Here is a 57,671-nt window from a genome sequence, read left to right on the forward strand (position 1 = left end):
TATCATTGGTTGTATTAGAACTAATTGGTGTGGCGGTTCTTCTTTTTTCTTTTTCCTTTTTAAAGTTCCAAAAAATTCTACGTCTGACAGTTGAGCAATATTGTTCAAAGTTTTCGATAGGTTTGAGGTCATCTTCTTTCAGGAGTTTTGCATACAAAGCCTCACAAAACTTTTGAATACACTCATTGGCATCATCTATAGCATGCTTATTTGTCCAGGTTTTGAAACAAGCACCAAAAAAATTGGTGTTACTCTCCTGAATCTCCTCAAAAATTTGTTTCAAAATGGTACGGTCGTGCGTAGCATACCACGCTTTTACAAGTAACGATATTTTGCTCATGAAACTTATGATTTAAGGAGGTTAAAATAGAAAGGTTTGATATAAATACGGTGGGGAGTCAGGCATAAATTTGTTTCTTTACCTGATGAACAACTTGCGAGTGTAGTTGAGTACGTGTGCATGTCAGACCAAAAACCGGTATATTGTGTACACAGTATTTTGGTCAGATTGCTTGTTAAGACAACTGATGATTCTGGCATATTCTTAAAGATATTTACTAGTGGTGGTTGTAAACTATGCAATACAATAGTTTACACTAAATAAGTTCGTATGATTATTTAGAGTAATCACGAGTATAATTATTCTGAGGTTGTTTTTTGTTGAGTCATTAGCTTATGCATGTGCTGATTTGCCCAAAAAAACAGGTGAGCCCTGTTGGTTTATAAGGTAATGTTAAAATTAGTTGGTTGATACAATAGTTGTATTTTTAGTCAATTGCTGAAAGCTATGTTGCCCTCTGTGATTTTTGAAAAAGTTATCCGTTGTATAAGAGGATAATTGCTGGTATGAACGCAATTTTTGATGAAAAAGCACATAGTCAGTTAAGTCGATGCAAGGTTTTGAAGCAGCAAACTCATAAATAATTGAAAATAAGTATACTATTAGTTACATGTGAACCGAATATGCAGCTTGCTGTGATGAGCTCAATGCAGTTAAACAGGGTGTACCTAGCGAGAGGCTATGCCGACATCCTGCTTTCGGGGCACCGATATTCAGCGGCATATAGGGACTTGCCCCTTGTCAGGACTTCCAAGCAATATAGGTGAAAATAGATTTAATTGGGGCACACAATTTTTAATAATATTTACTGGCTTAAAAATACGAAATAAAGTACTTTAGATGACATACTAGATCCTTTTGTTCTATTTTTTAAAGAGGGGTTCATTGGATCAAAACACAAAAGATAATCATATAAATGCAATTGTATGATGTAATAGTACATGACCACAGGTGAGTATACATAAAAAGTGTGGGGCAATGATAAAGTAAAAATTGAACTTTTTAAAGTGAATTATTCCGTTGCTTTAGTGTCAGGAGTGGCGTTATCGTGTATTCGCTCTGGTTTGTTGTGGTCAAAAATCGTTAAAGCCTTGTGTTTTAGCCTCTAAATAAACATACAATAATTTGGGATGAATTTTGGCAGTTGATGCACTCCCCAAAAAGCGATTAAAAGTCGTGCAAAGAACCGGGTTTACAGCTCTACTGTGCCGAGTTTCTAAATCCTCCGAATCAAGTATTGCCCAAGACAACGTATGTTGTGAGAACATCTTTACATTGATAAAGTGCTTAGATATTCCTGGCTTTATCTGCTTTGTTTTTTGGGGTTATAAAAACCAGCTGAAGCAAAAAAAACGCGGCTAAATGCCGCGTTTGGGTAAAAAAATAAGTGTGACGAATAAAGTAATTTACTTTGGGTAACGCTTGTCCATTTGTTGCAAAAAACTGTCTACATTTTGATGAAGTGCAAGCCTGTCATTTTCTGTGAGTAGTTGCTTACCTATAAATTCAATGGCGCAGTCGTTTAGTTTTTCCCATTCATCATCGGGCATCTTTTCGCAGGCAACTTTTAACAAGTCATTGTCTATTTGCTCGTCTATAGCAATCTGCTTAGAAGGCGCCTTAATAAATGATGGCAATTCAGCTAATTCTGTTGGTTTCATATTTAATTCCCTGTTTATTATGTAGTACTTTTCTAATGAATGTACATAGTGGTTAGCATATTATCTTTGAACCTATCTCAGTCAAGCTCAAGGTTTAAACTTTTCTTTACAATACCTTCTCCATTTGCTGAGAAGCTTCGAATATCGTTTTCTTACTTTTGAGCTGGTCAAAGCCTTGTCCCCCTGCAGTTTAAATTTCTTGTTTAGGTAAATAGCAATTGCTTCGTGGCTGATAGATTGCTCAATTCGAAGCTTAAAAATACCATAAGACAAATCTCCAGTATTACCATCCATAAACTTTTTATAAATGTGCCATACCTCTTTTTCCAGGTCGTCATTGTCATTGTCAGCGAGCCTCTCCAAAATATTCTTGCCACTAGCTGGATCAGTAGGGTCTATGTTAGTTTCTTGTTTTTTCTGTTGTGTTCGTCTAAAATTTAAAAATACCCGTCGGCGTACTGTGCGACAGTAATGCTCAAAGGTAACAATGGGTGTAGGATCATTTTCTTTAGTCAGTTTTTCGTAGAGCGACACATTAAAACGTTGAATGCACTCATTGGCATCATCAATCGCCCCTTTGTTTGTCCAGGTTTTAAAGCAAGCCCCAAAAAAATGGATATTACTTTCCTGTATTTCCTCAAATATTTGCTTAAGCGTTGTTTGGTTACGGGTCTGATACCATTCTTGCACAAGCAATGAGATGTTGTTCATGAAACTTATCGTTTAATGGCATGTGGTATGCCGGGTTTGACATAAGGATTTTGTATAAAGCCTTGTGAGCTCTATAAACGCCTTTCATACGCTGAGCACCCCTTGGGTACAGTGGTCTACACGCGGTTAAATAACTCATAAAAATAGTTCTGAAACGTATCAGTGCTTATTGGGGCAAACACAATTGAAATGGTTTGCGTTGGGTTGCCACACAAAGTATTTGTGAGGTAGTTTTTTGCTTATGTTTTTTTGATTGGGAGGGTGTATAATCATTGTTGCCGATGTTTAATGAAAAGCTTAGTTAAAGCATTCATGTTTGAGAATTTTTGCGAGAAACTATTAGATAAACTTAAACTCTCAAATCTTTGATTAGTAATCATTGTTTATCAACATGGTTGACCTCACCCTTAAAATGTCCCTCAAGATTTGTATGTTTTTTTTATTTGAGAAAAAACATTTTCCAAAGGGGGACACTTTGGCTGTTTGCTGCACTATTATGGTGAAACACTTATTCATTCACATTTCAACACTTTTGTAAAAACAATGAATATTCTTAATCAATCAGCAATGCGTTAATTTTTGGTGCGTAGGATGATCCTGCTGAAGACCAGTTATGCATTTTTTGTTACTTCCAGGAAACTTCAACTTGCTATATGAATTCAACTAGCTATGCCTTTTTTTCAACAAAGTTGAGCTATTTTATAAGTATGCTATAATCAAATACACCAGCTATGCACACATTCAATAACACTAAATAGTGAATCAAACTGAGTCATAATAATTGGTGTCAAACTTTAAGTTTTCTAATTATCTAAATCAAGGTATGAGTAAAAGCTTTCGCTGAGACTATAGTCGTTGGCGGAAGCTTTTCTTTTGTTTAATAAACTTTTTTTAATATAATTGCGTAACCAGTTACATAATTGATTATAAAATTATGTTTATAAACAAACCCAATGAGAAAAAATATATTTAACGACACCCGCGGTTTGTCGTTAGGGAGTCGTTTTCGAAAAGTAGGCGATGCCCTTTATCAAGAGGCTGTCAGCATTATTGCAGAGTTTGAGGTAGACTTTAAGCCCAAGTGGTTTGTGGTTTTTTATACTATTCAGTTAAAAGAAACTGTCTCGGTTACCGAGATCGCCCATTATGTAGGCATTAGTCATCCGGCGGTAAGCCAAATTATCAAAGAGTTGAAAAAGGCGGGGTTGGTGAGCAGCATTACTGACAAAGCAGATGAACGAAAAAAAGCGGTTACCTTATCTGACAAAGGGCGGGAGGTGGCTCATAGGTTAAACCCCATGTGGGATGCAGTAGAAACAGTGACCAACCAAATGATTATGGCTACTGGATACGACATTGTAGACGTAATGGATAAGTTTGAAAAACAGTTGGAACAAAAAAGTTTGTACGACCGTGTCATAGAATACCGAAAGCAACAATTATTGGGTGAAGCTCAAATCATTGAGTATACCCCAGCTCACCAAAAATATTTTGCCCAACTCAACTATGAGTGGCTCAATAAGTATTTTAAAGTAGAACCCTGCGACGCTGTATTATTGAATGATCCTCAGAAAAACATCATTGACAAAGGTGGCTATATTTGCTTTGCCCAACTCAATGGCGAAATTGTAGGTACTTGTGGCTTGTCTAAAGTAAAAGACGGAGTATATGAACTGATAAAGATGGCAGTCACTGATAAGGCACAAGGCAAACAGGTAGGCAAAAAACTGGGCTTACACATGTTGGAAGTGGCAAAACAACAACAGGCAAGCAGGGTAGAGCTACAGTCAAACACCCGTTTGAAGCCCGCCATTCATTTGTACCGGACGCTAGGTTTCAGAGAGGTGCCCATAGATGAAAGTAGTCAGAATTATGAACGTGCCAATATAATGATGGTATATGATATCAATGGTTCACAGCAATGACAGGTTGCTGGTGCCTGGTAGCTAACGAGCATGTAAGTTGCTTATTTTTAGGTGTTTATATGGAAGCGTTGACAGGTGCAAGCCCTTAGATACGGATGTATATTGGTGTTTTAAACGATGAACTTCTATCCAAACGCTGTTTTTGTTTGGCGAAGAGTGCATACTACTGAGCTGAGCAGCATTGTGAAATCAGGTAACTAAAAAAGTTTGAGCAACGATTAAAACAAAGTATAAAAGATGATTATACAACAAATTACCCCTCAAAGTCCACTGTATGAGGCAGAAAGAATGCTAAGGAATGAAGTTTTACTGCGTCCGATTGGCATACCCGACCACGCCTGGGAGATGCACGACCATCGCTCCTGGCACTTTGTGGCCATTGACCAAGCGCAAGTTGTAGGGTGTGTAGTATTGGTGCCACTAGACGAGACACAGCAAAAAACACAACTTATTCAAATGGCAGTAAAAGACTCCCATCAAGGACAAGGAGTAGGCAAAAAACTAGTGGCAGCACTGGAACATTTTGCCCTTGAAAAAGGTATCCAATTGATTGAGTGTCACGCTCGCCAAGAGGCAGTAAATTTTTATTTGAAATTAGGGTACGAAATTTACGGAAAACCGTTTGAAGAAGTAGGTATTTTGCATCGTTATATGAGAAAAAAGATGAATACCACTGTTGAGCAAGGGTAATAAACTTAAAACAACCACCAGTTAAATGGTATTCTAGAGTACACATCCCCACAAAGTAAATTTATAGCCCTTACAGGCAGCAAAACTCAAGAGAGAAAGTATAGGTAACCACAAGCTTCAATTATCTTTTTGTTTGGTAATAAACACACACTCAATGGTTGACTGCGGTCAATTACTATTAAAATGTATTATGATGCCGATGAAACAAATCAATATAAGAGAAGCCCAACCCAATGAATATAAAGCTTTAGGGCAACTTATGTTGCGGGTGTTTTCGAGCCTGGAGGGTTTTCCTTCCAGGGCAGAGCACCCCACTTATTATGCCCTGCTCGATAATGTGGGCAAACTCAACGAAAAAGTATCTACTGAAATATTGGTAGCCCGATCTACAGACAATGAGTTGTTGGGTGGGGTAGTATTTGTGGGCAATATGCAAGACTACAGCTCCAAAGGAGTTACTACTACCATACAAAATGCTTCGGGTATCCGACTGTTGGTAGTGTCGCTTGCTGCCAGAGGTCAGGGAGTGGGCAAAGCATTGACTGAAGCTTGTTTGCAACGTGCCAGGGGCTTGGGGAGCCAACAAATGATATTGCATACTACTCAAGCCATGAAAGTGGCCTGGGGCATGTACGAACGCATGGGTTTTGCGCGCTTGCCTTCGCTCGACTTTCGGCAAGGTGATTTGATGGTGTATGGTTTTTACTTAGACTTATAAACATCCACATGTTCCAACGCATTACTCAAAAAATTGCCGCTGCACTGGCAAAATCACCCCAAGGTACAACCAGTCTTTCCCCAGACAATGCTCAAGATTATGCCTTGTTGTACAAGGGAAAAGCATACTTATCTCAACAAATAAATGCAGTGAAAGCGCCTCAAGTTACGTTGCTGGGCAGCGGTACACCCTCTAAGCATTGGCAGGATTTTGAAGCTACTACCCACGCTATGTGTATTGACAGTACCCATTCGGGGTTTAAATTTTGTTGTCAGCACCTTGTCGATCCTCACAATCACGTACTAGTGGCGCCTGGAGTAACGCCTGAGGCATTGCCCATATTGCAACAAAAGCTACCCACCAAAGTAGAAAAACTGAAGGGAACCGTGGCGTATTTGGCCAATGTTTCTCCTCGACATTATGGACGCTGGATGCGCGAAACGTTGCCGTTGTTGCAAATTTACCAACAACATATTGGGCTTGAACAAATAGATCATTTCTATATAGGTGATTTGTCAAGAATCCCGGATTTTATCAGCGAGTGCTTTGAGACTTTGGGTATTTCTCCTTATAAAATTGTGACCAACCCTTGCAAAGGTACCCGCACCTTGGCAGCGTTTACTGTGCATTCTCCCTTGCCTCACTATTATAGCCAGGCAACATACACCTACGCCCGTCAGGTGGTTACCTCCAGACTTGACCTCAGTGACAATTGTTGTTACCACCCCAAGGTATACATTGCCAGGGGTAATGTACATCGGCGTCAGGTGCGCAACCAAGAGGCAGTGTATGAAGTATTGCGTCCTTATGACTTTGAGTTGAGGGTGTTAGACAACCTCAAGGTACGTGAGCAAGCCCAGATTTTTTACCACGCCGAGGTGCTTATTGCCGCACATGGATCAGCGCTTACTAACTTGATGTATGGCAAACCAGGTAACAAAGTACTTGAGATATTGCCCCACGATTGTGCTACTGTTGGCTATTTTTCATTGGCAGCTTATGCAGCCATGCCTTATTTCTGTATGTATGGCAAAGCGACTGGCACAGCCAAGGGGTGTAATCAAGACATAGAAGTTGACCTGGAGTTGTTAGATGCTTTTTGTCGTCAACACTGTTGATCGTCCGAAAACGACTAGAAGTGTACCTGTTTGACTGCAGTCAAAGCCATTGAGCCACTAAATAAAAATGTACCACAAAGTAAATAGCACAACATCAATAAGAGCTTGTTTAAATTTTCGCGTTTAGTGTGATTTTCGATGAGTTTTGTGCTCAGGTGCGTTAAATTTTGAAGTAATAGCAGCGCTATTGCTGATAAATTTAGCAATATATGAGTGCAAAAATCGCGTAAAACGCCTTTTAGGTGATTTTTAAACAAGCTCTAAGTCTGTAGTGATCATCTTTTGAGAAATGTCAGACTTTATATTATCATGGCTTTTTTATTGTGTTATATTTGCCGACTGATACATTGGCAAATACCTATCGGGAATTTAAACACTTGTGAGAGAGTCTTATGCAGCCAAAACTAACCCTAAAGCAGAAAGTATATTATATTTTTGAGGGCGAACACGAGAACTACCAAAACATTACCAAAAAGTTTGATACCTTTATGATGTTGCTCATTTTTATGAATGTAGTAACATTTACCATCGAAACGGTCGATTCTGTTCATCAACAGTTGGGCGCTGCTTTTAAGATATTCGAGCATATCTCTATAGTTATCTTCACCCTGGAGTATATCATTAGGTTGTGGTGCATTACCGAAGACAAACGCTACAAGCACCCTGTGTGGGGGCGTTTACGCTTTATGTTTACGGCAGTGGCGCTGATTGACCTCATTGCTTTTTTACCAGCCTATTTGCCCTTTATTTTTCCTATGCTGCACAATGATTTCCGTATTGTACGGGCTTTTCGTTTGTTCAGGTTGTTTCGTTTGCTCAAGCTTTGGCGTTATTCTGCCTCCATTCGTTTGCTGGTCAGAATTATCATGACCAAAAAAGAAGACCTTCAAGTCATTTTCTTTACTATTTTCTTACTACTCATTGTGGCGGCAAGCCTTATGTTTATGATAGAAAAAGAGCAGCAACCCGACAAGTTTTCCAGTATTCCACAAACTATGTGGTGGGCAGTGTCTACTCTTACTACAGTAGGGTATGGCGATGTGTATCCGGTTACTTCGTTGGGCAAAGCCCTAGGGTCGTTTATAGCCTTGTTGGGCATTGGCTTATTTGCTTTGCCAGCAGGTATTATTTCGGCGGGTTTTATGCAAGAAATAGACAAAAACTCTAAGGAAGAAATCGTAGAGCAAAACACCCAAAGTATTAAAAGCGCTTTTTATACTTCAGCCCACAAAATAGGTGAGATGTCGGTTACCCGCCGTTTGATAGATGTAGTAAGCCTGAAGAGCCGATTGGAACTGTCAGAAGAAGATATTTTTGATGCCATCAAAAATAATGAATTGCGTATACGCTATAAAAAAAATACCCTTGAAGATCGTTTTGCCAATACTTACGTGGTAGAGCACTTTGAGTGTAACCGGGAATATGGCGCCTATATCGACCGTGATACCAACATTACAATAGTGTCGCCTATGAGCCATGCCGAGCACGCCATTGGACATTTTACGTCTCATCTTGCCAAATACATAAGGGCAGACTATGTGTCGAACGAAATGTATGGCGAAACCCATGATTTAAACAGCGCTTATGCCTTTAGTTTTAGCGTTAACGAAGCATTCAGGCATACCAACGAAGAGGGTATTCCAGCTGCTTTTACCTGTTTCAAAAAAGACCTCACCTCAGTCATTCAGTCCGACGAAACCGTATTTATCATTAAAGCCAGCAGTGAACCCGAACATTTGAATTTGCATTTTGGTGGCAAAATAGATGAAAAAAGTTTTGCCATTTCTCACAACACCTTCAAGGATGTAGCTAAACTAAAGCTTTTTTACCAAGAGCTTAAGCAAACCTTTTCAGTGCCTAAGTTCAATTACTCTTTTGGGGTTCATAAGCATTATGACAATACCCACCCCAATAGTTTGCATCAATACATTGCCCGTACCACCGAAGCCGATGTGGTCACCATTTATATCAATGGTGACTTGATTGAATGGACAGACGACAACACCTACTTTTCTATTATCAAACACCTGGGCGATACTATTCGCCGGGTATTTCATTACCGTAGTCACGAAGAAGCCCAGGCGCTAATCAAAGAAGACATTGATTATACCAAACAATGGGGAGAGGAGTAAGCTGTTGCTAAACCTGACACTTGCCAAAAAACTATATAAAAAACTGGGCTACTGCCTTTGGGCTAATTACCTTTGCTTTCTTCTTATATCACCAAACCAAACTTCATGAGTAAGGTCATACTAATTACTGGAGCCTCTTCAGGCATAGGCAACTCAATGGCTGTTTACCTACAGCAGCAAGGGTATACGGCATATGGCACCAGTCGTCGTGCAATGCCTGACGGTGCCGTTAAAATGCTGAAAATGGACATTACCAACGAAACAGAGATAGTACAGGGTGTAAAGCAGGTGATAGAAAATGAAGGACACATAGATGTGTTGGTAAACAATGCCGGACTGGGTACTGCTGGAGCTTTGGAAGAAACCCCGCTAAGTGACATCGAGCAGGTATTTGCGACCAATGTAATGGGGGTAGTCAGGCTTACTCAAGAGGTATTGCCTTATATGCGCAAACAACAATCAGGTAAAATAATCAACATAGGCTCTATAGGCGGAGTGATGGGTTTACCTTATCGTGCTACTTATTGTGCCAGCAAGTTTGCTATCGACGGGCTTACCGAGGCATTACGTATGGAAGTAGCTCCCTTTGGGATACAAGTTTGTTCGGTATTGCCCGGAGACGTGCGCACTGGCATCAATGAACATCGCCTGACGGCAACCAACGACACCTCGATATATAAAGAGTCGTTTGACCGTACTCACCAAATAATGAACGACGATGTGATGCAGGGCATTGCTCCCGAAATGGTAGCGAAAAAAATACACAAACTGATCAAAAAAAGACACATAAGCGGCAAATACCTGGTGGGTAAACCTTTGCAGAAGTTTACGGTATTTCTTAAGCGCAATATCCCCAACCTGGTGTTTGAGCAAGTGATTAAAATGTATTATAAAGTGTAGTTTTTTTACGTAAAAAATAGAAGCTTTATATGTTCCCCTCTGAACAACCCTATTTTGAAGTTAAAAATGAAGGGTTTATCATTGGGTACTCATGTCGCTAAAAGAACAGTTTCAGGTTTGATAAGATCATCCTAAAAATGCAAGCAAAACAATCGCTACTGCTCACTCCTTTTGTAAGCACTACTGTGGTGCAAAAAGAGTATTACTTTCCCGAAAGAGGGGCTATGTGGCAAACCCAGTCACCCGCCCAGTTTGGCATCGACTCCCGTAAGTTACAAAGTGCCATTCGCTTTGCTTTGGCAAATGAATACAAAGGCGATCGGGATTTAAAAACCAACTTGGCCAAGTGGTTTAGTCGTGAACCTTTTCATCAAATGATAGGCCCCACCAAAAAAAGAGGAAACCCCTCTGGAATGATTCTCAAAAATGGATACATCATTGCCCAGTGGGGCAACAACCAACGCGTAGAAATGGCGTGCAGTGCTACCAAAAGCTATTTGTCTACTGTAGCAGCATTGGCTGTAGACATTGGGCTTATACGGTCGCTTGATGACCAAGTGTGCTTATACATCCAGGATGGAAAGTTTGCTGGTGCCCACAACTCAAAAGTAACCTGGGCACATTTGCTCACCCAATCGTCTGAATGGGCAGGGGAGCTGTGGGGAGGGCACGACTGGGCAGAACGACCACCCAAAACTGGCACTGTAGAAGACTGGAAAAAACGCCCCCGGTCTGAGCCTGGTACTTTGTTTAGGTACAATAATGTGCGGGTAAATCTGTTGGCGTATGCCTTGCTCAAAGTTTGGCAAAAGCCATTGCCACAGATCTTGAAAGACTACGTGATGGACAAAATAGGAGCATCGTTTACCTGGAGCTGGCACGGCTACCCCACCTCTAAAGTAAATATCAACGGAAGAGAGGTAGAGTCAGTAAGTGGAGGAGCGCATTGGGGGGGCGGACTATTTATCAGTGCCGAAGATCAGGCTCGTTATGGTTTACTGTTTTTGAACGATGGCAAGTGGAAAGACACGCAGGTGTTGCCCACAAATTGGGTGCATACTGCTACCCAACCATCAATGGCCAATGGCAACTACGGGTATATGTGGTGGCTTAACTGTAAGGTAGCCAACTATGTAGGAGACAAACCCCGACATTGGCAAGGGGTTCCCGAAAGTGTGTTTTATGCTTCAGGTTTTGGCGGCAACCTGGTGGTGGTAGACAAAGCCCACGATTTGGTAATTGTCACGCGTTGGCTTGACTATACCAAAACCGGCGAAATGATCAGGCGAGTAATGGAGGCTTTGTAACTCCTGCAATCTGTGCTATTTTTGAAGCAATATTCTGGATAAAACAGCTGTTATATCACCTTGAGGGAGCATCCTCCTGAAATAGCCTGTAAAATAAAAACCTCGTCTTGTTCTTCTACTGTATCTTGCAGTGTGTCTTTGTCTTGGATGAGTTCTTCGCCAATAAAAATATTGACGTGTTGCCTTAACTTGCCCCTTTCGTCTACCAGATAATCTCTAATGCCAGGGTATTGTTGATTGAGTGCCTCTAGCACCTGTGCTATTGTGTTGCCTGGTACTTCTATCTGCTCCGCAAGGTGAGGGTAAAACCTCCTGAGCAAGTTGGTAAACTTTATTTTTGCCATTCGTTTAAGAGTTGCTTAAGCAGCAATATAAAACTTTTATTTGGTTACCCGAAAATCTCTGTTTAGGCAGGGGCTTAAGAAACGCCAGCCTTGTTTCCCTTCCCCCTATTTTTGTGTAGTTTTGAAGTTTAATCAAACGCCTGACTTATGAAGTTTATTCATTTGAAAACTTTTGTTTTAATCGTATGTATACAAAGCATGTTTGCTTCATTTGCCATAGCTCAATCGGCGGCATTGGGACAGCTTGCTGCAAAAAAAAATGAGTTTGTAAAACAACAAGACTATAAAACCGCTTTGGTGTGGGGTAAAAAAATGTTGGTGCTGGCTGCTAAAGAATTTGGGGAAGCATCGGCAACCTATGCCAATTATGCCCATGATATGGGTCAATTATATATGGCAAACAAAGCGTATGACCAAGCCATTCAGCTATTTTCTCAAGCCAGTAATATTTATAAAGAGCAATTGGGCGAAAGTCACCTCTATTATGCTGTGGGGCTCAACTCGCTGGCAAATGTATATTACGAACAAAAAAACTACACCAAAGCCTTACCCCTTTACCAAAAGGCGTTGAGCGTGTACAAAGCGCAACTAGGCAAAACCCATCAATACTGTGACCTGACTACCAATCGTATAGCAGCCATTTACGAACAACAGCAAAATTATACCGCTTTACTCCCTGTTTTACTTGATCAATTGGCTTTGTACGAAACCCAGAAAGGCAAAACAGCCAATGAGTACGCTTTTCAATTGAGTAAAATAGCCGAGGTATACAAGATACAAAAGCAGTATCCTAAGTCGGCAGAGTTGTACGAGAAGTCGGCAAAGATATTTAGTAAAAATGGTGTTTATGATAATCAGGCAGCAGTGTTGAGTAATTTGTCTACGGTATACCTGTTGATGAAAAAGCCGCAGAAATCAGCCAGGGTTGCCCAAAAATCATTGCGTATATTTAAAGATCAACTCAAAGATACTCAATCAGCCAATTATGCTGTTACTTTATCGGGTTTGGTACAAGCTTATGAGCAACAAAATAAGCATCAAGCCCTTTTACCTTTATACCAGGAGCTATTGCCTTTGTTTAAGCAACAGAAAAACTTTACCAATTATGTGACCTATGCCTATTCTTTTGGGAATTATTATCAAGAGCAACGCCAGGTAGCCCTCGCCCGAAAGTGGTACCAAAATGCCATAAGGGTTGCCAAAGCTCATCAACTAAAAACTCCCGATTTGATAAAGGCTATGACCAATCTTGCCGTGATAGAAACAACCTATGCCTCGTATGCAGAAGCAGAACAATTACTGACAGAAGGGATAAGTTTACACATAAACAAGTATGGCAAGAAAAAACGAAACTATTATACACTACTCACCAGCCTGGGAGCCCTTTATCGATTATTGGCAAAATATGAATTGGCAGAAAAAAACTTTTTAGAAGCTCAAAAGGTGGCTGCTGAGGTGTTGGGTACCCAAAGCACAGAGTATGGTAATATATACAATAGCCTGGGCTTGTTGTACAAAGACGTGGGAAATTATACAGCTGCCGAACAGCACCTGGAGTCTGCTCAAAAGTTTTATAAAAACAAACCAGGAGAAGAGTATGGCATAGTGCTCAACAACCAGGGACTATTGTACACCGAGCAGGGACTCTATGAAAAGGCAGAACAGTTTTTTTTGAAAGCACTTAAACACCAGGCAAAAGCATTGGGGGCGCAGCATTATGAGTACGCCGCTGTGCTCAACAATCTGGGGTTGCTGTATTTTAATATGGGTATTTACTCTAAGGCAGCACCTCGTTTTCAACAGGCTTTAAAGATCAAGTACAAGCACTATGGCAAAATGCACCCTTATTACGCCAATTCTTTGGGCAACCTGGGGCTGGTACACTTCAACACGGGTAATTATGGGGAGGCAGAAACTGCTTTTGACGAAGCCTTGCTTATTTATGAAAAAACTGTGGGTAAAGCCCATAATTTTTATGGTGCCTTTTTGTTAAACCTGGCAACATTGCATACCACCTTGGGCAAGTACAAAAGAGCAGTAGTAACCTTGCAAAAAGCTGAAAAAGTTATCTTGAAATCGGTAGGCAGCGAGCACACATTGTACGCCTCCTTTTTATCGCAAATGGGCACTTTTTACCTGGCTACAAGAAATTATGAAAAGGCTGGAGATTATTTTTATTCGGTCATGTTAATGTATGAAAAAAAGTTTGGTAAAACCCACCCCAACTATTTTACTGCCTTGCTCAATTTACATTTTTCGTACAAAATGCAAGGCAAACGACAGTTGGTAGAAAAGCGTTTTCGCAATATTATACCATTGGCTGAAAAGGCGCTAAAAAATGACCTTACCATATTTGCCCATATTTTACGCAACCGGGCTTTTGATTATCAAACCCTGGGAAAATACAAAAAAGCTGAAGCATTGCTGAAAAAGAGCATGCGCGTGATTGAGCAATCGCTAGGGCAAAATAACCAAACGTATGTACATGCTCAGGGGCAAAACGCAGTGTTTTATGCTGAAATAGGGGAGTCGGCTCGTGCCGAAAAACAATTTATAAGGTTTGCCAACTTATTTTTAGATTATATGGCGCACAATTACCCGGCAATGAGCGAAAAAGACAAACTTGCTTTTCAATATTCTTCGGTAGCGCATGTAGAAGCTTTCAAAGACTTTGCGGTAAAGCAAGGAAAGCAGTTTCCTGTGTTGTTAAACAAATTGTTTGAGTTTCACCTGAAAACCAAATTGCTTGCGCTGAATTTTTCGAAAAAAATGCGTACCACTATTTTGCAACGTAAAAATGCTGAAGACCTTAAGTTATACGATCAGTGGATTGCACAAAAAGAATACCTGGCGAAGTTGTATCAATTGCCCAAGCTGGAGCTCAAAAAACGAGGGATAGACTTGATGGCACTGGAAGAGACCAATAATCGCATAGAAAAACAATTGGCAAAAAAATACCAACTGTTTGCTCGTCAGGCGTTTATACCCAAGCATGGTTGGCAAAAGATACAAAAAGCCTTGCAGCCCAACGAAGTAGTCATAGAAATGGTCAGAACATCAGACTGGACGCAACGTGCAAGTATATCGTATGGGATATGGGTGATCAAGGGAGGCAAGGCAGCCCCTCCCAAATTTTTACGCCTAAAAAATGGCCATCAACTAGAGCGTCGTTACCTTAGGTATTACCGGGGTAGAATTAAATACAAGGGAGCAGACAGGTATAGTTATGGCAAGTTTTGGCAACCCATTCAACAAGTGATAGACAGTTTGCCACAAGGCAATAAAGTAGAGAAAATATATTTTTCTTCTACCGGATTTTATAACCAGGTAAACCTGAATACGCTGCAAAACCCGGCAAATAAACAATACCTGATCGATCGCTATAAAATTGAGCTCATAAACACCAGCAAAGATGTACTGAGCCTAAGAAAACAAGAAGTGTTGGGAGCCAACACCCTGGCAATATTGGTAGGTAGACCTGTATACAAACTACCCATAGACAGTCGTCGTAAGGCTGACACTACCCAGGTAGACAAACGTGGCTTGGACTCTGACCGTAGCCAGCGCCAGTTAGCCAGTGTGGTGTTTAAAGATTTGCCTGGCACCGAAAAAGAAGTAAACCAAATAGCAGCCATTATGCAACAAAACCAATGGCAAACCCAAAAACTAATGGGGAAAGAAGCATTAGAAAAACACATAAAAGAAGTAGAAAATCCTACCATATTGCATATAGCCACGCACGGTTTTTTTATTGCCAGACGCGCCCACAAAAAGAACACCTTCTCGCTGATTGACAATGATGTAGACTATCATGCCCCCATGCTGCGTTCAGGGATTGTGTTGACTGGAGTGTCAAACAAAAAATCGTTATTAGATGGGCAAGAAGATGGCATACTCACTGCTTATGAGGTGGCAAATATGCGTCTTGAGAAAACAAAACTCGTGGTGTTATCTGCTTGCGAAACCGGGTTGGGAGATGTGAGAATAGGTGAGGGGGTGTATGGGTTGCAGCGTGCATTAAAAACCGCGGGTGCCCAAAATATTATTATGAGTTTATGGAAAGTAGACGATACGGCTACTCAAAAACTTATGATATACTTTTATCGTAACCTGACAAAGTTCAAAAACCTGAAAAAAGCTTTTAGGGCAGCCCAACGAGAAATAAAACAAGCGTTTCCACACCCTTATTATTGGGGGGCTTTTGTGTTGTTGGGAGAGTAAATAAAAGTACTAAAGCAAAAAACGAGATGGCAACACCATCTCGTTTTTTTTTCCTAACCACAAAGCTTATTAAATATCTTTGATGAATACTTATTCAAACCAAAGACCAAAAATGTTTGCAGCCAAAAATTAATCAATAAACTACTGGTAATCAGTGATATAAATATAAAAAATATTTTTGTTTACAGAATTAGCCGTCTGGTGAATGTTGTTTTTTGTACGATATATCGTGTGATTAACGGAATATCGTTTCAATGTTTATTTGATTACTATCCGTTTCAACAATACTTGATTGTCTTTAGTGTATACCCTTACCATATACAGCCCGGCAGGTGCATTTTCCATATTTACTTTTTGTTGTTTTCCTACCCTTACTTTTTTATTCTGAACCATTTTTCCATTGCTGTTATATATCTCATAACGCACTATAGGGCTATGGCTACTTTGCAAAGTAAAGTTTCCGTTACTGGGGTTGGGGTATATGGCAGTATTTGTAGTAGTTTGAGTGGTTTGGGTGGTTCTACCTTTGACAGACAACCCACCCAAATGGGGGTCTATAGTCTCTCTGCACATGTTCCATCGATTAGTAAATGAATAAGTAGTCGTTTTATAACAACCCGTAGCCGTATCGGTTACAGTGAGGGTATACACCTTGTCAGAGCAAGGGTTGGTTACAAAATTGGTAATGCTTACTTTTTGCCCACCTATCGCCCAAGAATACGTGTAAGTACCCAGCGGAGGGGTTGGCAACCAGGCAGTAAGTCTTGCAACACCTCCGTTTAGGTTAATTTGTTGAGAAATATAAATTTGGATAGATGGAGCCACAGTCAGATTTAGTATAGTAGTGCTTGGGCAACCCTGGGGGGTAGTAGTAGTATGTGTGTAAGTGCCACTTTGCGTATAAGTGTCGCAGCCTAGCGTGTAAGACTCGCCTGCACATACTGTCGCATTAATTGTATTGACTGGCGAAGGGTTAATTGTTATAGTTTCGCTGTGACTATTAGTGCCTCCGTTGCAGTCGGGCACACTATATTGAACGGTGTAATTGCCCGGTAAACTGGCATTAAGGTCAATGCTTCCAGTATTAGCATCAACTACCAAACTACTTGCATTGGCACCAGTGACTGTATAAGTACCACCCGGGTTAAAAGCTGAGGGCAATGCAGTACCACTGTTTTGGCAAAAGGCATTGCCGGTATAATGAAAAGAAGGTACAGGAGTAGTATATACCGTTCCCTGATATTCGTAAGCACCTGCATCTGTGTTCGTGTTTACTGTGCGAGGGTTTTCATCATAATCTACGCTGATGTTTCCGCCAACACTACCATCCTGATTTATATCGTAATTAAAAAATGCCTCAGTTTGAATACTGGTCGCAAGGTTAATAGCAGGAGAGCAGGGCTGCAGGTGGGCATCATCATTTGCCAAATCAACAAACAATGGATCGATAGGGCTAGTATCGCTGCCCAGCAAGTCGTTGGCATGAGTAGAGGTTAGTCCATAGGTTCCTCCAGAAGCATCGCCTATAAAATTGCCTCCGTACATAGTATATGTACCAACACTTATAAACACATCATCTTTGTAAAGCGCATGGGTTGCCCCCAGTATTGCCTGGTTTTTGGCAATGATGTTATTATATAAATGCAATGCCAAAGCCCCTCCGTTGTTGGTAAAACTGATCCCACCACCACCACCTGTGGCAGTATTGCCCGCAATGGTAGAGTTAGCGATGTATAAATTCAGCCAACCTGTATTGGCATTGGCAATAGCTCCTCCATTGCCACTGTTAGTGCTGGTGTTGCCAGTGAAAATACTGTTAAAAATCTTTACATTACCCGCCAAAGACAAGGCTCCACCTCTGTCACCTGAATTATTTTTGAACTTACAGTTCATAAAATGGGTAGTATTATGGTATCCTACGGTAAACGCTCCACCGTTATATTGGCTGGTGTTGCCAATAAACGAACAACGGTCAAAGTTGGTAGGAGCACCACCCATATTGCCTATCATGACAGCACTTCCTCCTGCTTCGTTTTCTACAAATTGTACATTGATAAAAGTATTGGGCTGGTGTCCTGATAAATTTGCCATGGAAAAAGCACCACCACCTCCGTTGAGCGCTTTGTTTTTGTAAAATTTACAATCTTTGAGGTAAAGGGAGCCCCTTACAAACATAGCACCGCCTGCCTGAAACCCTCCATTGTTTGTATATCCATTTTGGAACATGATGCCTTCAAAGCTTACAAAGTATTCATTGGAGGAGCCCCCTATGATAAAAATACGATCAGTTTGGTTGCCGTCCAGTATAGTGTTTTGAATGCCATTTCCTTTGAGGCTAATCTCTTTTTGAATAGAGATGGAGCCAAGTGTCAAGACAAAAGGAGTACCATTGGTGCTGGGGTCAAACGTAATAATATCGCCAGTAACTGCGGCAGCCAGTGCTGAGCGTAAAGTATGATCACCATTGATTGGGGTAGCTGAATCTACTGTGTTTTTTACCAAAATATTGGCTGCATTCGCATTAAAAATTGCCAACAGATACAATGCCGTGATGTAAATTAAGTTCTTTTTCATTATGTGAAGTAGGTTTGTAAGTGTATGTTATTGGCAACAAGATTACATATATCTTTTAGTAATTAGTTGATATACTTCACGAATGGGAGATTGGAAGGCATGAAATGCACACCTGAGTTTATTAAGCAACTGGCTTAAATGGAGTAGGGCACTTTTGTAAGGGTTGTTAAAAAGAAAAGATCGAAAAAAAATGCCCGTGTTCAATACACGGGACTTTTGCTGAAACCTATCCCTACATTCTGTATCAGAGCGTAGACTTTTCAATGTTTTTGGGTGTTATGTCTGTCTAGTCAAGCCAGTCAATGGCTTCTTCGGTAGAACTAAAGTAACGGGAGTGGTTTCCCTGAATACTATTTTCAAGCGATTGCTCTACCGATTTTTGGGCAAAAAAATCATCTGACGTCACCAACGCACTGATGTTGGTCAGTTGTTGTTGTACTATCTTGTTTAAGAAGTGTTCTTTGACCCAACCCTGCATGTCAGGGTCTATAGTATAGGCAAATTTTTTAAGGTTGATCAATGTTTTCTCAGGACGATACTTTTGTAAGTACTGGAGCGCTTGTTCGGTTTCTTTTTGGTACTCAATATCTTCCATTTTTAAGGTAGATGCATTCCATCTGAAGTGCAATGTGGAGCTTTTTTTATGAAACGAAATTTCCTGATACTTACTTTTGTATATTATTTTCATGAGTGTTGCATCCTGGGTTCAAACCTGATCTATTCAGCAAAAAACGTACATCGAAAAGAAAAAGTTTAACTTTCCAGGCGGAAAATTAAACTTTTAGGGATTATTACTATTAAGAGATAAGTAAGCTTTAATTAAAACCGTACATCACATTGAGGCAATGCATTGAGTATACGGTCTTTTTCGTCTTTTGAGAGTGGGTTGCCTACCAAAATCAAGGTTCTGAGTCCCTTCATTTTTTTTAGGTGAGCGGGCATAGTGGCAATTTTGTTATTGCTTAATACTAATAACTCCATTTTACTTAGCTGAGTAATGCTTTCGGGCAATTGTGTAAGGTGGTTGTTGGATAATATCAGGGCGTTTAAATTTTTCATTTGCCCTATATCCTTCTTCAACTCCTTGATTTGGTTGTGCTCTAGGTTAAGTTTGTGCAGTTGGGTCAGTTGATACAACTGAGCAGGCAAAGCACTAATGTGATTGTAGCCCACACTGATCAATCGGAGTTTTTGTAGCTTTCCCAAAGCCGCTGGCAAGCTCTTAAGTTGGTTATAGTCTAGCTCTAGTACCTGTAGGTTTTGCATAGTGCCCATGCTTTCGGGCAGTTGCTCTAAATGGTTGATCATCATGTGTAATAAGCGCAACTTCTTAAGCTGACCAATGCTTGTAGGCAAAGCCTTGATTTTATTCTTGGCCAGGTTCAAGCGTTTCAATTGAGTCAGCTTTCCAATGCCTTCAGGTATATCAGTCAATTTATTTTGGCGAATATTGAGCACCTCTAGTTCGGACAGGGTAAATATAGAAGGGTGCCACTGGGTGAGCTTATTTTTCATCAAATTTAAAAACTTAAGCTGAGGCAGTTTGTCCAGTCCTTGTGGTGCTTCCTGTAGTGCTTGGTTACGCAAGTTGAGCAATGTACCCTGACCCTGAATGGCTTGTTGTACCGAGGTGTGTATCAGCCCGTGTTTAGGAGTAGGCACTTGTGCCAAAGCCAGTCCCGTTTGCAAAAAGCAAAAAACGAATATATAAAGAATGTTTTTTTTCATTGTTGTTAGAAATTTAAAAACAGGAGCACGGTATACTTGTGCCCCTGTAATGGTTCAATAATCAGAAAGATGTGTAGTGTAGATTGCTTATTTTAAGGTATTCACACAATTGATTATTTTTGATAGTTGATAACGCTTGTCTGTCGTTTTCCATTGGCAGTTACCACAATCAATAAGTTTTGATGTTGCGAAACGTGTCGGTTTAGGTCAAAAGCCAATTGATGTTTGCCTGCCTGCAGGTGTTTGTTGAACAAGGTCGTTATTTTTTGCCCCTGAGTAGTAAGCAAATCAATCACTACTTTGCCCTCGTATTCGGTAGCAAAAGCCACATTGACTTTGCCCTGAGCCGGAGGATTTGGAAAAACCTTCATGGCTTGTGCTCCGGTAGCTTCCTGAGCAATGGTTGTTTGTGTAGTACGGTTGTTCAAAGTACCCAAGTTTTTGTTAAGCGCAATGACTACGGTAGACGATTTGTTAAAGCGTACACTGTTTCCGGCAGCATCTGTTTGGCTACTATTCCAAAAGCTTGGGTGTTGAATAGACAAAAACATAAAGCGTCCATCAGGCGAAAAGGTGATTCCGGTAGGCTCCGAACCATTGGGCGAAGATCCAAACAATTTTACCTTGGGATTGCTTTGTGTATGTCCGTTTTCTACCATCCAGATATAGTCTCTGCCGCCATCTTGCAACACCCACAAGTTACCGTCATTGTCAAAAGCCAGGTTATCGTTGCCGCCGCCCCAAGACTCATTTACTGTACCACTGTTAGTAGCAATAGGGTAGCTACGTCCGCCTACAAACACTTCAAATCCTGATATTGTAGAACCGTTATCGTTGAATCTATACACTCTGCCATTTCCTTTAGAAGTGTAATAAACCTTCCCGTTAATTGGGTGAATTTCTACATCCTCTACTCCACTAAAATTATTACCACCCAGCGAAGAAGCAATAGAAGAAGTATTATTACGGTCACTTTTGGTATTGTTAGGCACTTGTACCCAGCGCCCGGTAGATCTGGTAGGGTTTCCGCCACTTAGCCTGCCATCTAGTTTCAATACATACAGCCTTCCTCTAGACAGGTTTTGGGCGCTGTTTGCTACAAACTTATACACACAACTGGTGCCTCCGTCTTCGCCATAATATACCGTTCTGCGGTCACTTGCCACCACTACATTTTCGTGACGCATACGTCCTAATGCCCATAGTTTTTCCTGTTTACCATTGCCATAAGATTTTACGCGTTTGGTAACTGGGTCAATCTCTACACACCAGCCTACATCTTCATAACCATCGTTGTTGTTGTCACCACTATTGTAAGTTTCTTCACAAGTGATTACGGTACCCCAAGGTGTAATGCCACCTGAGCAGTTGCGGGTAGTAGTTACGAGGTTATTGTTATAAAAATCAACTGCCTGGTTGCTGTTTACATTCCATAGCTTAGACGTGTTGCTATAGCTTAGGCGCATCATAGATACACCACCAGGGGTGTTCTCATGGTTTACAGAAAGGTAACCATTGGTGCTACTGTTGTTAATGGGCACATACCCAGTAAAGTCGTGGTTGCCTGGTACATTGCCCCCGCCAGTAGTGTAGCTATCACCCTGCTTCATTAACATTTGAAAACGATGTGAAGAAGGAATGATAAGACGGGAGGTTTGACTGGTAGGACTGATAGAGGTAAAACAACTAATCTTGTTACATCCTCCATTAGATGGGCTCACTGTAATGTAAGAGGTCTTAGTTTCAACATCACTGCCATAAGCATTGCGTGCCGTCAGCCTTACGGTAAACCTTCCAGCGCGATTGTAAGTAACCACAGGGTTGGTAGCAGTGCTGGCAGAGGGTGAACCACCACTAAATACCCAACTGTAGCTGCTAGGATTGTTTGTTGACCGATTACTAAAGTTTACACTTTGACCTACTCTAATATTGGTACGGTTTGCTACAAATGCGGCAACCGGAGGCGTTCCACCACCAGAACCAATATTTACGGTATAATCTTCTACTTCCCCATCTTGAAAGTTTTCACAAGCAGTAGCAGCCCCATTATACTTCATAGACACACGCATACGGGTACGGCGTGTTATGTTGGCAGGTATTCTGATAGAGCCACTTACTGTAGAACTAGCCGTAGATCCTGCGTCGTACACCAACTCACCTGCATCATTAAAGTCACAATCTCCGTTGTAATCTATCCATACTTTGAAGTATTCTTGGTAACTAGAGCCAGAGAACCCTGGAGTAAGACGGATGTTGTAGCGTTGTCCAGCGCTTAAATTAATGGTTCGATTGGTAAAGTTTGTGTAATTGTTCGCTCCTGATGAGTTAGAAAATCCTCCCACTTCTACTTTGGCAATGTGCTCATAAGTAGAACGATTACTGGTAGACGTACAATAGTTGCAACCACTGCCACCACCATTGGTATAGTTTACCACCAACAAAGGAGCCCTGCTACTGCTACCGTTGTAAGACTCAGCGGTGCGTTCTCCACTACCATTAATGATAATAGCGATATTGTTGCCCGATACCCAGCCATTGCGGTTTACAATTTCTTGTACAATGCGCCTAAGGTCAGGAGTACGTTGTCTGGAGCCAGCTTCTCCTACACTGTTCCAGGCAGGTACATTGTTCCAGTTTACCCTCGAAGAAGTAAAGTTACGTGAAGAAATATTATTGTTGCTCGACGAAAAAGTACCTGCACTATTAGTGTCTTCTCCTCTAATCACAAGGTTAGTCGTTCCACTATTGGTTTCGTCAGCGGTAAACTGCACATAAGCCGATGTGATAACGGCTCTTCGTGGAATGTTTAGGTTACGAAATAGCATGCCTACCCACTGGTTGCCTCTGGTGCTTCCGTCGCGTACCAGCTCAAGGTCAGAGCTATTGAGGTACATACGTCCTGGGCTGCTTCCGGCATTGCTGCCTCGCTCTTCAGCGTCATCGTTTGACGATGACACCCTTACCGAAATTCGTGTCTGAGCAATCGAGATGTTGCTTATCCCAATCATCAGGCATATACAAAAAAATGTATACCACTTGGTGGTTAAGTAGTGATGTTTCATTGAGTATAGTAAAGTTTATATAAAAGTAAAAAAGTGTCCGTTTTTTCGGAGCGCAAATATGACGAGACCTCGAAGGGATTCAAACCATTAAACATTAACTTTTTATTATAAAAATGGGTAAAGTGGAGTAGCATGTTTACAATTTTTTGATGAAAGAAGCTTCGCCCTTGGGCAAATAAAAAGAGAGTTGCTGTATGAAACAGAGGGGGCTTTATGGTTGGGTAATTAGTCAAAGGTGCTATTAATTTTCTGTTAAAATTCATCGAAAACCCTACTTTCACTTATTTTTTTGTTAAGGTTGTCAGGCAATTATGTAACTTCATTTACTACCATGTGCCCAATGAAAAACCTGATCATATTGATTTTGACCACTTTTTTGTTTGCCCAGTGTAATGGGCAAAATAAGTATGACCCTGACACCAACAACAATCAAAAGTTTAAAGAAAGGTATGCTAAAAAACGTCCTAAAGGTTCACCTACCCAAATGGGGTTTCAAGAGTACAACCCAGCATCTACCTTGATAGTGCCCGAACATACACCTACCCAAGCCAAGTACCCCTTTATTGATGTGCATAATCATCAGTGGCGCATGGGTAACCAGGATTTGATTGCTTTGGCGGCAAAAATGACAGCACTGAATATGAAAGTAATGGTAAACCTAAGCGGACGTGGCTGGAACCGAAATGGAGATAGTTTTTTGGCAAAAGTGATGAACAATGTCAAGACCTCCAAACACAAAAATAGATTCATTGTATTTACTAATATTAGCTTTAAAGGAATAGACGACCCTGATTGGACCAACACTACAGTAGCCCAGCTTGAGCGCGATGTGAAAAAGTATGGAGTGAATGGACTTAAAATTTACAAAAACCTGGGGCTTACCGCCAAAGATAGTAAAGGCAAACGCATTGCGGTAAATGACCCTCGTTTGGATGCAGTGTGGGCAAAGTGTGGAGAGTTGGGGATTCCGGTGCTCATTCATACCGGAGAGCCCTTTCAGTTTTGGTTGCCACGCGACAGCCGCAACGAGCGTTGGCTGGAGTTGAAACAAAAACCAGGGCGTTACCGCAATCCTAAAAAATTTCCTTCGTGGGAAGCGGTCATACAAGAGCAGCATTACATTTTCAAAAAACATAAAAATACCAAGTTTATCAACGCTCACCTGGGCTGGATGGGCAACGACTTGAATCGCTTAGGTAAGTTGCTCGACGAATGCCCCAATGTGTATACTGAAATAGGGGCGGTACTTGCCGAACTAGGCAGGCAACCTCGCTTTGCCCGCAAGTGGCTCACCAAATACCAAGACCGGGTAATGTTTGGCAAAGATACCTGGAAGCCCAAAGAGTACGCCGTGTATTTTAGGGTGTTAGAAACCGAAGACGAATACTTTGACTACTACCGTAAGCGCCACGCTCACTGGAAAATGTATGGGCTTAATTTATCCGATCAGGTCTTAAAAAAACTTTATTATAAAAATGCCTTAAAGGTGATTCCGAACATAGATAAATCTCTTTTCCCTAAAGACTAAGAAAAATTGTGTATTACAATTAAATTTTCAAGAAGTAGAGTGAGTGTGTGGTATAATTAATAAAAAAAAGTATTTTTGTTGTTCAAAGGTGTTTTCTATAGAAATACTCCGCAGTGATTTTAGTCAAAGTTGTTTGTTGGTTATCAGTTATTGATGAATTTAAAAACTATTTAACTGGGTGTTTAGGCGTAAAACCAAAACACTTTTAAAAATAAAGTGAGTACACAATCTTAATATAAAATACTGGTTTACAGCATTTAACAAGGTGAACATTTACTCGAATCAGCTATCGACTATTGACTAAATACTATGGACTATTGATAGTACAAATACTATAAAGCCATAAGTGTCATTGATTGATGTAGAAAATGAACGCAAACGATTATTTAAGCCCGGAAGAAATAAAACTATTGACCAAAAAAAATGACTGGAAAGGTTGGTGGATGGTATTGAAAATATGGGGAAGTATAGCTGCCATATTTACCCTATTGGCTTTGTTTCCCAATGTTTTCACCATATTACTTGCTTTGGTTTTATTAGGAGGCAGGCAATTGGCCTGTGCCATTCTTATGCACGACATGTCGCACCGTGCTGTGTTCAAATCAGCCCGTTTAAATGCCTTTGTGGGCAATTGGCTGGGAGGCTACCCAGTCATCAACGATTGTGTGCGTTATCGTCCCTACCATATTAAACACCACGTAAACGCCGGAACTGCCAAAGATCCTGACTTGTCGCTTACTTACGGTTACCCTACTACCGTCATGAGCTTTCTCCGTAAAGTAGCCCGCGACCTGGCGGGTATTACTGGAGTAAAAACTCAACTGGGGGTAGCTTTAATTAATTTTGGTTATATAGAGTATACCGCCAGTCGCACTGTTCATAAGATAGATCAAAGCAACAGGAGTAAATGGAACGTGATAAAAACTGGAGTAAACTATTATTGGCAACCCCTTTTGGCAAATGCAATGATATGGTGTATACTGTGGTTATGTGGCGCGGGCTGGGTATTTTTAGTCTGGGTAATGGCCTTGTTTACTACTTTTAATTTTTCATTACGGGTGCGCTCTATTGCTGAGCATAGTATGGTGCCCGATCTGGAAGACGCCCACCGTAACACCCGCACTACCTATGCCAGTTGGTGGGAAAAACTCCTTTTTGCCCCCAATAATGTGAACTACCATGCTGAACATCACTTGCTTATGACAGTGCCTCCTTACAATTTACCCAAAATGCACCAAATCATCAAGGCAAGGGGTTTTTATGAACAAGGAGTGCTGGCGCAAAACTATTGGCAAATTATAAAAATGGCGGTGAGTAAAAAAGCATAAAAAAAACAGGTTACCTTGCGGCACCTGTTCTTTTTAAAGATCATCAACTTAGATTATGACAGGAACTATCTATCAAGTTTTACATCGGTAGCTTGCATTCCTTTTTTTCCGCGGGTTTCTTCGTATGTTACGTTGTCATTCTCAAATAATTGATCCTGCGTATCAGAAACGTGGAAGAAAATATCCTCACCAGTGTCTGAGTTAGTTATAAAACCATAACCTTTGTCTTCTTTAAAAAATTTTACAACTCCTTTATTCATTTTTTTACTAATTATTATAAAATACAAAAGAGGCTCACAAACCTAGTTTTAAAGGCTTATATTCCCCTAAACTTTCATCCAAAGTTACACTTTTAATTGTATGAATGGGTATTTTATTTCTGAAATTGTCAGTATTTATCTGATTTTAATTCCGAGCGTCTATAAAAGCTTGAAGTAGAGCTACTAAGCAAGCTTTATTTCTCTATTTAGCCTCAGTAAAGGGGCTTTTTTATAAAGAATAAGCCCGTTATAAACAACAAAAAGCCACCTTCAACCTTCGCGAGTGGTTCAAAGTGACTTTTGCTTGTATATCTTTTATTTGGTAACTTCTAATCTGTCATATCCGATACAATCTTTACCTTACTCTCATTACTTTGAGAGACGAAGCCTTGTCGTTCCAGGCAGTACCTACAAAAGCTGAAGAACTTGTGAAATCCCTGTATCTGCCCCGGAAGTTAGCGTGCTCATATATGCGTACTTTGTAACCTCTTGGTATGCGTATCGAGCTCAATTTATCATTGCCAATACGTATTTGGTTTACATTGTAGCTTCCTATACCTACACTTTGCTTGTTGCCACGATAATTGCTATCCTCATAAAGTACTATCCGACTACGGGTGCCCCTGTTTGTTGTGCCAGATTTCATTATTCTCATAGATGATACCTTATCGTTCCAGGCAGTACCCACAAAACCCGATGAACTTGTAAAGTCTCTGTATCTTCCACGAAAGTTGGCGTGTTCAAAAACCCTTACTTTATACCCCCTGCGTATTTTTATTGAGCTTAACTTGTCGTTGCCAATACCTAGTTGGCTAAAGTTATAGTTTCCTGTATTAAATGACTTATTTCGTCCCTTAAAGTTGCTGTGTTCATAAATAGTAACCAAACCAAAAGAGCTGTTCCCCGAGTTACCGCTATTGCCTCCTCCCACATTGCCTCTTTTATTGACATACTTACTCATAGTTCTTATAAAGTTACTGGCGTTTTGGTAACCTACCGATCTGCCCACCAGGTTGCCACGAGCATCAAAAAACAAAACCGTAGGGTATGCCCTTACTTTGTATTTACGGGCAATAGAAGGTCCTTCTCCTTTTTCAGCATCTAATTTATAAGCCACAAAGTTACGGCTGGCATATTGTCCTACCGACGAGGCACTAAAAGTATTGCGAGTCATTGATTTACAGGGACCACACCAAGTGGTATATACATCTACAAAAAATGGCTTGTTTCTACGACTTGCCTGCGATTTCATATTGTTCCAACTTCCCTTAAAAAAGTTAACACCAGCCGATTGATAACTGTTGCCACCACTGGTGCGCCCACCATACTTACGTAAAGTGCCCAAAAAAGCATTGGCATTCTGATAGCCCACCTGACGTCCTTTTAATCTGCCCTCGTGGTCAAAAAACAAAATAGTAGGGTAAGCATTTACCTGGTATTTTCTTGCCAGCCGGGGGCCTTCCCCTCGTTCAGCGTCTAATTTATAAGGCACAAAATTTCGGTTGGCATAAGTACCCACGCTATTGTTTGAAAAGGTATTGCGGGTCATTGCTTTGCAGGGCCCACACCAAGTAGTGTACACATCTACAAAAAATGGTTTTTTCTGACGGCGGGCTTTTGCCAATAGTGAATTCCAATTGCCCTGGTGAAAATTGACCCCAGCCACGGTGGTAATGTCTTTCTTGACAGGTGGTTTGGCAAACGCCCAGGCGCTCCATACCATCAATAAAGAGAGTATAATAGATCGTTTCATAGTAAATATTGAATAAATAGGTAAAGTATAAGTTGGTTGGTTGTTGTGTAGAGTTTTTATCATAGATTGTATTGGTTAATAAATAACAGAGTATTGACATCAAGTGGGAACTCCACGGAGAGTGAGTATGACCTGATAAAATATAAAATTACGTATGCTTCAATTTACGCATGTTTTAGACAAAACGTTAAAAAAATACGATGTTTGGTGCCATAAGTTATAGTAAGCAGTATGTTTTGCCTATAAAATATACAATTGATTAAACCTCTCTTCGTTTCCTTTGCTTGTCAAAGTGCGTTTTTACCAGGTTGACTACTTGTAGAGTGATTTTTTCTCTGGGAAACTGACTTTCAGCCACCTTTCGGGCATTTTGCTGGTACTTCTCCAACAAGTCAACCTGGATTACAAAAGGCATTAACTGATCTAAAAAATCGTTTGGCTTGTCAGGTGCAGCATAAAAACCACATTGATTCTCTTCCACAATTTCTTTAAGCCATCCTGAAGTATTTACAATGGTGAGCTTGCCCGCTGCCAGCGAGTCAAAAAACTTATTAGGGCTACATGTGGCCAATACTGGCTTGGCCAAAAACGAGGTATAGGTAGCCTGCGATTGATCCAATAACCTTCTGGCAGTGCCTTTGTCAACCGCCCCGTATAGTTTTACGTTGGGGAGTTTTTCTGCCTTTTGCCGAATATTTTCCAATGCTTTGCCTTCACCTATTATCCAAAACTCTATTTGATTCATGCCCCTTTTTTCAGCTAAATACGCAATTTGGAGTAAATAATCTAAATGGTTGGCTTTGCCTATGGTGCCAATATAACTAACAACAAAAGGGAACTTAGCAGGAGGAGAGGAAGGAGAAAAGAAATGACAGTCGGCCATATTGGGAGCAAGCAAAATATCCTTTTCAGGGGCTTTTTGTTGCACAGCAGCCTGCATTCCAGGCGATAAGGTTACAATTTGTAACGATTTGTGGTAAATTTTAGCCTCCAGCGCAAATAGCCTTCGCCGGAGCCAACCATTGTTGATTATCCCCATTTCTATGGGTGCTTGCGGCCACAAATCCCTTACTTCAAACACATAAGGGATACTGTGCCAACGCTTGAGCCAAAGAGCTACCCATCCAATGGTGAGCGGGGTAGAAGTAGCATAGCAAATGCAAGGAGCATTTACCGTTTGTTTTTTTATTTGACGTGCCTTTCGATAGCATTGCCAGGTAAACTTTATAAAAGAAATAATTCTTTGAACAGTGCCCAGTTTGTTATCATAATACACTGGTAAGTAGTGCACTTTTATCCCATCAATTACTTTATAGGCGTGTGTTTTTTTGTTATGAGCAGTAATCATTTCCACCTCAAACCCAGCTTCAACCATTGCCTTGGCAATAAACAAAGAACGATGACTACCTCCTTCTTCTTTAGTTTTGAAGTATTGATGTAAGTATATGACTTTCAATGCTTTGTGTAGTTAAAATTTTGCTTTTAGCCAATAGTCAAGCACAACAACTGCCCAAATCTCTGAAGTATAATCCCTTTTTTTATGCTGGTGTGTTGCCAACATCTTTTCAAACTTAGGGTAATCTACCCATTCATATATCACTGGGTGCGGTTTTTTGAGCGAGTTTGTTATCCAAGGTAGCTTGCCTTCCTGTAGCCATTTGCCAAAAGGCATGCCAAACCCTTCTTTTGCTCTTTGGGTGTATAGTTGCCCTCCTCGTTTGTTGAGCCATTCTTTCAGCAACGTTTTTTTGCCTTTTTTCAGTAGTTCAAGCGCTGGGTAGTGTTGGATGGCTTTTGTGAGTGCTTGTGATAAATAAGGTACTCGCACCTCTAGCCCTTGTTGCATCGACATAGCATCAGTCATTGCTAACACATCATTTGCCAGGTAATGTGTTTTATCATAACACAAACACCAACGTAGCCACTTCTCGGTAGTAGTATGTTGTATCTGTGGTGGTGTTAAGTGGAGGTGCTTTCTGAGCGGAATCGTTTGTAGCTGGGTAAAGTTGACAAAAGTTTGGGCAGGGTGTATATCTATTTGTTCAAAAAACTTTTGAGTAAGCCTGATTTTATTACGCCAAGGGTAAGCCTTTCCATCTGATAACCCTTGGCCTAACCACTGGGCATAAGGCTTTAGGGCATTGAGCAAGGGGCGTTTTTTGAGGTATTGGGCAAAAGCCCAATGACGGTTATACCCTGCAAAAAGTTCATCTGCCCCCGCTCCTGAAAGTATCACTTTTACTTGTTTGCGGGCTTTTTTTGCCAATAAGTAAGTCAGCAAAGCTGCCCCATCTGCTATGGGTTGATCCAGGCAAGCCACCCAATGCGCCAAATCTTTTAAATCGGTGGCGTCAATGGTGTATTCGTGGTGTACGCTTTGGTATTGTTGGGCAGCAAGCCGGGCAAAGTGAAAATCTTTTGTACCAAAGTTTTGGTTATTAACCGTGTTGACCAGAGAAAAGGAGGGAAGGTTTTGAATGCCCAGTTCCTGAGCAATGCTTAGCAACAGAGTAGAGTCAACCCCACCGCTCAAAAAGATGCCTACTGGTACATCAGCTTGCAATTGCTGTGCTATAGAGGTAATCAATAACTCTTCAATTGATTGACTATCAGGTGTTTGAGTGTCAATTGAAGAAGTGCTATAAGTGGGTGTTGTATTAGTCGGTATTTCCTGTAATTTTTGGGTGTTTACATCAAAGTTTGCCAACAGGGGTAAGTGGTAAATATTCTGACAGAAGGTTTGAGGAGGTTGGGCATACTTAAAACGCAGATAATGCCCGACTTGTCCTTCGTTTAATCGGTTAGGTGCCACGCCGCTTGCTACCACGCCGCGTATTTCAGATGAAACCACCAGGCATCGTTCGTCCTGATAAAAATACAAAGGCTTAATCAAAAAAGAGTCACGCCCCAATAAAATTTGCTGTTGTTGTATATCAAGCAAAGCAAAAGCAAACATTCCCTCTAGTGCTGCTATGCCATTGGCTCCGCGGGTTATCAACCAATACAGCAACACCTCTGTATCGGTGTTAGTTTTCCAATGGTAAGAAGTTGGTAAAGCTGCTTTGAGCTGGAGGTAATTGTAAATTTCGCCATTAAAAATAAGCACATAACGCCCATCTTCTGAGAAAAAAGGTTGATTGCTGGCACTACTCAAGTCAATGATTTTGAGGTGGTTGTGCCCCATAAATACTTGTGCACTGGCCAAATTTAAATGTTCAACATAACTGCCGTCGGGTCCCCGGTGTTGGGTAGCCACATTCATTTGCCGAACATTGTCTATATTTAAATTCCCTCGAAAATCAACAATCAGATTGAGCCCACACATTACTTATTTTTGAGATCTTTCGCTACGTTTTTATCATAATAACGACACAAATTGGTCAAATTACATTCACCACACTTAGGAGCCCTTGCTACACATACGTAGCGCCCATGCAAGATAAGCCAATGGTGTGCTTTAGGAATAAGTTCTTCAGGAATGTATTTTACCAGCGTTTTTTCTACTTCCAGAGGTGTTTTCAAGTTTTGGTTTACCAGCCCCAACCGTTTCGATACCCTAAATACATGGGTATCTACCGCCATAGTGGGTTTATTATAAATCACCGAGGCAATCACATTGGCAGTTTTACGTCCTACACCAGGCAATTTTTGTAGTTCAGCTACCGTACTCGGAATCTCAGAGTTAAAATCATCTACCAGCATTTTTGCCATGCCAAGCAAGTGTTTGGTTTTGTTGTTGGGGTAAGAAATACTTCTTATATAAGGAAACAACTCGTCAAAATTACTTTCTTTGAGTAGTTCAGGGGTGGGGAATTTATCAAAAAGGGCAGGAGTTACCATATTTACACGTTTGTCAGTGCATTGGGCACTCAATATTACTGCTACCAGCAGTTCATAAGGCGTTCGGTAACTAAGCTCAGTTTCAGGCTCTGGAAGATTCTCAGTAAAATAATTGATCAACTGCTCATAACGTTCCGCTCTTCGCATAAAATCTCAGGTTTAAACATAAAAAAATTGCTTTGCAATTAACGAATTTTCATCATTAACCACAAAGCAATCGAATGTAGAATAAAATTTTGAGAAAGAATGACAAAACTTACACCGAATGCATATCAAGCGATTGCGCGCTACTTATAATCTTCCGAATCACTTCATCTGAAGGCGATTCCATTAAATCGTCCAGATCGTGCTGGGAAGAAGTCATTTGGTCGTACAATTTCTTGAATTTGGTGTCAGTTTGTAATAAAATTTCAATAATTTCATTCTCTACCTGTGAGGTTTCTCCGTAAATATACCTCACGAGGTCATTTGGGGTATACATTTTTGTCATACGTAATTTTATATTTATTCATCTGCTTTCTAAGGTTGATGAGCGCGTAACGCATTCTACCTAAAGCCGTGTTCACACTAACATTAGTAGCATTAGCAATCTCTTGAAAGCTCATTTCTGCATAATGTCGCATTATAAGAACTTCCCTTTGTTTTTCGGGTAATTTTTGAATTAAAACCCTTAGCTTGCTATATGTTTCTTTTTTAATTTGGGCAGCCTCTATTGAATCTTCCGAAAAATTAAGGGTATTCAATACGTTTGCTCCTTCTTCGAGCAATACTTTTGGATAACGTTTTTCTTTACGGAAGTAGTCAATGGCAAGGTTATGTGCAATGCGGGTGATCCAGGGTAAAAATTTCCCTTCCTCATTGTATTTACCCGTTTTGATAGTTTTTATTGCTTTAATAAAAGTATCTTGTAGTAAATCTTCTGCAATAAAATGATCTTTAACGATTAATAAAATAGTTGTGTAAACTTTGGCCTTATGCCTGTGAACCAACGTTTCGAACGCTTTTTCATCTCCATTTTTGTAAAGTGATACTAATGTACTATCACTTATCTGATTGTGCGCCATATTTTCTTGTACATTTGATTAACGCGGACTTCTATGCCTTATTGTTTTGCCTCGCGAAAGTTTATAAAACAGTGGCAAACCACGTTTAGATTTTAAAATTTAACACCTGAATGCGAACAGTTGCTTGTTACGAATGTAATTAGATTATAATATTACTTTTTAAAGATATTATGATTAGATTTCAAGAGTGTGACAAACACCTTGCAAAACAATCAAAATTGTAGTTACCAAATTATTTAAAAGATATAATAAGTTTGTTAGTATGTTGTTTTGACAAAAGAATTCAACAAAAAGCAATATAAACGTAATCTAACTATTTTTATTACGAAGTACACCTTCATTTGGTTTGTTTTTAACATTTCGAGTTTGGTGTATTTCTAATAATTCCACTCACTTTTAAAAGCAAATCGCAATCACTATTACGTGATATATTTTAGTTTGTTATGGTTTTTAGGTAAAATACCTATAAATCACCTAGGGTTTTATGAGAAAAAAAACCATGTCTATAGGGCTTTTAAGCAAAAGCCTGTTTGGTGGTGCTTGTACTGAGTCTATCCTGTTTTTATGAAACCTTGCCTGCCTTTTTAGGTGCTTTTTCACAACTATTTAGTATGTTAGAATGTAAAAACACGTAGACTAATTCATAATTAGACTAGTTTTTGTATAACGAACTATGATCCTTATTTTCAACTTTTACGAACGATATTGAATGGACTTTTTCGCTAAAAGAAATAGCAACTTATCGACAAAAAAAAATGTAATCAAAAGCCCGCAAAGGTGGTCTGTGTTTATATGGGCATTACTGATTATTGGTTGTTTGTCGGTTACTGTAACCGCACAGGATAACAAAAAACGCACAGATTCTATCTCAAAAAGTAATACAGAGAAGCGTCAAGGCTCAACAGCTAAGAAACAAGAGGTAAAGGCGGCAAAAAAAACAAAATCTTCAGGTTTTTTCTCTAAAAAGTATTATGGCAGTACAGTCAAGCAATGGCTCATAGCACTTTCTATTATTTTGGGGGCAATCATTGTAGGGCGAATACTCTATTGGTTTTTCACTAAAATAGTGAGGATTTTTACTGATAAAACAGAAACCAAGCTCGACGATATCATCATTGATAAAATTGAAGAGCCTATAGTGGCAGCCATTGTGATTGGAGGTTTTTGGTGGGGAATCAGCTACTTGCAATTTGCAATCAAGACAAGAAATCAGATTGAAGGTATTATCTACCTGATCATTATTTTAGATATAGCCTGGCTCATTGTTCGTACTATTGACGGTCTCATAGAGGAGTATATAGTACCTATAGTAGAAGAGTCGGAGAGTAACCTCGATGACGCTATTTTGCCCATTGCCCGAAGGGGCTTCAAGGTAATTGTATGGGTAATTGCCGTAGTTGTGGGGCTCAACAATGCAGGCTATGACGTGGCCACAGTGTTGGCTGGTTTGGGTATTGGTGGGGTGGCGCTTGCTATAGGTGCACGTACTACCATTATGAATATTTTTGGAGGGCTAAGTGTATTAATCAATCAGCCTTTTAAAATTGGTGACCGGATATTGATTAGTGGACACGATGGGTATGTACAAGAGATTGGTTTAAGTAATACTCGTTTGAGAACTTTTATAGATGACTATTTGGTGACAATTCCTAACAAGGTTTTTACTGACAAAGAGGTTGTCAACATTTCGGCCGCATCAGGTGTTAAAGGCGTGTTTTTTCTCAATATTTCTACCAATACTGTTCCCGAAAAAATAACAGGCCTGACCAAGTTCTTGCAGCAACTATCAATCAATCACGAGCATTTAGAAGAAGACAACAAAACTACTTTACAAGAGTTTTCCGACTTTTCGGTCATGGTAAGGTATGTATTTTATATCAAAAGTACTTCTCCCTATTGGGACATTAAAACAGAACTTGGGGTAAGAATTATGCAGTATTTCAGAGAAAATGATATTATGTTTGCCCAGCGTAGAATGACATTCGAGTCTGAAAAAAAGGCAGCCTCTTCACCACCAGACGTAGATGATGACAAAGATGAATCTGGTTTTGGGTTTTAGCAGAAAGCAAAAGGGTATTAAACCTAGACTGTAAATTTAATACCCATTACTAAAATATCGTCTATTTGAGACTCATTACCTACTTGCATCCAGTTTTCCAGCGTTGATTCCAGTATAGACTTTTGTTGACTAAGAGGTTTTTGATAGTTTTCTTTCAATGCTTTTTCAAAACGTGCATTCATAAACTTTCTGCGGTCTGGACCTCCAAACTGATCTAAATATCCATCTGAAAAGAGATAAACCATGGTAAGTTGGCTATAGGTAATCGTGTGTGCAGTAAAAGGATTTTCTTGGATATTGTCTCCACCTATTGCAAACCTATCTCCTTTGATCTTATGAAGCTCATTATTCTTTATATATACCAACGGGTTTTTTGCCCCCGCAAAATGTATTTCACTTTTATCTTTGGGTTTAGAAATTAGTGAAATATCCATCCCATCTTTATTATCATTATCTTCTTGATGAAGTGTTTTTCTAACTTTCTGGTGCATTTCATACAATATTTCGTTTGGCTCAGTAATCTTTTCTGCCTTTACTATATCGTTTAAAATAGCAACCCCAATCATAGAAAGAAAAGCCCCTGGTATGCCATGCCCTTGACAATCGACGGCAGCTGCTATGTAATGGCTTTCTGTTTCCACCAGGTAGTAAAAATCACCAGAAACTACCTGAAGAGGTTTAAATAAAATAAACAAGTCTTTATTCAAGTAATTAGAAATACTTGAGTCTATGGATAAGCAAGCATTTTGGATGGTTTGAGCATATTTGATAGAAGCTATGAGGTTGTCATTTTGTACTTGAGTTTTTACTAATACCTGGTTGAGCATTTGATTTTGGGCTTCTATTTCTTCTTTATTCTCCTGTAGTGCGACTGTATTTTCATTGATTTGCTTGAAAGTTGGTCGGAAAATAAAAAAACCTTCGATACCAAGTAATAATAAGGTAACACTCATTAGCATCATCTCTAAGTTACGAAACTTAGTGATGTTGTCTTTACTAAGTTTAGCAAATTGAAACGTGATATGATTCATGAGCTTTAGAAACTCTTCTTCATTATTTAGTATTTGATCGACATAGGCTTTTTGCTCTAAGGTATTGATTGAAAAACGAGCTTGGATGAGTTTTTGGGAAGCTTGAGTTATGCTGTCTTTATAGGGTTTTATTTGTCTGAATTTCTTTTTGTTGACTTGATCGAGGTCGGGTTTAGGTAAGTTAAGCAGTGCATCCCCTTTTAAAAGACCTTGATGGGAATGATTCCAAAGGTTTAAAGCGAGTTTGAGTTTTTGTTGATGCTGACTAAACTCGGTGATGTTTTTTGCCCTCAGGATCAGTAGTGCCTCTTTGGTAATTTTCTGGCTAAACATTCTTTGACGCCCCGAAATATTGATAATGTGAGAATTCTCTTCTTCTTTATGCAGGTATATTTGTAAAAATAATTGGCTCCCAATTGTAAACGCTGCAATCATAAATAGGGCAACTATGTATATGTATGTATATTTCCTTGTATGTATTTGCATAATTGCAATTTTGATAAAATCTAAAGCATCATTTAGAGGTATACATATTGTGCAGTAAGTTTTTTTTAAAGAATTGTCAAAACAATGATTTAGTATAAGTCCAGAGCCCTGTTTCGTTAGTAACTAACGAGTGTGTAAGTTGCTTATTTTTAGATATTTATAGTTAGAGGCTGCTTTGCCCATTCTCTTTTTTTGAGTACTGGCACTTTTATCACAAATGTTCAAAAAAAAGAAGTTACCCAGTTAAATTACTGGTAATCAGCAGTTGGTTTTATATAAAGTGATGGTGAATGGTTAGTATAACTTATGTTTGCAAAAACTATACAAGGCATTGCTTTTTACTTTTGCCAGAGGAAAATAAAAAGTAAGATAAAGAGTTTTGATGCAGCAGTCAGCTCTACCAAAGAAGAGTATTGAAAACACTTACTCTTCTCCTTTAATCTCCAGATAATCTTGCCACATAGCCCTTAATGTACCCAAGCGGGCTTTTTCTTTGTCTTTAAGCAATACATATTTGGCTGGTTTACTGCCTTCAGTAGTCGTTTGTTCAGGGGTATAGATAAAGGTGAAAACACTGTCGTGGCGTCTAAACTTAATATATGTTTTATTGTTTTTGGTTTGTTTACTCACCGTGTGGTACAGCCTTGCTTCATCTATAGCCTGGTATATATCTTTTACTTCCATTGATTTACTTTGGTTAAAATTTAAGTGCCATTGAAAATGTCACAAAAGCATCATTGTTACTTCTCATGTTTTCTTTAGGGAATAACTCATCTGGGGCAGTGAAAAATTTGCCTTCCAACCTGATAGCCATGTTTTTTTGTGGGCGATAAGCCAAGTTGAGCGACCCAGTATTGAGCATAAAACCATTGGGTGTTCCTGTATTCATCAATACTTCACTGGGGTCGTTGTAGTTTTCAAAAAACGCGGCTATTGACCACTTGTCAGAGAGTTTGTAACGCAACCATACAAAAAACTCGGTAGCTGTATCATAAGCCGAGGTGCCCAGCTGTTCTTTTGCGTGATACTCTACAGTAGCGGCTACCTGTAGTCGGTCAGTAATGTCATATTTTACATAAAAGTCATTAAAAAAAGCAATTTGAGCCGAGAGACTGTCTAGGTTATCGTTTCCTATATAGTTGCCATAACCTATCAAGAGCTGATCGTTGACCTGATAACTGGCGGTGAGCATCAGTGACTTAGCTGAATTATTGTCTTGTATTTTTTGTAGTCCGTTTACCAGCGAAACATCCAGGGTAAATTTCTTAGAAGGAGTCCAGGTGAGGGCAAGCCCCGATTGGTAATAAGGCATAATATCGGCAGCAAAAGACCGTGAATACACAGGGTTTTCGATAGATAAGTTACTTTCAAGGTTAATGGCTGCTTCTCTGATGCCTATAGTAGCTTTGAGTTCATTGGTAAGCTTATAAGACACGTTTGCCAAGTAAATGTTTCTTAAAAAACCGGGCTCTCCAGCGTAATTGTTTCTCACGAAGGTTCCTTCTTGTAAAGCGAAGTTGGCTTCTACTTTTCCTTTTTGATAATTCGCTTGTAAAATCCCCCAGTTAAGGTTAAATTCATTATGCCGGGCAGGTTGGGTAAAGTATGCTAGGTTTTTGCTAGTGGGATTATTAAAGGTATAAGTATAATAACTGTCAACAAACCCAGAAATGGTGAAAGGGCTTGTTTCTTTGCTTTTTTGTCCCTCTTCCTGGGCAAAACAATTACATTGTGCAATGATACAGCATAAGATAATGAGTAAGCTTGGTTTCATATAAAAGGTTTGTTAAGATTTTTGTTGAAAACAGCATATACCCCCAAGCGCACAGCTTAGGGATAAGCGCTAATGATTGCCAAAAATATAAAAAAAGAGCAGATGGGAAACTATTATGTTTTTTTTAAGCAATTTTTAAGTTGTAGGCGCACAAGTACAACATCATAGTATTGTTTATTTTTCAGATAGTTTCTAAAGTTTATTATCATAGTTTAATACTTTATGGCAAAGAGTCAAACCACTCCACGTCGTTTTTATTTATTTGTGTTAGGGCTTATGGGAGCCTTCATCATCGTTTTTGTGTATTGCCTGAGTATTATGCTATTGGCAAACCGCAAAGCGGAGCCATTGACCAAAAGCGAAAGAAGTATTAGGGCGTTGGGCAAAGCTTATATACAGTTTGGATACTATGAGTTGAGAGAGTTTTACCTGACTTTGGCAGCAAAAGAAGAAAAAAGGGCTGACTTGATTAAAGAAACAGATAGCCTTTGGGCACACATTGAAACAAACATCGCTCAGTACCAAAAGTATACTATGTTAGAACAGCCTGCTGCAACTACGCTTCGTAAAATGTTGCAGGCTTACCGCCAAAGTTCCCTTACCAGAAGAAAGCTGTTGGAGTCGGGGCAGTTCAATCAGGCGTTAAGTCATTTAACCTCAAACCAACACCAGCAGGTATTTTATAAGCAAGAAGAATTGTTTGGTGATATAGGTGACTTGTTGCCTTACCAAATGCAAAAGTTATTGAAACCCGAAGCGTCAGCCTATGTCCATGGGCTCTCGGGTATGGTAAGCGCTGGTTGGGTACTTATAGTGGCTTCAATTATAATCTTTATTTTTATTCAATTAGCATTTGATGCTTTTGAGCGCAAGTTGTTGGTCAAAAGAATATTGCCTTTACTTATTCTTATCAATGTAGTTGTTCAGGGCATTGTATTGTTTAAGCCTTCCCCTCGTTTTGGTGCCAAGTATCAACTGGTACAAGACCATACCCTCTTTATCAATTTTATGAGCTATTTTAATCATTATACCCAGTTAGAGTTTAAGCATGCACTAGACTCATCACGCTTGGTAAAAAAACAAATAGAGGAGGAGATGGCTGTATATCACCGCTCGGTGCGTCAGACATTGCGCGATAGCCAGCATAAGTTGGGCTCAAGGTTTAAACATGAGATCTCGCAATTAAAAAAGCTCAGAAAAGAGTATTTCACCAAGCAAAGGATTCCAGCACTGGTTTATTCGTTCAACAGTGGAGAATTGGCTGCTTTGAGATTATTGATGCCGAGTGGACATTTGTCAGACAGCACCTTAAACAGTCTTGACCCAGAGTCGGTAATATATGAAGAAGGACAAAATGCCAGGATTATTCGTGAGTTTCACCAAAGTTTTGATAAAATATTGCAGGGGCTAGATACACATTACCCCGTGGCTGTTCAAAAACTTTGTCAAAAGAATCCATATCGAGGGTTTTACTGGGGAGGAATTGGCTTGTGTGTGTTAGGCTTGATTTGGCTTTTATGGCGTTTTAGAAAGCCCAAGAAATGGGTGGTATACAAAGCAAAAAGTCATTTTTTAGTCAAAAAGCAATTAAGTTAGTATTGAATTTGTGCATTGATAAAAAAACGTATCTTTGTTAGTAAAGGGGGCATTATATCCCACCCTCTCATTGACAACTGCATATGTGAAAATATAAAACCTCATTACAGGAATTTATAACCTAAAAGAAAAAGGTATGAACAGATGGTTTTCTAAACTTCCTATCTACATAAGGCTTCGCATAGGGTTTGGTGTTGTGCTGGTGCTTACCCTGGCCATGACCATCTTCTCTATCCAGCAGTTAGAGCAGCTCCACAAGAAAACTAAAGAAATCAACGAGAAATGGTTGATCAACGTGAGAGAAATCTCAGAATTTAGTACCAACCTGGGGTACTATTCTATCAGTGAGTTTCGTCACATTAATTCGAGCGACCCAGTAGCAAAAAAACAGATAGAAGAAGAGATGGCAAACATTCGCCGTAAGCTCCGTAAAAGCCTGGATCGTTATGAAAAACTCGTAGTCACTAACAAAGAAAGGGCTTTACTGAGAAGTGTTAAAAAAATGCGCCAAAACTATTTTTCTGTTCTTTCGGCACCTGTGCTGGAGCTGTCGCGCCAGGGTAGGACAGAAGAAGCTACTAAACGGGTGTTGTCGGGAGCCAATGCCAAGGCGATTCAAGACATTAAGGAAAAGCTGGATGAGATTGTATTAGAAAATAAAAAAGGAAGTACCAAAGCTGCCAGCGACAGTGAAGCCATTTACGAGCGATCTACTACTGAGGTGTGGGCTATTTTGATTGCAGCTATTTTTCTGGGAGTTTTAATTTCTATGATGGTATCGAGCAACATCAGGAGGCAAATAGGTGGTGAACCACATATTATAGCCAATATTGCCCAGAAAGTATCATCAGAGGGAGATTTGGATATTCACTTTGATGCAGGACAAAATGCTGGTATTTATGGTTCGGTCAGGCAAATGGTCAATACTTTTAGAGAGATTGGTAGTGTAACAGCTGACTTATCCAAAGGGCACTCTGCTGAAACGCTTAGAGTAAAAAGTGATAAAGATACGCTTGCTTTGTCTATCAATCAGATGATTGATAATTTTAAAAAGGTGATCATGCAGGCGAATGAAATAGCCAAGGGTAATTTTTTGGTGCAAATAGATTTACGCAGCGAACAGGATGAGTTGAGCATTGCTTTGCAGCAAATGACTAAAAGTTTGAGTGAAAACAAACTGAAAAACGAGCAGGAAAATTGGGTAAAAGATGGAATCAACCAGTTGAGTAAAGATATTTCCAGCGACATTTCTCTTGAAAAAATTTGTCGTCAATCCATTAGTTTTATTTCCCGTTATGTAGAAGCTGCCCAAGGGGTGATCTATTTGTATGACAAAGAAGATGAATATTTGAGCTTGTATGCTACCTATGCGTTCAAAGAACGCAACGACATTTCTAACAAATACAAATTGGGAGAGGGGCTGGTAGGACAGGTAGCCCTTGAGCAAAAACCTATTTTGTTGAAAAACGTGACCCGCAAAGAGTCGGTAGTGCATACTGGAGTGATTAGCGAAGCCCCTCTGTATATTTACGCCCTCCCTTTGGTGTTCGAAAATGAATTGCATGGGGTTGTCGAGCTTGCCTCATTTGAAGAATTTACCCAGCTTAAGCAGCGTTTTTTGGATGAAGCCGATCGTATTTTGACTACTTACCTACATTCTGCCCAACAAACCGAGGAGGTGAGGCGTTTACTGGTGATTGCAGAAGAGGCAAAACAAGAAGCCGAAACTAAGGCCCAGGAGCTTGCCCAATCGCAAGAAGAACTAAGGGCTACCTCAGAAGAGCTACAGCACCGCAACGAAGCCCTGGAAAAGCACACCAACGAAATAAACGAGGTAAACGTAAGGTTGGAACAAAACCAGGAAGAATTGCAAAGCCAACAGGATGAACTAAAAAATCAAAATGCCACGCTCGAAAAAGCCCGTCTTGAGCTTGCTAGACGCACCGAACAACTAGAGCTTGCCAATAAATATAAATCAGAATTTTTGGCAAATACTTCTCACGAAATACGCACTCCTTTGAACGGAATCATTGGGCTTACTGAATCGTTGATTGACGGAGCAGCCGGACCTTTGAACGAAAAGACCATGAGTAACCTTGAGTTGATCAACAGTAGCGCCATCCGTTTGTCTACCTTGGTAAATGATATTCTTGATTTTTCACGAATGGAAAACCACGAATTGGGTATTCAAAGGAAACCTACCGATTTTTATGCCATTGTAGATGTGGTGGTACGAGTAAGTCGAGAGCTGATAGGAGACAAAGACTTGGTGCTGGTAAATACTATAGGCAAAGACATTCCAATTATAGAAGGAGACGAAAACCGATTACAACAGATATTATATAACTTGATAGGCAATGGTATTAAGTTTACCGAAAGTGGCCAGGTAACTTTATCGGCTAAAACGACCGATGCCTTTTTAAGCGTAAGCGTAAAAGATACAGGGATAGGTATATCGCCCGAAAGTCAAGACCGGATTTTTGAGTCGTTTGAGCAAGAAGATGGTTCTACTTCCCGTAATTATGGGGGAACTGGCTTGGGGCTGGCCATTTCTAAAGAATTGGTAGAGCTTCACGGAGGAACCATTCAACTGAAGTCGGAAGTGGGCAAAGGATCGGAGTTTATATTTACTCTGCCAATATCTCAAAACCAAAGCATTGCAAGAAAGAGCAAAGAAACGCCATTATCTATAGATCCGCCACCATTGGCAAACAATGAGGAAGAAACAGCCGTTAGTTCGTTATTGAATCAAAATATTTTTGATAAGTCTGCAGTCGTATCAGCTCCTGATTTGGAAAGTATAGAGAGCAATGAACGATTAATTGCCCATATAAATAGCAATTATCAGGTGAAAATTTTGGTGGTAGATGATGAACCCGTAAATTTACAGGTCTTAGAAAATCATCTTTCAATTCAAAATTACAACATCACTCAAGCATCAGACGGCTTAAAAGCACTAAAAATTATTAAGGAAAGCAAAGAGCCATTTGATATTATTTTGCTGGATGTGATGATGCCTAAAATGTCGGGTTATGAAGTATGCCGAACTATTCGGGAGCGGTTTCCACTGGTTGAATTGCCAGTATTGATGCTCACTGCTAAAAACCAGCCTAAAGACATCGTAGAAGGTTTTGACGCTGGAGCAAACGATTACCTTACCAAACCTTTTTCTAAGGTAGAGTTACTATCACGTATTAAAACCCATGTATTACTAAAACTGACCAGCGAAAATCTGCAGACCGCCAACGAAAAACTACAAGAGTATAATGCTACTCTTGAGCAAAAAATAGAAGAGCGTACGGAGGAAATCAATACCTTATTGTTGAATATTTTGCCAGAAGAAGTAGCCAATGATCTAAAAACCAACGGCAAAGCACCTGTAAAGTATTATGCCATGAGCACGGTGTTATTTACTGACTTCCAAGGGTTTACCAAGCAAGCCTCAGAGATGGACAGCAAAGAGTTGGTAGAAGACCTAAACGAGTATTTTGCGGGTTTTGATGACATTATGGAGCAATATAACCTGGAAAAAATCAAAACTATTGGTGATGCGTATATGGCAGCTGGTGGTATACCACAGTCTAATACAACCAACCCAGTAGATGCAGTACTTGCCGGACTGGCTATTCAACAGTTTGTAGCAGCAAAACGAGCCGAAAGAAAAGCAGAAGGCAAACAGTTTTGGGATGTTAGGCTAGGCGTTAATACAGGAGAGGTAATAGCGGGCGTTATAGGTACAAAGAAATTTGCCTATGATGTGTGGGGCGACTCGGTAAATACGGCGGCTCGAATGGAAAGCGGTGGTAAAGTAGGAGAGGTGAACATTTCGCATAATACGTATGAAATGGTGAAAGACTATTTTGATGTAGAGCACCGTGGCAAAGTAAACGCCAAAGGTAAAGGAGAGGTAGATATGTATTTTGTGAAAAGGATTAAGTCTGAGTTGTCAGCAGATGATGCCGGAACTAAGCCTAATCAGGCTTTTTGGGTAAAGCTAGAGGGGTAAGCGCTTGTTTAAAGTTAGCCTATAAGCTTTAAGGTGGACGAAGAATAATACTTAAATGAGGTACAGGGGCAACCCAATGGCCTGATGCTTTAAATAAATGTTAATTGACGATGTATAATAAACTAAAGGTAGGTCTGTGTTTGTGTGTAGTGTTGTTGAGTAGTGTGGCAATGGGGCAGTCAGGCTCTAAGCTCACCAGCCAACCTGCAGGAGAGGTAAGAACATTGATGGCAGCTGCAGATGCTTTTATGAAAAGTGGGTCGTATCGCAATGCTTATAATACCTACCTAAAGTTAGTCAATGTATACAAGCAAAAAAATAACCAGGCAGGGGTAGTAGCCAATGTAGATAAAATTATTGCGTTACACGAACAAAAGAAAATCAACCTTCCCTCTAACACCCTGATCAACTATTATGCTACCCGAAGTAGAGCTGCCAATGCTCTTGGACTGAAAACTACCCCCAAGATGTACTTGAATATGGCTGAAGTGTATGCCAAAGCAAAACAGATGAAGAAGGCTGTATACTTTGCCGAAAAAGGCTTGAGGTTATCTAACAACACCGAAACCGCTGATTTGCTCAATACCCTTTTGCGTAACCTGGATGTAGACAAAGTGGACTATAACGGTAACTATGGATTAAAGGCAAAGCTGAAGGCAGTACAACAGGAACTGGTACGCAAAGAAAATGCTTTGCAACGTCTAAAACGTCAAAGTGCTTTATTACGCAAGCAAATACTTGGGCAGGCAGAAGACTTAGAAAAAATGGACAGAAACCTTAAGTCTCAAACTGCCATTGCCAAGAACCGCCACCGAGTGAATGAACAACTCGAAGACTCTAACAATAAACGTAAGTGGTGGAACATTGTATTGGTATTTTTAGCATTGGTAGGTTTCATTGCTGGAGGTTACTCTGCCGCAAGGCTCTATTTCAATGGGCGTCAGCGCAAGCAAATAAATAGTAAGCTAATGAATAAAGAGGCTGCTTTGCTCACTGCCAAAGATAAGCTACTGGATGCCAAAGACACCATCCAGTCTCAAAAAGAAGAGTTGCAAGATAAAAAATATACTATTCAACGCCATTTGTCAGAAATAGATGGTAGAAAAATAGAGTTGGTAGAGCTTACCGAGCAAGCACAGTTGCAAAAACGCCAATTGGCATATATGAAAGAGTCTAAGGTACAACTTGCCGAAACCATTGCCCAGGATTTAAAGAAGCCTTTAGATGTGATTTTGCGCAGTAAAGATTTAGTAGCTATTCAGGGAGCTGGTGACCAAATGAAAAAGTATACTGAAGAAATGCTTGCCATTCAGCAATACCTCAATGGCCACCTTGACTTAAAAATTGCTGATTTTAACTTCCATTATGTAGTGCAACAAACCATCGCTCCCTGGCTGGCTCAGGCAGAGAAGAAAGGCGTCATTGTGGTAAACCAGGTACCTGCGCAATATTGGGGTACTTTTGACAAAGGTTTGATTAGTCGTGTGATAGAAAAACTTTTTCGCAAGGCTATACAACATACCCTCACTGGAGGTAAAGTAGCTATTTCAGGGAAGCCAATACACCCCACAGAGACAAACGACCATTCAATTGGTGGGTTAGAGTTATCCATAGCCGACGATGGTGCCAGTATTTTGTATGATGAATTTCAGAAAATATTTCAACCATTGATGGATTTAAATGCCAGAGAGTTTTCTGACAAAGCATTGGCTGGTATTGACCTTACCTTTTGTAAAGTAGCACTAGAAGCACATCAAAGTAATATAAAAGTAGCATCAGAGACTGGAGTTGGCACTACTTTCACTTTTCAATTGCCACTGGGTTCTCCACAACAAATGATTGATTAATTCCATCGATCGTAAGTATTAATACTCAGATATTTAGCCTTTTTATTCTATAAAAAATTACGCTGTAGCACCTTTGTTGCAGGTAAATCATCGCATCCCCTCTTTGCCCCCCTTACCTTTGTAATATACAAATCAGACCTATTTCTGTTTTCATATTACTTCATTAAACTATACAGTGCAAAGATGGAAAATCATATTGCATATACCCTACTTCAGAACAATCCAGGCAAATTAATTTGCTCTCCAGCATTTCAGGCAAGCATCCGTAAAGTTGTAAACAAATGGGTACAACGCGGTTTTATTAAATATGGTCATACCGATGATTTAACCCAAGAGGTAAATGCCCTACTCTTAGAAAAACGTTGTTACCAGATTCAGAAAAATTATAAACTTGAATATGGTAGTCTGGTACTTTATTTTGAGCGTGTAGTGTATAACCTTTGTGTAGACTTGATAGTAAAACCTACCAAAATAGACAAATACTGTTATTCTCTGGATGATGTTAATCCGCGTTTTGTGGCAATGCACAGCCAATATGAAAACGACTTATTAGAGATAGAGAAAAGCCGACTGGTATTGCTTCTCAATAAATTTAATGAGAACAAAGACAAGTTTTTACTGTTGCTAAAATTATACAGCAGGCTTCCTCTGACTACCAATGACATAAAAGACATCAGCCAAAAGGTCAATCGTAAAGCGACCAAAGAGTTGTTGAAAAACTTTGGGAAGTCTTATACAGACATAGAAGATCGGGAAATTTTTGAAAAAATAACCCCCATTTTTAATTTGGCAGAGCAGAAAAAAGTATCACCAGACGCCACCAGAAGGTGGTTTTCGTCTAAGGTAAATTTATTAATTGAAAAAATGAACCGAAAAACACAAGGCATTGAATATGACCGTGAGGCATTGAAAAACCTTACCCAGATTGTGTTTAACAGAGTGTCATTGTCTGCTTAAATTTTGTGTTGTTTTGGGGCGGTCTCATAATCATTTCATTAGCCCACACTTGCCAGGTTTTTAAAATCTGGCAAGTGTAATACTTTAAAACCCATTTTTTGGTAATGTTTGAGTCATGAGATAGCCCCAAGGGTAAAATCTTCGTGTTGTAAACCAAGCATTTTTATACATTTCCTGTATTATTGTCTAAAAGTATCACCTGTTTTGATTTGTTACTTAGTCAAGATTAAATTTAAGGATATACTTGCGAAATAGTGTTACACTTCTTTGTTGATAAAAATTCATATAACTCAGCGGAATTCAAAAAGCAAACTGTAGCGCCCTGAATTATTTCACTAAATCTTATCTCCAATTCAATCCTTGACTATTTGGTACCCAAAAGACCTCATAATGTATGAAAGAGTATAGCATTCTTGTGATTGATGATCAATACAATAATTTAAAAACTATTACGGCTTATTTTGATGCCTCACTAGAGCCTTATGCCATCTTGGGAGCCACCAGCGGCATGATGGGGTATCAACTGGCGCTTGACAAACGCCCTGACCTGATTATTATGGATTGGGAAATGCCAGAAATGAGTGGAATTGAGGCGGTAAAAAAACTAAAAGCATCACCTGTTACCAAAGACATTCCCATTATTATGGCTACTGGGGTAATGACTCATCCCGATGACCTGCGTACAGCACTGGAGGCGGGTGCCATTGATTATGTGCGTAAACCTATCGACAAAGTAGAATTACTGGCTCGTACCCGTTCAGCTATTGCCTTGTCAGAGTCTTATCAGCAAATCAAACTTTTGTCAGACTTTAAACAAGCAATGACCCACATGCTGGTGCATGATCTCAAGAATTCATTGGGGGTAGTGATGAATTTATCTGAAAAGCCTAAAGTAATAGAGGCTGGACGACAAATGACTCATTTGGTCATGAACTTGTTAGATGTACAAAAGTTTGAAGATGCCAACATTGAAGTACAAAGTGTACCTTATCCGTTTGTGCAGGTGTTGGCGCAGGCAGTGTCTCAGGTAGACTATTTGCGGATGCAAAAAAACATTGCCTTGGACTATGACAATCATTTAAAAGCCTTGGTGTTGATAGATGAAGGCTTGATTTTAAGGGTTTTGGTAAATTTATTACACAATGCCATTAAGTTTAGCCCTCAAAACAGCACCATCAGCATAAAGGCAGAAGCAGTAAAAAGCGAATGGCTTAAGGTGCAAATCACGGATCAGGGAACAGGAATAGCTACGTCACATATTGAGAAGATATTTGATAAATACTATCAGGTAGAAGTAAAAAACCAAGAACAGATTCAATCAACAGGGTTGGGGCTTACTTTTTGCAAATTTGCGATAGAAGCTCATGGAGGCGAAATAGGGGTAGAGTCGCGAGAAGGAGAGGGGAGTACTTTTTGGCTCACTTTGCCTATGTCTTTCAGGGCGTCAGCTGCTACTGTTGGTGGTGTGCTGGAAACTGCCAACCTAGGGAACGATATAATGCTTACGGTAGATGATCAACAGGCGTTGGCTACTTTCCGGGCAGACATAGTTGTGCTGAAGTTTTATGAGGCCTCCAAACTCAAACGTTTGTTGAATAATATTCCTGCCCAAAGTGCCTCTGTTGAGCGTTGGAAAGAAGCCATTCAACAAGCTGTATTAAACTCAAATAGAACACAATTCGAGTACTTGAAAAGCTTATTAATTGGATGAAAGAATATAGAGTTTTAGCCATTGATGATGAACAGTATAACTTAGATGTTTATTTACAACTGTTTGAAGATAAAACTAACTATGAGTTAATGGTGGCAAACAATGGCACAATGGGGTATGAAATCGCCATTGAGCTATTACCCGACCTGATCATTACCGATTGGCAAATGCCTGATATTGATGGTATTACGCTTATTACTAAGTTTAAAGCTGAAAAAAACACCCAGGACATTCCCATTATAGTAGCCACCGGAGCCATGACCTCCCCCAAAGACTTAAAAACAGCGTTGACTTCGGGTGCTATTGATTATGTACGCAAGCCCATAGATGAGGTAGAGCTACTTGCCAGAGTAAATGTGGCGTTGCGTTTAGCAGCTGCTTATGCAGAAGTCAAACTTGCCAAAGAGCAACAGCAAAGGCAGTTGGCAACCCTTACCTTACAAAGCAATCATAAAGATAAGCTACTTACTCAAATTCAGCAGAAGCTTGAACAAGCCCCCATATCGGTGAAACCTTTTCTGAAGCCCATTATCAAAGAAATTAGCAGCGAGGTTCGGTTTTCCCAGGATTGGGACTCTTTTAAAATGCATTTTGAACAAGTGCATCCACAGTTTTTTGCCCGGCTGCAAAGAAAATATGCCGAGCTGACACCTTATGAGCTGAAGTTTTGTGCTTATACTAAGATGAACTTGAGCACAAAAGAGATAGCCGACTTGCTCAACATTACTCCCCGGTCAACACAGGTAACCCGTGGGCGTATTAAAAAGAAAATGGGACTAGACAAAACGTGTGATTTCAGAGAATACTTTTTGAAATATTAATATTGTGAGAAGATATAGAACATAAAAGTGAGAGGGTGTTTATACAAAGTTGTTGGGTTTTTATAGACCTTTTCTATACTTTTGTTTTTGCGCTAAAAAATCTCCAATATATATGCTCGAATCTTTTAAAACCATTATAAGCCTCATTGCCTATGTGTCGCTTGGTTTTACTTTTATGGAAGTTTATTTGACCCTAAATAAGCTTTGGAAGAGGAGACATGATCGGAAAGTAGCAGAGAGTATTTCGATTACAGGTAAGTTTATTGGCTTTTTTACCAGCTCGGTATTTGTGCTTAATTTTTCTTTTGCTTATCACTGGCAAGGTGCCATCAATGCTTCTTTTTGGGCTTTTGCGGCAGTTGTTCAGATATTTATTGGTGCTGGTTTGTGGGTAGTGGGTCAGCAAAAAGCTGGTTTTTGGACCCTGGTCAAAAGGGCTTTGAAGCTAGAGCGAAAAGAAGCAGGTGATCTTGCTAAATCGTTTTTTAGACCATCGCAAGCCTATAAAGTAATAGAAATATTGAGTAAAGTGGCTATGATAGATGAAGTGCTCGACGATAGTGAAAAGGAGTTTATTCAGCAATTTGCCGAACTATGGGATATTCACTTCGACTGGGAAGAGTTTACCAAAGAGAACGGGCAACATAGCCCTATTTCTTTTACCGAGTTGCGCAACGCTATGGTAGAGTACTTGCATACTTCGCCACCCACCGACCAAGTGTCTCAATTGGGCGACGTATTGAATATGTTGGTAAGAATAGATGGGGTAGTGTCAGAAGAAGAAGAGCTGGTACTGGAAGAGTTAATGGGGCTTATAAAACAATACGAAGACGAAGATCCTTCTACTGTGTTGTATAGCATAGCCATTGTGCCACAAAGTGCTGAACAGGAACAAGCCATACTACAAACAATGCCTACCTTGCGCAAAAGCCAGGTGGCAGGTGGACACGCATTTCTAATTGGTCCCTTTCACTCTCAAAAATATGCGCAGATTGTATGCAATAAATATCGTATGTTGAGGTGCTTTAGTGTTGTTGTAGAGATGGAAGACAGTCTCGATCTTTCCCAAAGTACACTTCCTGATCATTCCTGAGTTTATTTCCTTTATAAACTACTTTTTAATTGGCCAACAGGTGACAGGTAGGCTGTTCAAAATTAGGTGATTTCTTCCCCTCATTTTTTCTAAATTTCTGTAGTAAATACCAAAGTAAATTCACCCACAAAACACCCTTTCCGCCTCGGTTGTGTGTTTTCACCAACCGATCGATACCCCGAAAAACAGCGTTTAAGCGTAGATTCGTGTCAGTCGGTGTGTCACGCGACCGAGGAGAATGACGTTTAATGACGTTTTTTGAAAATTGGTTGGACTCTGAATAAAACAGCCCCATATTGAGTAAATAAACTCGCCATAATAATTAAGGATGGCTTAAATGGGGCATTTTTTTAAAATTTTGAACAGCCTAGATGACATGTTAGTGCTGGACACGTACCTTGAGTTTACTGATAGGGTGGTGGTTGGCATGTAAGAAATTTTGATTTTTAAGACACATTTTAAAGTTTCTATTTAGCTTTGCATTTCAAAGATGACTTCTGAGGGGGTTGAATAAGGATAAAATAAGCATCAAAACAGTTGTAGGTTTTTGATGTGGAGGTTATAGAATGCAAAATAAATGGTTTATTAAAGTATGGTTTGTGGCAAGTATAGTTTGGCTACTGTTGACAGAGAGCGTTGCCCAACCCAATTTGTCGGTAATGAAGCTATCAGGCACCAAGCCAAGCTATACCATAGGCAAATATATGGCTGTATTGGAAGACAAAACCAATCAGTTGAGTTTTGAACAGGTGCGGGCGTCTAAAGCCAAATTTACATTGTCATCTACTAAAAACCTTAACCTGGGGTTTTCTGATGCTACCTATTGGCTGAAATTTAGGGTAAAGAAAACGGATTCATTGCTCAATAGTTGGCTGATCAATCAAGACTACCCTTTGATTGACCAAGTGATACTGTATTATAAAGACGCCACGGGTAATTGGCAAAACAAACGCAATGGTGACATGTTGCCCTTATACGCCAAAACGCTTCCATACCGTACCATTGTTTTTCCTTTAAACGGACTGGTTACCAACAAAACCTATATTTTTTATCTCAAAGTACGTTCTTCAGGCACCATTCAGTTGCCGTTGTATATTCAAAAAACCGACTACTACCACCAGCAACAAGTACGCACCGAAATGTTTTACGGCATTTTTGTAGGCATTCTGTTCTTGATTACCATTACTAATGTATTTCTGGGCATTATCTTTAGGCAACGAGTATATTTTTTTTATGTACTTTATATTACCGGGTGCTTGTTGTTATACACGTCGCTTAGTGGGCACGCCTACCAGTATATTTGGGGTAACCTGCCTGAAATTAATAACCCCATGCTGATAATCTCTATGGGCATGTTTATCACTGGCTTGGCGTTTTTTGTCCAGGATTTTATTCGAATAAAAAACACTTTAATTAAAGTGACCCTCAAAACCTTGGCGTTGGTAGGGGTTTTATTCATGGTGATAGCTTTTGTAGTGCCCTATAATAAAATTGTACGTTGGGCCACCTTAGCGTCGTCGTTTACCTTGTTGGTTACCCTTATTGCAGGTATTTATGCCTTGGTGCGAAAACAAGCTTCAGCCCGGTATTTTGTGCTTGCTTTTGCTATCTATGCCTTGGGTGCATTAATGGTTGTTTTTAGGGCGATGGGACTATTACCCGTGAGTTTTTTTGCTACCCACGCCGTAGAGATAGCCAATGTAATAGAAATAGTGCTTATTGCCTTTGCGTTGAGTGATCGTTATAGACGAGAACAAATACAAAATCAGAAAGCTAAAGCGCAGGCACAGCGAGAAGCCCTGTATGCGCAAAAACAGGCCCTATACATTCAGAAAGAGGCCAACGAAAACCTGGAAAGTAAAGTACAGGTGCGCACCAGCGAGCTGGAACTGAAAAATGAGGCGCTACTCAAGATAAGCGAAGAGCTAAGAGAAAACCTTGACGCCCTCAAAGCCACCCAAGAGCTGGTAAAATACAACGCTAACCTGGTATCGCAGAAAAACCGCCGTATTCAAGATAGTATTAAGTCGGCATTGAGCATTCAACGCGCCATTTTACCCAACAAAGAAGAGCGTGCCCATATACTAGGGGAACATTACATTATATACCGACCCAAAGATGTGGTGTCGGGCGATTTTTACTGGATAAAACAAATAGGAAACAAGGTTATGTTGGCGGCAGTAGACTGTACTGGACATGGGGTACCAGGTGCCTTTATGTCTTTGATTGGCTACAATGCCCTGGAGAAAATAATTGTGGGCAATCAAAATACCGACCCTGCCCATGCATTGAATGAACTCCACGAGGAAATTCGCAGCTTATTTGCCAAACAAAAGCATTTTACAAGTAGTGGAATGGACATTGTGCTCATAGCCTTGGAAAAACAACCTAATGGCGATACTCAGTTGGTATTTGCCGGAGCCAAATCTGACGTATATTATATAGAGCCTCCTTACCGAAGTTTGCATCGCCTTAAGGGAGATAACTTATACATTGGAGACTTGAATAAATCACAAAAAAAGTTTGCCAACCAAAGCTTAACGCTTAAAAAGGATAGCCTGGTGTATACAGGTTCAGATGGTTTACGTGATCAGAACAACGTAAATCGCAAAAGGTTTGGAGGAGGGCGTTTACAGGTGGTGTTGCAAGAGCATGCCATGCTACCACTGAATGAACAAAAACGAGCCCTTGAAGAAATACTAGATCAATACCAACGCGACACTACCCAAAGAGATGATATTCTGTGGATGGGGGTAAAGCTATAGTTGAGTTTTTAAGTGGCTGGCAGTTTACTTAGTAAAACGTAAAAAATAAAGTACTCCAAAAGGACAAAATATTTGGTGGGAGGACGAGCGAAAAAATCTTTGCATAGCTAAAGCTATGGAACTATTTTTTTGAGAAGTACCCCTGCCAGAGATGCCGTTCTATGGATTAGGTTATTTTTGTAGTTTTACTTAAAAAGTTTGATAATAAAGCTTGTACCCTCGTTTACCTTACTTTCTACCGATATTTCACCCTTGTGCTGATCTATGATGTGTTTGGTAATAGACATGCCTAACCCGGTCGTTTTTTCACCGCTGGTGCCTGCCCGCCGAGCTTTGGTAAACTTGTCAAACAAAAAAGGAATTTTATCGGCTGGAATGCCAATGCCCGAATCTTTGACGCAAATAGTGGCATAGTTGGAGGCGTCGTTGAGTGTTACTGTTACTTGCCCATGGCGAGAGGTAAACTTAATGGCATTAGACAGCAAGTTGTTGACCGCCTGAATGATTTTGGTGGCATCTAGCGTCATTTCACTGTCGTGCGCAGCATCTATAATCAAGTTCAATGATATATTCTTTTTGATGGCTTGTTGTTCAAACATGTGGCAAGACTCGGTCAATAGCTTGCTCAGTTTGGTTTCTGATAAGTTTAGTTCACCTTTGCCCTCTTCAAGCGAATGAGTATCTAAGAGGTCAGCCATCAGGTTATTGGCAAAGTTACAGCTCTCTTTGATTAACTGAATGTACTTGCTTAAGTCTTGATTGTCTAAACTATGGGTTTCCATTTCCAGCAATTGGGTAAGCCCCAAAATAGACTGAAGGGGGCTGCGTAAGTCATGCGACAACATGCGCAACATTTCATCTTTTGATTTGGTCAAAGATGTAAGGTCTTTTTCTACCGTTTTTTTATAAGTAATATCCTCTATAATGCCCGCCTGACAATACAATTCACCTTGGGTGTTATACACAGGGAATGTTCTGACCCATACCCACTTTTCATTGTTTTTCGGGGTAATGATACGGTACTCGTCGTTTCTGCGGGTATCGCTCTTGATAAATTTATGGTGATTTGCTTCTACCCGAGCTTTATCGTCAGGGTGCACAAAGTTCAAAAACGAATCGGTTTGTTCATTCCAATCAACTTCTTCCACCTCCCATATTTTAAAAAATCCAGGACTATAATAAATGGCTTCTTTAGTAGATACATCTCGTAAAAACAAACCTGCATCGATATGGTTTACAATATTTTCAATCAGGTGAGTTACTTCCATATTATCATCTTTTTATCTCTGTTGGGAGTGTAGTTGGCAAAAACTACGGCAAATCCACCACTTTTAACTAGTGCATTAGGGATCATAGCTGCCTAACTTTTTTACGAGGAAGTCAGGTGGCAAAAGTCGCCAAATAACCGAGCCTACAGCTCTGCTGTGGCGAGCTCTGCGAAGCTAATATGTGAGTAACTTAGTCCCTGATGTACTAGTGATAGTAGAACTACAATAGTCCATAGTATTTAGTCGGTAGTCCATAGCTGATTCAAGTAAATGTTCACCTTATTAAATACTGTAAACCGAACTTGTGAGCTCAACGAAGTTAATCAGTATTTTATATTAAGATTGCATACTCAACTTTATTTTCAAAAGTGTTTCGGTTTTATGCCTAAACACCCAGTTAAATAGTTTTTAAATTCATAAATAACTGATAACCGAGCCTCTGGCGAGCTCAACAAAGTTAATCAGAAACCAACTTTGACTAAAATCACTGAGGAGTATTGAGAACTAAAGAAGTCAGAAAAAAACAATAATCCTAGAGGAGAGGTGTTTTTTAGCCAGTTACTTTTTTTGTTGCCAAACTAAAAACACCACTTTTGGCGGGGTTTGTTATCTTTAGTACAAGGCTCCTTACTCGATTTTAATTTATAAATTAGCCACAAAAAAAGGCATTTGATGAGAATATTTGTAACCTTGCCTTTGTTTATTTACTTTTGTAGCCTCCATCTAAAAAACAAGCTTTTTAATTGATTAATAGCTATTTATAATCTTAATTTTAATAAATTAAATGCAATTTAACATGAGACCTGAGCAGGAACGCGTGCGCATAGAGAAGCTGGAAGAGCTGCGCAAGTTAGGGATAAATCCTTATCCTGCCGATTTGTACGAAATCAATGCCTCCAGTGCTGACATCAAAACCGACTGCGATCATTTGGCCGCAGGTGATAAGGTAGAGGAAGGTAAGTACAAACAGGTTTCTGTAGCCGGGCGTTTGATGAGCCGTCGTATTCAGGGCAAAGCAGGGTTTGCTGAATTACAAGATTCACAAGGACGTGTACAGATTTATATGAACCGCGATGAGATTTGTCCGGGAGAAGATAAGTCTTATTACAACAATGTGTATAAAAAACTAGTTGACCTGGGCGATATTCTTGGTGTCAAAGGCTACGTTTTTAAAACTCAAACGGGTGAGTTGAGTATCTGGGTAACCGAGTATATCTTGCTTACCAAGGCAATCAAACCATTGCCCCAGCCCAAAACCGACGAGGATGGCAAAGTGCACGATGCTTTTACCGACCCTGAATTGCGTTACCGTCAGCGTTATGTAGACTTAGTTGTAAACCCACAAGTAAGAGATACTTTCATTAAGCGTACCAAGCTGGTAAACACCATGCGGGACTACCTCAATGATAAAGGGTATTTAGAAGTAGAAACCCCCATACTACAGCCTTTGTATGGAGGAGCTGCTGCCCGACCATTTAAAACTCACCACAATACGTTGGACATGACATTGTACTTACGCATTGCCAACGAGTTGTACCTCAAAAGACTAATTGTGGGTGGCTTTGATGGAGTATACGAGTTTTCTAAGGACTTTCGTAACGAAGGCATGAGCCGTTTTCATAATCCGGAATTTACTCAAGTTGAGCTATACGTGGCTTACAAAGACTATGAGTGGATGATGAACCTGGTAGAAGAAATGGTAGAAAAAGTTGCCATTGCTTTGCACGGCACTACTGAGGTGCAAGTAGGCGCCAATACCATCAATTTTCAACGCCCCTGGAAACGTTATACGATGTTCGAAGCCATTGAGCACTTTACGGGCATTGATATTTCTGAAATGAACGAAGATCAGCTGCGCGAAACGTGTAAAAAGCTGGATGTGGAAACTGACCCTTCTATGGGTAAAGGCAAGTTGATTGATGAGATTTTTGGCGAAAAATGCGAAGGCTCCCTTATCCAACCTACCTTTATTACCAACTACCCAGTAGAAATGTCGCCTTTGGCTAAAAGCCACCGCGATAAGCCTGGTTTGGTAGAGCGTTTTGAAGCTATAGCCAATGGAAAAGAGATTTGCAATGCTTTTTCTGAACTGAACGATCCCCTGGATCAACGCCAGCGTTTTGAAGACCAGGTAAACCTGGGCAAACGAGGCGATGATGAAGCTATGACTCTTGACGAGGATTTCTTGCGTGCGCTTGAGTATGGAATGCCACCTACAGCTGGTTTGGGTATTGGCATCGACCGTTTGTCTATGATCATGACGAACTCTTCTACTATTCAAGAAGTGTTGTTTTTCCCGCAGATGCGTCCCGAAAAGCAACCAGTCATTGCTACAGTAGAAGATTACAAGTCGATAGGTGTGCGTGAAGAGTTAGTGCCTATTATTCAAAAACTAGGGTACTTTGAAATAGAAAAACTAAAAGAAGCCAACGCTAATAAATTGCATCAGGAAGTGTGCGGAATGCGCAAAAAACTCAAACTGAATGATGTGAAAAACCCTTCTAAAGAAGAAGTAGCCGATTGGCTGGCTTAGTATAAATAACTGATCTTTCGCAGTACGTATTTTTGTTTTTAAGCAAAAAAACACAGTATAGGACTAAGGTTGCGTCAGCTGGATTCAGCCTTAGTTTGTTGCCGTTAAGAATCTGTGAAACGAAGCCGTAAAAACAGGTCACTGTTTGAGCCACAGGCGAGTTTGAGCTGTTTCGGCGTAGTGCAACAGATTTAGGCGAAACAAACTACAGCTGCGGGTTTTTTGATTACTTTTTTACCTGTAGAAAAAAGTAATGGCTCACAGATACTCGAATCATTGCTTTTTATAAGCATATTTTGCTGAGTGGTATTTTTTCACAGAAAACAAATTTTTAACCTGCGAAAGGTCAGTAAATAATAAAACAAAAACCGACAACTTTACAAAGTGTCGGTTTTTGTTTTTATAAGCGGCACTGTTTTGATGACTCAATTTTTTTGGCTCGAACTTGCCGTAAGGCTTCGTTTCACATTTTCTTTTCTAGCCTCCCACGGCTTCAATGTGTTTCTTTGACATATACAGG

The 57,671-nt window shown here is 40.0% G+C and carries 39 protein-coding genes (1 of these 39 cut by a window edge); 20 read left to right on the forward strand and 19 right to left on the reverse strand.

Annotated elements, in window-relative coordinates; genetic code table 11:
* The 3 genes from M23134_RS05585 to M23134_RS05595 form a co-directional block, all read right to left on the reverse strand.
* Nucleotides 1-340, reverse strand: the 5' portion of a protein-coding gene (locus M23134_RS05585) for a sigma-70 RNA polymerase sigma factor region 4 domain-containing protein (RefSeq protein ID WP_002694490.1). It extends 278 nt beyond the left edge of the window; only the first 340 of its 618 coding nucleotides appear in the window; its start codon is at nt 338-340; its stop codon lies beyond the left edge, outside the window.
* 1,406 nt (nt 341-1,746) lie between these two features.
* Nucleotides 1,747-2,001 (reverse strand): hypothetical protein, encoded by a 255-nt coding sequence (locus tag M23134_RS05590; RefSeq protein WP_002694491.1) that lies wholly within the window; start codon nt 1,999-2,001, stop codon nt 1,747-1,749.
* Nucleotides 2,002-2,088: 87 nt separating this feature from the next.
* Entirely contained in the window at nt 2,089-2,712 is a 624-nt protein-coding gene (locus M23134_RS05595; protein WP_002694492.1) for a hypothetical protein, read from the reverse strand.
* A gap of 953 nt (nt 2,713-3,665) precedes the next feature.
* Here M23134_RS05595 and M23134_RS05600 point away from each other — a divergent pair.
* From M23134_RS05600 to M23134_RS05630, 7 genes are all read left to right on the forward strand, one after another.
* The gene (locus M23134_RS05600; protein ID WP_002694495.1) at nt 3,666-4,637 is read left to right on the forward strand and encodes a bifunctional helix-turn-helix transcriptional regulator/GNAT family N-acetyltransferase; all 972 of its coding nucleotides are present in this window, start codon (nt 3,666-3,668) and stop codon (nt 4,635-4,637) included.
* A 237-nt stretch (nt 4,638-4,874) separates the two neighbouring features.
* The gene (locus tag M23134_RS05605) at nt 4,875-5,327 is read left to right on the forward strand and encodes a GNAT family N-acetyltransferase (protein WP_002694496.1); all 453 of its coding nucleotides are present in this window, start codon (nt 4,875-4,877) and stop codon (nt 5,325-5,327) included.
* Between the two features lie 199 nt (nt 5,328-5,526).
* Nucleotides 5,527-6,045, forward strand: coding sequence for a GNAT family N-acetyltransferase (locus tag M23134_RS05610; RefSeq protein WP_002694497.1), 519 nt, complete (start codon nt 5,527-5,529; stop codon nt 6,043-6,045).
* 8 nt (nt 6,046-6,053) lie between these two features.
* Nucleotides 6,054-7,163, forward strand: coding sequence for a glycosyltransferase family 61 protein (locus M23134_RS05615; protein WP_002694498.1), 1,110 nt, complete (start codon nt 6,054-6,056; stop codon nt 7,161-7,163).
* A 392-nt stretch (nt 7,164-7,555) separates the two neighbouring features.
* The gene (locus M23134_RS37565; RefSeq protein WP_002694500.1) at nt 7,556-9,295 is read left to right on the forward strand and encodes an ion transporter; all 1,740 of its coding nucleotides are present in this window, start codon (nt 7,556-7,558) and stop codon (nt 9,293-9,295) included.
* Between the two features lie 105 nt (nt 9,296-9,400).
* Nucleotides 9,401-10,195, forward strand: a complete 795-nt coding sequence (locus M23134_RS05625) for an SDR family oxidoreductase (RefSeq protein ID WP_002694501.1) — start codon at nt 9,401-9,403, stop codon at nt 10,193-10,195.
* Between the two features lie 137 nt (nt 10,196-10,332).
* Nucleotides 10,333-11,502, forward strand: a complete 1,170-nt coding sequence (locus M23134_RS05630) for a serine hydrolase domain-containing protein (protein WP_002694502.1) — start codon at nt 10,333-10,335, stop codon at nt 11,500-11,502.
* A 50-nt stretch (nt 11,503-11,552) separates the two neighbouring features.
* Here M23134_RS05630 and M23134_RS05635 read toward each other — a convergent pair whose 3' ends face one another.
* Nucleotides 11,553-11,846 (reverse strand): MoaD/ThiS family protein, encoded by a 294-nt coding sequence (locus tag M23134_RS05635; RefSeq protein ID WP_002694503.1) that lies wholly within the window; start codon nt 11,844-11,846, stop codon nt 11,553-11,555.
* A gap of 147 nt (nt 11,847-11,993) precedes the next feature.
* Between M23134_RS05635 and M23134_RS05640 the strand changes: the two genes are divergently transcribed.
* Nucleotides 11,994-16,067 carry a tetratricopeptide repeat protein gene (locus M23134_RS05640; RefSeq protein ID WP_045113067.1) on the forward strand — a complete coding sequence of 1,358 codons (4,074 nt, stop codon included), beginning with the start codon at nt 11,994-11,996 and terminating at the stop codon, nt 16,065-16,067.
* A 258-nt stretch (nt 16,068-16,325) separates the two neighbouring features.
* Here the strand turns inward: M23134_RS05640 and M23134_RS05645 are convergent, their stop codons facing one another.
* The 4 genes from M23134_RS05645 to M23134_RS37570 form a co-directional block, all read right to left on the reverse strand.
* Nucleotides 16,326-18,641 carry a T9SS type A sorting domain-containing protein gene (locus M23134_RS05645; RefSeq protein WP_002694505.1) on the reverse strand — a complete coding sequence of 772 codons (2,316 nt, stop codon included), beginning with the start codon at nt 18,639-18,641 and terminating at the stop codon, nt 16,326-16,328.
* Between the two features lie 286 nt (nt 18,642-18,927).
* A complete protein-coding gene (locus M23134_RS05650; protein WP_045113068.1) occupies nt 18,928-19,329 on the reverse strand; it encodes a hypothetical protein in 402 nt (133 codons plus the stop codon).
* Nucleotides 19,330-19,460: 131 nt separating this feature from the next.
* Complete coding sequence (locus tag M23134_RS05655; RefSeq protein WP_002694507.1) at nt 19,461-20,369, reverse strand: leucine-rich repeat domain-containing protein; 909 nt, start codon at nt 20,367-20,369, stop codon at nt 19,461-19,463.
* A 113-nt stretch (nt 20,370-20,482) separates the two neighbouring features.
* Nucleotides 20,483-23,431 (reverse strand): alkaline phosphatase PhoX, encoded by a 2,949-nt coding sequence (locus tag M23134_RS37570; protein ID WP_053337254.1) that lies wholly within the window; start codon nt 23,429-23,431, stop codon nt 20,483-20,485.
* A 340-nt stretch (nt 23,432-23,771) separates the two neighbouring features.
* Here M23134_RS37570 and M23134_RS05670 point away from each other — a divergent pair, with 340 nt between their 5' ends.
* The gene (locus M23134_RS05670) at nt 23,772-24,959 is read left to right on the forward strand and encodes an amidohydrolase family protein (RefSeq protein WP_002694509.1); all 1,188 of its coding nucleotides are present in this window, start codon (nt 23,772-23,774) and stop codon (nt 24,957-24,959) included.
* Nucleotides 24,960-25,327: 368 nt separating this feature from the next.
* Entirely contained in the window at nt 25,328-26,287 is a 960-nt protein-coding gene (locus M23134_RS05675) for a fatty acid desaturase family protein (RefSeq protein WP_002694510.1), read from the forward strand.
* Between the two features lie 65 nt (nt 26,288-26,352).
* Here M23134_RS05675 and M23134_RS05680 read toward each other — a convergent pair whose 3' ends face one another.
* From M23134_RS05680 to M23134_RS05710, 7 genes are all read right to left on the reverse strand, one after another.
* Nucleotides 26,353-26,547: a cold-shock protein gene (locus M23134_RS05680; RefSeq protein WP_002694512.1), complete on the reverse strand. Its 195-nt coding sequence runs from the start codon at nt 26,545-26,547 to the stop codon at nt 26,353-26,355.
* Between the two features lie 355 nt (nt 26,548-26,902).
* A complete protein-coding gene (locus M23134_RS37575) occupies nt 26,903-28,363 on the reverse strand; it encodes a thioredoxin fold domain-containing protein (RefSeq protein ID WP_002694513.1) in 1,461 nt (486 codons plus the stop codon).
* A gap of 196 nt (nt 28,364-28,559) precedes the next feature.
* Nucleotides 28,560-29,756, reverse strand: a complete 1,197-nt coding sequence (locus M23134_RS05690) for a glycosyltransferase family 4 protein (protein ID WP_002694514.1) — start codon at nt 29,754-29,756, stop codon at nt 28,560-28,562.
* A 12-nt stretch (nt 29,757-29,768) separates the two neighbouring features.
* Nucleotides 29,769-31,625 (reverse strand): asparagine synthase (glutamine-hydrolyzing), encoded by a 1,857-nt coding sequence (gene asnB, locus M23134_RS05695; RefSeq protein ID WP_002694515.1) that lies wholly within the window; start codon nt 31,623-31,625, stop codon nt 29,769-29,771.
* Nucleotides 31,625-32,287 carry an endonuclease III gene (nth, locus tag M23134_RS05700; protein WP_002694516.1) on the reverse strand — a complete coding sequence of 221 codons (663 nt, stop codon included), beginning with the start codon at nt 32,285-32,287 and terminating at the stop codon, nt 31,625-31,627. The genes asnB and nth overlap by 1 nt, the downstream gene beginning before the upstream one ends.
* Before the next feature lie 109 nt (nt 32,288-32,396).
* A complete protein-coding gene (locus M23134_RS05705; protein ID WP_198144983.1) occupies nt 32,397-32,621 on the reverse strand; it encodes a hypothetical protein in 225 nt (74 codons plus the stop codon).
* Nucleotides 32,605-33,204, reverse strand: coding sequence for an RNA polymerase sigma factor (locus M23134_RS05710; protein WP_002694517.1), 600 nt, complete (start codon nt 33,202-33,204; stop codon nt 32,605-32,607). Before M23134_RS05710 ends, M23134_RS05705 begins: the two co-directional genes overlap by 17 nt.
* 709 nt (nt 33,205-33,913) lie before the next feature.
* Between M23134_RS05710 and M23134_RS05715 the strand changes: the two genes are divergently transcribed.
* A complete protein-coding gene (locus M23134_RS05715) occupies nt 33,914-35,263 on the forward strand; it encodes a mechanosensitive ion channel family protein (RefSeq protein WP_002694519.1) in 1,350 nt (449 codons plus the stop codon).
* Between the two features lie 23 nt (nt 35,264-35,286).
* Here M23134_RS05715 and M23134_RS05720 read toward each other — a convergent pair whose 3' ends face one another.
* From M23134_RS05720 to M23134_RS05730, 3 genes are all read right to left on the reverse strand, one after another.
* Entirely contained in the window at nt 35,287-36,780 is a 1,494-nt protein-coding gene (locus M23134_RS05720; protein WP_045113071.1) for a SpoIIE family protein phosphatase, read from the reverse strand.
* A gap of 423 nt (nt 36,781-37,203) precedes the next feature.
* Nucleotides 37,204-37,464, reverse strand: coding sequence for a hypothetical protein (locus tag M23134_RS05725; protein ID WP_002694521.1), 261 nt, complete (start codon nt 37,462-37,464; stop codon nt 37,204-37,206).
* Nucleotides 37,465-37,477: 13 nt separating this feature from the next.
* Nucleotides 37,478-38,554 (reverse strand): outer membrane beta-barrel protein, encoded by a 1,077-nt coding sequence (locus M23134_RS05730; protein ID WP_002694522.1) that lies wholly within the window; start codon nt 38,552-38,554, stop codon nt 37,478-37,480.
* 222 nt (nt 38,555-38,776) lie between these two features.
* Here M23134_RS05730 and M23134_RS05735 point away from each other — a divergent pair, with 222 nt between their 5' ends.
* From M23134_RS05735 to M23134_RS05770, 8 genes are all read left to right on the forward strand, one after another.
* The gene (locus M23134_RS05735) at nt 38,777-40,150 is read left to right on the forward strand and encodes an MCP four helix bundle domain-containing protein (RefSeq protein WP_002694523.1); all 1,374 of its coding nucleotides are present in this window, start codon (nt 38,777-38,779) and stop codon (nt 40,148-40,150) included.
* A 136-nt stretch (nt 40,151-40,286) separates the two neighbouring features.
* Complete coding sequence (locus M23134_RS37580) at nt 40,287-44,156, forward strand: adenylate/guanylate cyclase domain-containing protein (RefSeq protein ID WP_053337255.1); 3,870 nt, start codon at nt 40,287-40,289, stop codon at nt 44,154-44,156.
* A 110-nt stretch (nt 44,157-44,266) separates the two neighbouring features.
* Nucleotides 44,267-46,003 carry a sensor histidine kinase gene (locus tag M23134_RS05745; RefSeq protein WP_002694525.1) on the forward strand — a complete coding sequence of 579 codons (1,737 nt, stop codon included), beginning with the start codon at nt 44,267-44,269 and terminating at the stop codon, nt 46,001-46,003.
* 183 nt (nt 46,004-46,186) lie between these two features.
* Nucleotides 46,187-46,960, forward strand: coding sequence for a hypothetical protein (locus tag M23134_RS05750; RefSeq protein ID WP_002694526.1), 774 nt, complete (start codon nt 46,187-46,189; stop codon nt 46,958-46,960).
* A 394-nt stretch (nt 46,961-47,354) separates the two neighbouring features.
* On the forward strand, nt 47,355-48,671 hold the full coding sequence (locus M23134_RS37585; protein ID WP_002694528.1) for a hybrid sensor histidine kinase/response regulator: 1,317 nt from the start codon (nt 47,355-47,357) through the stop codon (nt 48,669-48,671).
* Nucleotides 48,668-49,492, forward strand: a complete 825-nt coding sequence (locus M23134_RS05760) for a response regulator (protein ID WP_002694529.1) — start codon at nt 48,668-48,670, stop codon at nt 49,490-49,492. The genes M23134_RS37585 and M23134_RS05760 overlap by 4 nt, the downstream gene beginning before the upstream one ends.
* Before the next feature lie 112 nt (nt 49,493-49,604).
* A complete protein-coding gene (locus tag M23134_RS05765; RefSeq protein ID WP_002694530.1) occupies nt 49,605-50,585 on the forward strand; it encodes a tellurite resistance TerB family protein in 981 nt (326 codons plus the stop codon).
* A 566-nt stretch (nt 50,586-51,151) separates the two neighbouring features.
* Nucleotides 51,152-53,350: a 7TM diverse intracellular signaling domain-containing protein gene (locus tag M23134_RS05770; RefSeq protein WP_002694532.1), complete on the forward strand. Its 2,199-nt coding sequence runs from the start codon at nt 51,152-51,154 to the stop codon at nt 53,348-53,350.
* Between the two features lie 185 nt (nt 53,351-53,535).
* On the opposite strand, the gene M23134_RS05775 is transcribed toward M23134_RS05770, so the two are convergent.
* Complete coding sequence (locus M23134_RS05775; RefSeq protein ID WP_002694533.1) at nt 53,536-54,618, reverse strand: PAS domain-containing sensor histidine kinase; 1,083 nt, start codon at nt 54,616-54,618, stop codon at nt 53,536-53,538.
* A 784-nt stretch (nt 54,619-55,402) separates the two neighbouring features.
* Here M23134_RS05775 and lysS point away from each other — a divergent pair.
* Nucleotides 55,403-57,151 carry a lysine--tRNA ligase gene (gene lysS / locus M23134_RS05780; protein ID WP_002694534.1) on the forward strand — a complete coding sequence of 583 codons (1,749 nt, stop codon included), beginning with the start codon at nt 55,403-55,405 and terminating at the stop codon, nt 57,149-57,151.
* Nucleotides 57,152-57,671 lie beyond the last annotated feature (520 nt).

Source organism: Microscilla marina ATCC 23134 (genome assembly GCF_000169175.1).
In the GTDB taxonomy this organism is placed as follows: domain Bacteria; phylum Bacteroidota; class Bacteroidia; order Cytophagales; family Microscillaceae; genus Microscilla; species Microscilla marina.

Excerpts from the sequence above, each read along its gene's own strand:
- M23134_RS37570 (WP_053337254.1), bottom strand. The coding sequence starts at position 23,431 with ATGAAACATCACTACTTAACCACCAAGTGGTATACATTTTTTTGTATA.
- M23134_RS05610 (WP_002694497.1), top strand. The coding sequence starts at position 5,527 with ATGAAACAAATCAATATAAGAGAAGCCCAACCCAATGAATATAAAGCT.
- asnB (WP_002694515.1), bottom strand. The coding sequence starts at position 31,625 with ATGTGTGGGCTCAATCTGATTGTTGATTTTCGAGGGAATTTAAATATA.
- M23134_RS05595 (WP_002694492.1), bottom strand. The coding sequence starts at position 2,712 with ATGAACAACATCTCATTGCTTGTGCAAGAATGGTATCAGACCCGTAAC.
- M23134_RS05640 (WP_045113067.1), top strand. The coding sequence starts at position 11,994 with ATGAAGTTTATTCATTTGAAAACTTTTGTTTTAATCGTATGTATACAA.
- M23134_RS05705 (WP_198144983.1), bottom strand. The coding sequence starts at position 32,621 with ATGTATACCCCAAATGACCTCGTGAGGTATATTTACGGAGAAACCTCA.
- M23134_RS05680 (WP_002694512.1), bottom strand. The coding sequence starts at position 26,547 with ATGAATAAAGGAGTTGTAAAATTTTTTAAAGAAGACAAAGGTTATGGT.
- M23134_RS05760 (WP_002694529.1), top strand. The coding sequence starts at position 48,668 with ATGAAAGAATATAGAGTTTTAGCCATTGATGATGAACAGTATAACTTA.
- M23134_RS05765 (WP_002694530.1), top strand. The coding sequence starts at position 49,605 with ATGCTCGAATCTTTTAAAACCATTATAAGCCTCATTGCCTATGTGTCG.
- M23134_RS05710 (WP_002694517.1), bottom strand. The coding sequence starts at position 33,204 with ATGGCGCACAATCAGATAAGTGATAGTACATTAGTATCACTTTACAAA.
- M23134_RS05650 (WP_045113068.1), bottom strand. The coding sequence starts at position 19,329 with ATGAAAATAATATACAAAAGTAAGTATCAGGAAATTTCGTTTCATAAA.
- M23134_RS37585 (WP_002694528.1), top strand. The coding sequence starts at position 47,355 with ATGAAAGAGTATAGCATTCTTGTGATTGATGATCAATACAATAATTTA.
- M23134_RS37580 (WP_053337255.1), top strand. The coding sequence starts at position 40,287 with ATGAACAGATGGTTTTCTAAACTTCCTATCTACATAAGGCTTCGCATA.
- M23134_RS05750 (WP_002694526.1), top strand. The coding sequence starts at position 46,187 with ATGGAAAATCATATTGCATATACCCTACTTCAGAACAATCCAGGCAAA.
- M23134_RS05590 (WP_002694491.1), bottom strand. The coding sequence starts at position 2,001 with ATGAAACCAACAGAATTAGCTGAATTGCCATCATTTATTAAGGCGCCT.
- M23134_RS05720 (WP_045113071.1), bottom strand. The coding sequence starts at position 36,780 with ATGCAAATACATACAAGGAAATATACATACATATACATAGTTGCCCTA.
- M23134_RS37565 (WP_002694500.1), top strand. The coding sequence starts at position 7,556 with ATGCAGCCAAAACTAACCCTAAAGCAGAAAGTATATTATATTTTTGAG.
- nth (WP_002694516.1), bottom strand. The coding sequence starts at position 32,287 with ATGCGAAGAGCGGAACGTTATGAGCAGTTGATCAATTATTTTACTGAG.
- M23134_RS05605 (WP_002694496.1), top strand. The coding sequence starts at position 4,875 with ATGATTATACAACAAATTACCCCTCAAAGTCCACTGTATGAGGCAGAA.
- M23134_RS05645 (WP_002694505.1), bottom strand. The coding sequence starts at position 18,641 with ATGAAAAAGAACTTAATTTACATCACGGCATTGTATCTGTTGGCAATT.
- M23134_RS05715 (WP_002694519.1), top strand. The coding sequence starts at position 33,914 with ATGGACTTTTTCGCTAAAAGAAATAGCAACTTATCGACAAAAAAAAAT.
- M23134_RS05630 (WP_002694502.1), top strand. The coding sequence starts at position 10,333 with ATGCAAGCAAAACAATCGCTACTGCTCACTCCTTTTGTAAGCACTACT.
- M23134_RS05635 (WP_002694503.1), bottom strand. The coding sequence starts at position 11,846 with ATGGCAAAAATAAAGTTTACCAACTTGCTCAGGAGGTTTTACCCTCAC.
- M23134_RS05655 (WP_002694507.1), bottom strand. The coding sequence starts at position 20,369 with ATGAAAAAAAACATTCTTTATATATTCGTTTTTTGCTTTTTGCAAACG.
- M23134_RS05730 (WP_002694522.1), bottom strand. The coding sequence starts at position 38,554 with ATGAAACCAAGCTTACTCATTATCTTATGCTGTATCATTGCACAATGT.
- lysS (WP_002694534.1), top strand. The coding sequence starts at position 55,403 with ATGCAATTTAACATGAGACCTGAGCAGGAACGCGTGCGCATAGAGAAG.
- M23134_RS37575 (WP_002694513.1), bottom strand. The coding sequence starts at position 28,363 with ATGATAAAAACTCTACACAACAACCAACCAACTTATACTTTACCTATT.
- M23134_RS05625 (WP_002694501.1), top strand. The coding sequence starts at position 9,401 with ATGAGTAAGGTCATACTAATTACTGGAGCCTCTTCAGGCATAGGCAAC.
- M23134_RS05675 (WP_002694510.1), top strand. The coding sequence starts at position 25,328 with ATGAACGCAAACGATTATTTAAGCCCGGAAGAAATAAAACTATTGACC.
- M23134_RS05725 (WP_002694521.1), bottom strand. The coding sequence starts at position 37,464 with ATGGAAGTAAAAGATATATACCAGGCTATAGATGAAGCAAGGCTGTAC.
- M23134_RS05775 (WP_002694533.1), bottom strand. The coding sequence starts at position 54,618 with ATGGAAGTAACTCACCTGATTGAAAATATTGTAAACCATATCGATGCA.
- M23134_RS05770 (WP_002694532.1), top strand. The coding sequence starts at position 51,152 with ATGCAAAATAAATGGTTTATTAAAGTATGGTTTGTGGCAAGTATAGTT.
- M23134_RS05735 (WP_002694523.1), top strand. The coding sequence starts at position 38,777 with ATGGCAAAGAGTCAAACCACTCCACGTCGTTTTTATTTATTTGTGTTA.
- M23134_RS05745 (WP_002694525.1), top strand. The coding sequence starts at position 44,267 with ATGTATAATAAACTAAAGGTAGGTCTGTGTTTGTGTGTAGTGTTGTTG.
- M23134_RS05615 (WP_002694498.1), top strand. The coding sequence starts at position 6,054 with ATGTTCCAACGCATTACTCAAAAAATTGCCGCTGCACTGGCAAAATCA.
- M23134_RS05670 (WP_002694509.1), top strand. The coding sequence starts at position 23,772 with ATGAAAAACCTGATCATATTGATTTTGACCACTTTTTTGTTTGCCCAG.
- M23134_RS05600 (WP_002694495.1), top strand. The coding sequence starts at position 3,666 with ATGAGAAAAAATATATTTAACGACACCCGCGGTTTGTCGTTAGGGAGT.